Origin of the sequence: Empedobacter sp. 225-1, from assembly GCF_030328185.1 — a bacterium.
GTDB classification, from domain to species: Bacteria; Bacteroidota; Bacteroidia; order Flavobacteriales; family Weeksellaceae; genus Empedobacter; species Empedobacter stercoris.
On sequence record NZ_JACALO010000001.1, the window covers coordinates 1 to 57,671 of the forward strand.

Genomic DNA, 57,671 nt, shown 5'->3' on the forward strand with positions numbered 1-57,671 from the left:
ATGCTACACCATATTTTACTTTTCTTGTCATAAAAAATGCCCCCAAAAGTGTCTAACTTTTTGGGGGCAGTGTAATATTGAGCCTTTTTTGTTTTATTGTATTTGCATTCCACTACTTTCTCTATATCGATTTCCATCTCCTGTTTTGCTTACTTTTGCTCCAAATTGATTGAGGTTAAAAGTTAATGAAAACATGACGAATTGCGTCAAAATATTGTTACGTTGATCAACGACAGACTCTGCATTAATTGTTCGCGTATAACTATTATTTTGGTTCAATAAATCATATACTTTTATTCCAGCTTCTAATTTATCATCAAAGAAACGATACATTAAACTTGTATTCCATAAAAAGAAATCGCGCTTGAAACCTGCTGCCATTCTCGAATTATAATTGTAGCTGAAATCATTTGTCCATGTCAAATTTTTAGGAAAAGTAGAAATCGTTTTAATTCCGAAATTGTGCGTTATATTATTCTGATTGTCAATCGAATAATTGACATATTTAGAATTGGTAAAGTTTAAACGGTACGATGGAGAAATTGTTAAATAATCGCCGTAATCCCAATTTAATCTTAGCATAGGTGATAAAGTCGTGTTGTACTGTTCATATTTTACAGCATCCCTAAAACCTTGTGTTAATGCATAACTTGCAGATGTACCAATATTAATTCTAAATTTATTGTTTCCTTTTTGATAGTGTTTATTGAAAAAAACATTACCATTTAGGCGATAATTTCCTTTGACATTTTCGTAAGTTGTTGTTCTTTTATAAATCGAATAATCCATTTCGGTATAATTAACAATATTCGATTCGTTGTAGGTATAGCCTAAATTTGCATTGAATCCTTGACGTGTTTTTCGATCAAAATTGCTAAACATTAAATTGATTCGATGTGCTTTATTAGGGTTTAAATCAGGATTACCTTTAAAAACATCTAACGGATCCGTTTCGTCTATAATTGGTAAAACTTGTGAAGTCGAAGCTAAACTTGTTTGATAATTATACAACAAAGAAAGCGAGTTGTTTCCATTTTGATAACGAATATTACCCGAAATATCTGGTAAAGTTTTGTTTTGTGTCGAACGATAATCAGCTGCTTTAAATATTCCAAAATTTTGTTGATTATAAATCGTTGCACCTAATCTTAAGGTTGCAGAAATCTTCTTTTTGTTCAATAATAATTGAGTGAATGGATTAAGTTCATTCAGTCGAGTGGAATAAAATCGTGTCAAATCAGTGTTCAAGTTATCATATTCTCCAGTAGTTTCATTGTAATTTAACGTTCTATTATTGGTTTCAGAATCGGTTAAATTATATGCAGTACCAACTGCAATTTTTAAAGAATCAGAAATGGGATAGGTATATTTTACGTTAAAATTATACGAATTATCTTTCGAAATATTTTGTTCATTTACATTTCGATAAATATCATCAATCGAATCAGTTGTATATAAAGTTGTCGAATTTATGAATGAATTGCGATCTGTTTTGCCAATCGAAATATCCGAATTAAAGTCTAAATAAGATTTATTCTTGAATTGTTGATTAAGTGATAAAATCGTTTTGAAGATGTTCGAATTTGATTTTGCATCGGATGTTTGGTTCATTTGATTTCTTAAATCTCCTAAATCTGAATAGGTTTTACTATCCGAAATAGAGGATTTTGTTGATGAAGAATTGTTAAAAGACGGGTAAAAATAGATCTTCGTATTGTTTTTTGTCCATTCTAAATTTGTTCCAAAGTTATGACCATAGGTTTCATTTTTTGTTTTAGAATTTGCATCAGATATATACGTGTTTTTTGGAGCAAAGTTTTCGATGTGTTTGAATTGGTCGTTTTTTGTATAGGAATGATTCAGTCTATAATCAGCACCAATCTTCAAATTATCATTTAATTGATCACTATAATTCAGTCCAATTGATGTATTGTTTGTAACACCGTTCGAATTTCTTCTTCCCATTCTGCCTTGTCCTCTCGAACCTTCTCCATTTGTCATTCCCGAAGACGCAATATCAGTTGAAGAACCAATTAGACTAATTTTCTTTTTTCCTTTAAAATAGTTTGCCATTAAATTACCTTCGTAATGATTAGCTGTTCCATAACCAGCTGTGGCCTTCAGCATATAACCTTTTTTCTTGTCTTCTTTCAAGGTAATATTCAACGAAGATTTATCAGATTTAGAGCGTTCGCCAGAAAATTTTTCGTTTTTCGTTTTATAATCCGAAACCTGAATTTTTTTGATGATATTAGCTGGTAAATTTTCTAATGCGACTTTTCCATCTGTTCCAAAAAAAGGTTCTCCATCTATCAAAATTTCATTAACATTCTTGCCATTTACCGTTATTTTTCCATCTTCGTCCATCTCAAAACCAGGCAACTCATTTAATAGGGTTTCTAAGTTTGCATTTGGTTTTACTTTGTATGAATCCGCATTATATTCGATTGTATCTTGTTTTACAACAATGGGTTCTACATTGGTTACAATCACTTCGTCCAAATCATAAATCATCGGATTAATGATAACAGTACCAAGGTCAATGTTGTTTTTTAGAGACTCAAAACTTTGCTTGAAAACACCTTCTAAAGCATCATCAATAATCAAGTAAACGGGTTTTTCTTGTGGAGTAAGTTCAAGTTTAAAAACGCCTGATTCATTTGTTGTTGCAGAAACAATTTTTGTCGAATCGGATTGATTACCTAATATAATCTCAGCATCAGTTAATGGATAATGAAGTCCATCGGTTACTTTTCCTGTAATGGTAATTTTATCTTGTCCAAAAGAGAGTGTTGTGACGAAACTAATAAGAAGTGCAAAAATATATTTTGTCATGAGATGAATTGATTTCTTCATCTGTTAGACATCTAAATTAGGATAAAGTTTAATTTTGATTAAAGTTTTTTCCAACTTTTATCTGAGATTTTCGAAACATCAAAATCAGAAGTAGTGATAAAAAGAGGCGTAATTTCTACAATTCGTTTTATTTGAGTTGTTCTCAAGTTTGATTCTGGGCAAAATGTTTCAAATAATACTATTTTTTCAGAGTCAGAAGAGTTTGATTTGTAAAGCGTTTCTTTAATTTTTTTTTCACCTTTCCAATTTGTACAACTTCCAATGTTATAATATTCAAAGGCTAATAAAGGAAGTAAGCTAAATATAATGCCTAAGATAAATTTCATCACATTCATAAAACTCCAACCATTTTTATTTTTAATAGAAAGTAGAAACAGGATATAAATGCTGACAGCTGTAGCAAAGGTTAAAATCTTTGGGAATAGTTTTGCAAACTCATGATTCGCAAATTCTAAACTAATAAAATCTCCAATTAAAAAGTATCCAATAAACCATAAAATAAAAATTGTACAGATGATTAAGATAATATTTCGAAGAGTTTTATTCATATCGCTTGTTGGTTTGTGTGGTATAAATATAAAAATATTCCTGTCAATAGACAGGAATACTTAAACTAAAATAGATTTATTTATAAGATTTCAATAAATTCTCTAAAATTTCGCACGCACATTCTGCTAAATTGGTTCCTGGACCAAAAATCGCATCTGCGCCATTTTGATAAAGGTAATCATAATCTTGACGTGGGATAACACCACCGACAACAATATATACATCATCTCTACCTAATTCTTTTAATAGTTTTACTACTTCTGGCACTAATGTTTTGTGTCCTGCAGCTAAAGAAGAAATTCCTAAAATGTGAACATCATTTTCAATTGCTTGTTTAGCAACTTCTGCTGGTGTTTGAAATAATGGCGAAATATCGACATCAAATCCCATATCAGCAAATGATGTTGCAACAACTTTAGCACCGCGATCGTGACCATCTTGTCCCATTTTTGCGACCATAATACGAGGGCGACGACCATCCTCTTCTGCAAACTCGTCTGCTAAATTGCGAGCTTCTTCAAATTTATTCATTTTTCCTGCTTCCATAGCATAAACCCCTTGAATTCCTCTTGTAATTGCTTTGTGACGACCAAAAATAGTTTCTAAAGCATCAGAAATTTCACCTAACGTTACACGACGACGAGCCGCTTCGATAGATAATTCTAATAAATTTCCTTCACCTGTTTCAGCAGCTTTTGTTAATTGCGCTAATATCTCTTGAACAGCTTCGTTATTACGCTCTGCTTTTATTTGATTTAATCGATCAATTTGTTTTTGACGAACAGTTGTGTTGTCAACTTCAAGAATTTCAAACTCTTGTTGTTCTAATTTCGAACGATAGGCATTAACACCTATAATTGAAACTTCGCCAGAATCTATTTTGGCTTGTTTTTTTGCAGCAGCTTCTTCAATACGCATTTTCGGGATTCCCGCTTCTATCGCTTGTGTCATTCCACCTAATTCGCGAACTTCTTGAATATATTCCCACGCTTGATTTGCCATTTCATTTGTCAATGACTCAATCATAAAACTACCACCAAAAGGATCTGCAGTTCTGCAAATTTGTGTTTCTTCTTGTAAAATGATTTGCGTATTTCGTGCAATTCGTGCTGAGAAATCGGTAGGTAAAGCGATGGCTTCGTCTAATGCATTTGTGTGTAAAGACTGCGTTCCTCCTAATGCAGCAGCTAAAGCTTCGATTGCTGTACGACCAATATTGTTATATGGTTCTTGCTCTGTTAAACTCCAACCTGAAGTTTGACAATGCGTTCTTAGCATTAATGATTTTTTATTTTGAGGTTCAAATTCCTTCATCAATTTTGCCCAAAGCATACGAGCGGCTCTCATTTTCGCAATTTCTTGAGGGAAATTCATTCCAATTGCCCAGAAAAATGATAAACGAGGAGCAAAATCATCAACTTTTAATCCGGCAGCTAATCCAGTTTTTACGTATTCGTAACCATCTGCTAATGTATATGCCATTTCCAAAACAGGAGTAGCTCCAGCTTCTTGCATATGGTAACCTGAAATAGATATAGAATTGAATCGCGGAATGTTTTGAGAAGTATATTCGAAAATATCAGCAATGATTTTCATCGAAGGTGTTGGTGGATAAATGTATGTATTACGTACCATGAATTCCTTCAAAATATCATTCTGAATTGTACCCGAAAGTTGTTCTTGCGAAACCCCTTGTTCTTCAGCCGCTACAATGTAGAAAGCTAAAATAGGAAGTACAGCTCCGTTCATTGTCATCGAAACTGAAATTTTATCCAATGGAATTTCATCAAATAAAATTTTCATATCCTCTACAGAATCAATTGCTACACCAGCTTTTCCAACATCTCCAACAACACGTTCGTGATCAGAATCATAACCGCGATGAGTAGCCAAATCAAACGCAACTGAAAGACCTTTTTGTCCTGCAGCTAAATTTCTTTTGTAAAATGCATTTGATTCCTCGGCAGTAGAAAAACCTGCATATTGACGAATTGTCCATGGTTGACGAACATACATTGTAGAATAAGGACCACGTAAATAAGGTGCAACACCAGGTAAAAAATCCAATTGTTTTAAATCTTTTACATCATTATAATCGTAATCACTTTTTACCTGTAAGCTATCTAACTCAAATAACTCTATATGTGATGGATTAGAATTTAGATTTCGTTTAAATCTTAAATTCGAAAAATCTGTTTTGTGATTCATCTTGCTAAGATAAATAATAATCTATTAGATTTTATAAAATTACCATTTTTTGAGAGCTCTTTTTTCAACTTTTTTTCAACAACAGCAATAAATATAGAAATTGAAATGCCTTTGGTCAAATTATTGATTGAATTTGATTATCAATATATTAAAACCGCACAAAAAATAGCTATTATGAAATTAGAGTTTAGTAAAAAGAAGATTTCTGAAATTCTAAATGAATTTCAAGATAAGAATACCTTTCAATGGCAGGATGATATTTTTGAATTGATGGAAAAAATCGATGGAAAAAATGAGATGTTTAATTTTCATTATATGAAAGAAGATAATATTTATACGTCAACGTTTAATCGACAGTTTGTAAATGAAACTTTTCAATCATTGAATCATTTTTTAGGATTAAAGAGCGGTGATTCGTCTTTGTTAATTTCATCTGTGTTAGAAAATGAAGGAGAAATATCCCTGGTACAAGCGATAGAAGGAGGATTAGATTTGTATTGTCACGAAGATTCGGATCAAGTGAAAATTCCGTTAACTAACGAGGGTCAAAGCGAAATTGGTTATGCTTTGAATTATGCTTATTTGACAAAAAATCAATTAGAAAATTCATTTGACGATTTAGCTCGAATAGAAAAAATTGCGATCGAAAGTGATCATTTATCACATGAGTTGATTCAGAAATTAAAAGATCATAAAAAAACAAGTTTTTACCAAGTGTTTACCGCAAATGGTTTTCCGATTGCAGTAAAAAATATAGATGATATAGAGTATACTGTTTTAGATAAAATAGAACTTTCTGAAGATGAAAAAGGCCATTTGGTTTTAAGTTCGCCTTATGAAGATGAGTCTTTAAATCTGTATAGACAAGCTGTTATTTCTGATGATCAGAAGAAGTTTAGATGGATTTCAGGAAACGAATGCAAGCTAAATGGAAAAGATGTTGTCAATTTAGAAGTTATAGAAGAGAAACTAAAACCATATATTGATTATAATTTTAGTGTAGTGACTTTTCCGAAGCAAGGAAGTACAGAGGATGTTATTTCTTTGGTGATAGAAAGTCGATTTACAGAACATGTTGATATTCAGAAAAGCGAATTGGAACGCAATGAAGTTCCACAACAAACTTTTTTTATTGGAGAATTTCCAAAAAGTAAGGACAAAGCCGCTATTCGAAAAGAGTTAATTAAATTGTTAAATCAATCAGATGATAATCAATAACAACTAAAATGGGGACACTACATGTAGTGTCCCCATTTTAGTTTAAGTCATAAACAATTATTAGTATTGAATATCAATTAAAGATTTCAAAGGTATCAAAACACCATTTTTAATTTGCAAAAATTTATCCATAACAGACCATACAGTTGTTTCGATTTTCTTTGGACCTTGATCCGTTTGAAAAGTGATATATGCTTTCGATTTGAATTCATTCCCTAATCTAACAGCACCATTCAACTTATTTACTTCTACTGTTACTTCGTCTTTTGGTGCATCTAAAAACTTATAGTTTCTTACTTCTTCTTTTTCAATAAGCTCTGCTTTCATCATTTTTTTAAATTTTGGTTAATTTAATTTTTCCATAACACTTGTATGAAATTAATCATATTTTTCAAAAAACCATAACTTTTGTCATCTTTTTTTGATGTTAATTAGAATTATTCAAAATACAGACCAAAATCAATTTTATGAAACTAAAATTTCATTAGAAGATTAATCTTTTCTTCAACATATTAATCTGAAATAATATTATAGAAATCACTAAATTTGCAGAATGTCAGACGAAAAGAAATTTAAATCCGGTTTTGTAAACATCATAGGTAATCCAAATGTTGGGAAATCTACTTTGATGAATATGTTGATGAAAGAACGTCTTGTAATTGCGACACACAAAGCGCAAACGACACGTCATCGTATCAAAGGTATTTTGACAGGAGAAGATTATCAAATTGTATTTTCTGATACACCAGGCGTATTAGATCCTGCATATGAGTTACAAACCAAAATGATGGACGCCGTAAAAGAGTCGTTGGTAGATGCTGATGTGATTCTTTATGTTGTGGAAATCGGAGAAAAACGTTTGAAAAACGAAGAAGTTTTTGAACGTCTGCAAAAAACATCGACACCCATTATTTTATTGTTGAATAAGATTGATACTGCTACACCAGATCGTTTGAATGAAGCGGTAGAATATTGGCACGAATTATTACCTAAGGCCGAGATTTTGCCCATTTCGGCAAAGGAAAATGTAAATGTCGATTTGTTGATTAATAAAATTAAAGCAATCATTCCAGAAGGTCCGCAATATTATCCAGAAGAACAATTAACAGATCGTTCAGAGCGTTTTATTGTGAACGAAGTGATACGCGAAAAAATTTTATTAAACTATCAAAAAGAAATTCCTTATTCTGTAGAAGTCGTAACAGAGCGATTCAAAGAAGATTTGAATTTAATTTCGATTGAAGCTGAAATTTATGTTGAACGAGATTCTCAAAAAGGAATTATTATTGGACATAAAGGCGAATCGTTATCAAAAGTAGGAAAAGAAGCTCGAGAAGAGTTAGAAAAATTCTTTGATAAGAAAGTATTCCTTAAACTTTTTGTAAAAGTGCGAAAAGATTGGAGAAGCAAAGAAAATGATTTGCGCCGCTTTGGTTATTAAAAACGAATAAAAAATAATAGAGTCTTGAGAAATCAAGGCTTTTTTTATGGATAGACATAATATTAATTGTAAATTTATAAAAAGAATAGAACACATTAATGAATTAAATTATGGCTAAAATATTATTTCCAACGGATTTTTCTGAAACAGCAAACAATGCTTTTTTATATGCTTTAAATCTCGCAAAAGTTTTAAATACAGATATCAAGTTAGTTTCGGTACAACCTAATCTTAGAAATTATCTTGATGTAACAGAAGAAAACTTTGAAAACTATATCAATAAATTAAAAAACATAGCAAAAGAAAATCACTTAGAACATGTCAAAATAGAAAGTTCGTTGATTGTGGGTGACTTATTGTTAATGATTTTAGACATTATCAATAAAGATAATATTCGATATGTTGTAATGGGAACAAATGGACAAAATAGTTTAGGTAAAAAGTTTTTTGGTTCGAATACAGTAAATGTAATCAACAATTCACCCGTTCCTGTGTTGGTTGTTCCAAATCATGTAAAATTCAAGGAAGAAAGAAATTTTGCTTTTGCAACCTTGTTTCACCAAAACGAATCGAAGGCTTTGGCTGAGATGGAAGAAGTGACAAGTCGTTACGGAAAATTGTTGAATATTGTTCATGTCGATGACAAGTCAATTACACCAGAAATGTTAAACGTTAAAAAAGAATGGCAATCCGAATATCCTGAAGCTATTGTTACGATAGAAACCAACAAAGATGTAGAAGGAGGATTAATTAATTTTTGTACCCAAAACAATATTGATGTTTTAGGAGTTGTACACAGAGAATTAACATCTTTCGAACGCTTGTTTACCATCAATCACAGCCAACGATTATTATCAAGTGCAAATGTAGCATTATTGGTTTTTCAAGAAAGTAAATAAATTATATACATAAATTTGTAAGCGGAGAATTCTCCGCTTTTTTTGATTGGCTAAATTTTTGCTCCAATTCTTTCAAAATACGTTTATGACTGAACTTCAGAAAATAAAAAACCTCAAAAAACATAAAGCAATTGCAACAGGATTATTTATCTTGATGGCTTTTGTTTACTTTTTGATGGTTTATTTGAATCAATATTCTCCTGCAAACTGGATTGGCTATGTAGAGTCATTTGCCGAAGCGGCTATGGTTGGAGCACTTGCAGATTGGTTTGCGGTTACTGCTTTGTTTCGTTATCCATTAGGGCTAAAAATTCCACACACAAATTTGATCGAAAATAGTAAAAATGCAATAGGTGATAATTTGGGGCAATTTGTAACAGATAATTTTTTAACTCCTTCTACTATTCGTCCGTATATCGTTAAGTTAGAAGTGGTGAAATATGCAGCTGATTGGTTGAATAAACCGACTAATCAAGAAATGTTACAAGTAGAATTGATTAATTTTTTGAAGAAGATTGTCAAAGATTTAGATGATAAAGATGTGGTTGATTTTATCACGTTAAAAGGGGATGAGATTTTAAAACAGTTTGATCTTCCAGAATTGGTTTCAACAAGTTTAGAATATATCCTCGAAAAAGAAAAGCACAATGAAATTTTAGAAGCAATTATTCCGAAAGCCAAAGAATATATCATCGAAAGTGATTTGATTATTAAAGATAAATTAAACGAAAAACATCCTGTCATTTCATTCTTTGCAGGAAAAAAAATTTCAAAAGGAGTAGTGGAAGGAGTGGTGAGTTTTTTGGATGAGGTAGAGAATGACAAAGAACACCCAGTTCGTCATAATATCGAACGAATTATTCGAGAAAATATTTTGAATGTAAAAGAATCGCCCGATTGGAAATTGAAATTAGAATCGCTTCGAGATGAGTTTATCACCAAAGAAAGATTAAATGGATATGCCTCAGATTTGTGGTTGACTCTTAAAGTAAGTCTGACAGAAAGCTTTGATGATCCAAATTCTGCGATACAAGTTTATATCAATAAAAACATTAAAAAATTAACCGAGAATTTGAATGATAACCAAGAAATGATTGATAAAATTAATAGTTGGGTACGTCATTTTATTTACCGCATGATTTTGAGAAATGTGAAAGAAGTAGAAAGTTTGATTAGTAATACAGTCGATAAATGGGAAGGAAAAGAACTGAGCGAAAAGTTAGAATTGGAAGTTGGTAAAGACTTACAATTTATTCGGATAAATGGTACGCTTGTCGGAGGGCTTGTTGGTTTGATTATTTATACTATTACACAATTGGTTTTCCATTAAAATACAAAAGCTCGAGAATTTCTCGAGCTTTTTCAATTTAAAATCTGTAATATTATTTTACCAAGTTAAGTTTTTCATCAGCTTTCCAAATTCTATATTCTAACGTATAACCTTTCGGTACATAAACTACAATTGGCAATTTGCTGTTGTAACGTGTTTGTAAAGACTGAGCGTAGATTGTTTTCTCTACAGATTGATTATCTGGACACATCATCATAGTTCCTCCGACATTCCCATTCGATTCGAAATTAATGTAATTATATCCCCATCCTTCTACTGTTTTCTGATCAAAATTTCCACTTAAGAAAAAACGATTGCACGAATCAACCATTACTTTTTTACTAGCAAAAATTTCAACCGAATAATTTTCTTCGTTCGTTTGAGGTTGAAGAACGATAATTTTTTGTTCGTAACCTTTTTTTGCTTCTGGGTACATCGAATAATCCATTTTATTATTTTTTTGTGCAAATGAGACCATAACAATTAATATTGCTAAAATGCTAAATACTTTTCTAAATTTCATCCTAAATTTATTTTTTGTTTTCTACTTGTAAGATGATCTAAGAGGAGAAAAGGTTGTGTGATGTAGTGTTAAATATTTGTAAAATAAAAAAAGACAATCGTAATGATTGTCTTTTTTGCTCCTCCTCTTGGGCTCGAACCAAGGACCCTCTGATTAACAGTCAGATGCTCTAACCAACTGAGCTAAGGAGGAGTATCGTTATCGATATTGTGATGCAAATATAGAGCAAATTTTATTACTTCCAAATCTTAAAACTATTTTTTTTTGCGCTGAAAGTCGCTAAAACAAACAACTCTTTGAAAATGAATTAGAAATAATTTTATTCAACGTTATTTGTAATGATAAAATATCCCTTGTTGGGTTGCTGTCCACAAAGGAGCTTTTTTATTTGCCGCTTTTAAGGCACTTGACGCCCAAGTATTGCACGTAAAAAATAAGCTATAACTTCCTTTCGCTTCATAAAATGCATCACGCTCTCCATAAACTGCATCTGTTTCAACCAATTCTACTTTAGAATTTTGATCTAAATCAAATGAATTTTTAATATATACGATCAGATTTTGATACTCTTCTAAACTCAAAGAGATTCTTTTGCAATCTTCGCCAACTGTCATATTATCATAAAAAGTAGTGTGCATCGCTGAATCTCCTAACCAAAAAGCAGCATTAAAAGCTGTTGTAAGTTTAAGATCATTCCATTCTGGCGTATCCAAATAAAAACCTTTATCTCCCCAACCAAAAGCAATGTATTTATATTCTTTCTTCGATTTTGTATCGGAAAATGGTACGAAAAATGACCAATCAATTGCTTCAGATTTCACAGGAACCACAATATCTGTATGTACACCATTTGTTAAAATATAAGCCGTTATTTGATCTGTTGATTTCTGTTTTTCTTTGTGCACAGGAATTAACGGCAACAAAACCACTGCAAGCAAGTATACCATAACAAGTAATACTAAAGTAGCTAAGGATTTTAGTAGTATTCGTAAGATTTTTATCATCGTAATGGATTAATTAGCTAAAATAAAGAAAATCGCGAAAAGCTTTTGTTAATTAGTTCTCTATTTTTTTAGTATATTTAATTCACTTTTAATTAATACAAATGAAATACTTACTATTGCTCTTTATTCCTTTCATGACTTTTGCTCAAGAAAAATTCAAGGTCGAATATGAAATTAGAAATTTTGTAACCATTTCAAATACATCACCCGAAAAGGCAAAACAATTAGAAGAAGCTTATTCAAAACCTAAATTCTATGAATTATTTGTTGATAAAGATAAATGTTTATCCAAAGAACTTCAACGAATTGATAATTCTCAGGGAAGTAGAATGACTATATTTACCGTTGAAGGAGATGTAGTTGACAAACAAACATATTTAGATTTTAATTCTAACGAAAAAATCATTGAAAAAAGCGTTGATGGAAAAGCTTATTTGGTTAGTGATATAATCGAAAATAATGATTGGAAACTTACAAAAGAGACTAAAATTATTAATGGTTATAAAGTAAGAAAAGCTATCTTAAACAACGATATTCATCTTGTAGAAGCCTGGTTTTCAAAGGATATTAAAAGTAAATGTGGACCTAATAAATATAATAATTTACCAGGTTTAATTTTAGAAGTAAAATCTACAGTTATAGAAAAACCAACAACTTTTACAACGATAAGACTAGAATCTATCAAACTTGACAATAAAATATTAATTCAGAAACCGAGTAAAGGGGGTCAAATGAATGATGTGGAATTCAAAGTTTTTATCGGTGATTATTACAGAAAAATTGATGAAAAGTTTAAAGAATCTCAAAAACAAGGTGTTGACAAAACTTAAAAAAACCTGCTCTATTGAGCAGGTTTTTTTATTAATTTGATTCGTTGTAAAGTGTATTATGATCTTTATCCAAGAAGTTAAATTGTAAGTATTTGTACGCATCTCTTGGCACAATCTTAATCCACTTTTTATGCTTAAAAAACCATTTCATCTGAATGCTTGGTAATCCATGTTGTAAATAAGCCGCTACGAAAGGATGCACATGCAATGACATTTTTCGTAAATCCTTATCTTTTCTGTCAAGGATATTCAAGAGCACTTGTTCAATTTTATCAATTGTAACGATAGGTGCTTCTACTTCATTCGATTCTTGGTTGGGATTTTCTTCAGTCGTTATAAAATTCACCTCTGGGCGAACTCGTTGTCTTGTGATCTGAATCAATCCAAATTTACTTGGTGGCAAAATCTTATGTTTTGCTTTTTCTTTCGACATTTCAGCTCTCAGATGCTCAAACAATTCTTTTTTATGTTCTGCATCAGTCATGTCTATAAAATCGACCACAACAATTCCTCCCATATCGCGTAAGCGTAACTGACGTGCAATTTCAGAAGCAGCAATTTTGTTTACGGCAAAAGCTGAATCTTCTTGATTTTTAGAGTTACGAGAAATATTTCCCGAGTTTACATCAATTACGTGTAACGCTTCTGTGTGTTCAATCACGAGGTAAGCACCTTTAGATTGAGGAATAGTTACCGTTTTACCAAAAGCTTGTTTGATTTGTCTTTCGACATTAAACTTTTCGAAAATTGGAACAAAAGGATCTTCATATTCTTTCACCAAATTTACTTTATCTGGTGCTATGACTTCCAAATACTCGCGCATTTCGTCAGCTAATTCAGCATCATCAACAGAAATTTTAACAAAATCATCGTTAAAATTATCTCTCAAGATAGAGGAAGCTCTGTCCATTTCACTAAGAATTTTAGAAGGAGCTTTCTTTTTCTGAAGATTTTTGAAAACTTGTGTCCATTTGTTCAACAAATAAGCCAAGTCTGCTTGTAATTCTTCAGCATTTTTATCTTCAGCAACAGTTCTGATGATCACTCCGAAGCCTTCGGGTGTTAAACCTTCTAAAATTTTGATTAAACGATCGCGCTCTGGTTTTTGTTTGATTTTTTGTGAAATCGAAACACGTTCCGAGAAAGGAACTAAAACTAAATAACGACCAGCAATTGAAATTTCAGAAGTAATTCTTGGTCCTTTCGTATGGATTGGTTCTTTTGTAATTTGAACTAAAACGGAATCACCTGGTGCAAAGATTTCTGTAATCAGACCATCTTTGTCAATTGGTTTTTCCATACGGAAGTTTTTCAATTTTTCGGTTTTGTACGTTCCATTTGCTACAATTTTGTTGTAAGCATTTGACGAACGTATTTGTGGACCTAAGTCATGATAATGTAAAAATGCATCTTTCGAATAACCAATGTCAACAAAGGTTGCATTTAAACTGGGAGCTAATTTTTTGATTTTACCCAAGTAAATGTCGCCAACTGCAAAGCCATCATTTGCAGTGTCTTGATGAAATTCCATCAAGCGACCTTCATCTAAAACTGCGATGCGTACTTGATCAGCTAAGGCTGAAATCACTAATTCTTTACTCATCAAAAAATTATGTTTTTAAAAATGATAAAAGCACTTTCCAAAATTTCCATTGAAAAGTGCTATCTTGTAAAAAGACTAAAATTATTAATAGCGAGCTACTAATTATTTTTTCTTTTTGTGTCTGTTAAGACGACGACGTTTTTTGCGTTTGTGCGTCGCTACCTTATGTCTTTTACGTTTTTTTCCGCTTGGCATGATACAATTATTTTATTGTTATTTGATTACGTTTGCTTCACTAGTCTTTACATCTTCGATGAAAGTCTTAGCTGGTTTGAATGTAGGAACGTTGTGAGCTGGAATAATAATAGACGTACCTTTTGTGATATTTCTACCTGTTTTTTCTGCTCTAGTTTTAATAGTAAAAGATCCAAATCCTCTTAAGTATACATTTTCTCCTTCTACTAATGATTTAATCACCTCCTCCATAAACGATTCTACCACTCTTTGAGTATCGCTCTTTTCAAGTCCTAATTTACTTGAAATGTTATTTACTATTTCTGCCTTTGTCATAATTCCTCTTATTATTCTTAAATTTGAAAGCGGGTGCAAATATAACGAATGTATCTCAACAAAAAAACATTTTAATAGTTTTTATGAACTTCAACTATCTGATTTTGTCATATTTTGACAAAAATAAACGAGATTTACCATGGCGTCATACAAAAGACCCTTTTCGCATTTGGTTATCGGAAATAATTCTCCAACAAACAAGGGTTGACCAAGGTATGAAATTTTACAATAATTTCATACAAGAATTTGATACAATTTTTGATTTGGCAAATGCAGAGGAGCAAAAAGTCCTAAAACTCTGGCAAGGATTAGGTTACTATTCGCGTGCAAGAAATTTACATTACACTTCGAAAGTGATTTCTGATGAATTAAATGGACATTTTCCTACAAATTTCAACGATTTAAAGAAACTAAAAGGAATTGGAGATTATACAGCAGCTGCTATTTCATCAATTGTTTACAATGAAGCTGTCCCTGCAGTAGATGGTAATATGTTTCGTGTTTTTGCTCGATATTTTAATATTGAGGATGATATAAGCTCACCTAAAACCAAGAAAATATTTTGGGATTTAGGTTTAGAAATCATTGATAAAAAACGTCCAGGAGATTTTAATCAAGCCGTAATGGATCTTGGCGCAACGATTTGTACGCCTAAACAACCAAAGTGTGAAATTTGCCCTTTAAACGAATCGTGCGAAGCTCTTCGGTTGAATAAAGTGACCGAACTTCCTGTAAAGTTAAAAAAGACAAAAGTGTCGAATCGCTTTTTACATTTTATCATTATCGAAAATGAATCAACAATTGCTTTTTCAAAACGAACGGGTAATGATGTTTGGAAAAATTTATTCACTTTTCCTAAAATTGAAACTGAAACTGATTTATTGGATAAAGGTTGGATTTTAGATCAAAATCTTGAAAATAAACTAACTTTCATAGACGAAGAAAAACATGTTTTATCCCATCAAAATTTATTTATAAAATATTGGAAATTAAATGTATCTTTAAATGAAATAACAAAAATGAAAGCAGAAAATAATTTTGAAATGATTTCTCTAAATAATCTCGAAGATTATCCGCTTCCAAAACCAATAGAAAAATTTATAAATAAACATTATTTGGATTAACTTTGTATGTTACAAGCCACTAAAAACCTATAGCTATGAATGGAACAACGAATAAAGTACTTTTGATTGGGAACTTAGGTGATGATGTAAAATTGCATCATTTTGATGAACAAAATTGCATTGGACGATTTCCTATTGCCACAACAGAATCGTACATTTCGAGGACAGGAGAACGTATTACTGAAACAGAATGGCACAATATTGTGACACGAAATAAGTTGGCAGAATTATGTGATCGTTATCTAAAAAAAGGAGATAAAGTTTTTGTTGAAGGACGTATCAAAACTCGTAAATGGGACGATAATGGACAAATGCGTTATACAACAGAAATTGTTGCCAACTCTATCGAATTTTTAACACCAAAAATTGATCATGAGCAACGACAAACAATGCAAAACGAACAAAACAAAGTTCAGAAAACACAAGAAAATACAACAATTGAACCTCCTTTTATCGATGAAGGAGAGGACGATTTGCCTTTTTAGAAATTAAATTATTAAATGAATTTTACAAAATCTAGCGTTTTACGTTATACCATGAATTTTAAAACTATAATAGCATTATGTAGTAGTGCTATTTTTTTTGTGTCATGTAATAAAAGCGAGGATATCGCCAAGCCTTTGGGACAAGTGCGCCTTGAATATCCTGAGCAAACTTACCTTACATTTAAAGAAAATGTTCCTTATACATTTCAATATTCTAATTTTGGGAAAATTATAGAAGGGAAAAAAACAAACTCTTTTAATATTGTTTATCCAAGCATGAAAGCAACGATTTACTTGACTTATTTTCCAGTTCAATCACCTCAAGATTTAATCATTCAAATTAAAGAAAGTGAAAGCTTTGTACAAGAACAGACGGTTAAAGCCAGCTTTATTTCGCCTCAAGAATTTTCTTTTCCAGAAAGAAAGGTTTTTGGTACTATGTATGAGTTAGGAGGAGAATCCGCAATTAACATTCAATTTCATGCAACCGATAGCCTCAAGAATTTTTTGGCAGGTTCGGTATATTTCAAAACTCAACCAAAGCCAGATTCATTAGCTCCTGCAGTTGATTACATCAAGAAAGATGTAAAAAAATTGTTAGAAACCTTAGAATGGAAAAAATAAAATGCGTTGGTAAATAAAAACAATTAATTTTGTAGTCATTTAAAAATTAGAACATAATCAAATTTAAAATAATATGTTAATACAGATAGCTACCTTAATGCTTAGTTTGATGCTTTTAGTAATGTTGCACGAACTTGGACATTATGTTACAGCACGATGGTTTGGCGTTCGAGTAGAACGTTTCTTTTGTTTTTTCGATGTGAAATTTGCCATTTGGAAAAAGAAAATTGGAGATACCGTTTATGGGATCGGTTGGTTACCACTTGGAGGTTATGTAAAACTTTCGGGAATGATTGACGAGAGCATGGATTTGGAACAAATGAAACAAGAACCAAAACCCTACGAGTTCCGAGTAAAACCAGCTTGGCAACGATTAATTATTATGTTAGGTGGTATTATTGTCAATATCATTTTAGCAATGATTATTTATGCTGCACTTTTTATTTCGCAAGGAAAAAGTTTTATTGATGTAAATAAAATGCAATATGGAATTGAAGCAAATGAAACACAAACAAAATTTGGTTTACAGAAAGGTGATATTCCTGTTGGTGTAAATGGTGTAAAATATCAAGCACTAAACGAAATAGGCAAAGAAGCTTTGTTGGGAGGTGAAACTTTAGATGTAAAACGTGATGGACAAGAAGTATCATTGCCAATTACAGAAGATTTTAGAACAGAAATCTTGAATGCTAAAGGAAATTTCTTTATTCCGCAAAGTCCAACTGTTGTTGATTCTATCGTGGATAATAGCGCTGCCCAAAAAGCAGGTCTATTAAAGGGTGATAAAATTATTGCAGTGGATGGGTTTACAACACCTTTATTTTCTGATTTTAAAAACAAATTGAAAGATTACAAAGGAAAAACGATTTCTTTAAGTATCGAAAGAAAAGGTGAACCTATTGAATTGATGGTAAATGTAGATAAAGATGGTACAATCGGTTTTAATGCTTCTACTGAATATGTACAATCATTAATTTCGAGAGAAGATTATACAATAGGAGAAGGTATTGCAAAAGGAATTGTAGAGCCTTTTGAAGCAATTGCAACACAAGTACGTGGTATTGGAACATTATTCCAAGTAAAAGATGGTCGTAAGCAAGTTGCGGGTCCGATTGGAATGGTAAAACAAATGCCAACAGAATGGAACTGGTTATTTTTCTGGTCATTTACAGCAATGATTTCTGCCTGGTTAGCCTTTATAAACTTACTACCAATACCTGGTTTAGACGGTGGACACGCTGTTTTTGCGATCTATGAAATGGTCACTGGAAAAAAACCAAGTGAAAAAGTTTTAGAAAAAGCACAAATGATTGGTGTTGTAATTATCTTAGGATTAATGATTTTCATCTTCGGTAATGATATTATCAATATGATTTTTCAATAAAATTTAAAATATTTTTTGTGGGTGTAAAAAATACTATTATATTTGCACCCACAATTAAGCAACATTCCTCCTTAGCTCAGTTGGTTAGAGCATCTGACTGTTAATCAGAGGGTCCTTGGTTCGAGCCCAAGAGGAGGAGCTTTTTTAGTAAAAAGTCAAACAAAGACTTAAAAATAAATTTACAAAATATCGGATTTTCCTCCTTAGCTCAGTTGGTTAGAGCATCTGACTGTTAATCAGAGGGTCCTTGGTTCGAGCCCAAGAGGAGGAGCAAAAAAGACAATCATTACGATTGTCTTTTTTTATTTTATAGTCATTTCAACTGAATGATTGTTTAGCCAATCTTTAGCCATTTCAAAGGCAGAAATGTGTTTGTTTACTTCAATTGGATGAGCTTTTAAAGCTTTTAAATAATGTTGATTAATCAAATCAATAGTGTATCGCTCAGCTTGTTTTAGTTGCTGATTTTCTCTATTTGAACGATAATAATCGTTTTCATTAATAAATGTAAAATAATCTTGGACCAATTCCCATAACTCAGGAACTCCTTTTCCGATTAATCCAGATCCGATAATCGATTTTCTTTTCCATTGAGATGCTTTTGTTGGTAAAAACTGTAATGAGCGTACAATATCTAATTTTGCGTCTTTCACTAATTTTTCTTGAAATGAATCGGATTTGTTGACAAAAATTAGATCTGCCATTTCCATTATTCCTCGTTTAATCCCTTGTAAATCGTCTCCAGAACCAGGAAGTTGTAGGAAAAGAAAAAGATCTGAAATCTCGTTTACAAGTGTTTCCGATTGTCCAACTCCAACAGTCTCGATTAAAATATTTTCGAAACCAGCAGCTTCGCATAGTAAAATAGCTTCATAGGTACGCGATGTAATTCCGCCTAAAGAGCCATTAGAAGCGCTTGGACGAATGTATGCGTTTTCTTCTCGGGATAGATCTTCCATTCGAGTTTTATCGCCTAAGATACTTCCTTTAGACAAAGAGCTACTTGGATCGATTGCAAGAATAGCAACTTTTTCTCCTTGTTGAACGATATACTTTCCTAAAGACTCAATAAATGTACTTTTTCCAACACCTGGAATTCCTGTAATAGCAATCCTTTTAGATGTTTTGGAAGTGGGTAGTAAGCTAATAACTTGATGTGCTAAATTAAGGTCATCTAATCGATTACTTTCCGCAAGTGTAATTGCTCTTGATAAGGCAAATCGATCACCGTCTTTAATTTTTTGTGCAAGTATTTCTGGTTCTATTTTTCGCATAAGACATAATCTTAAATTAAAGATAGAATCTTAATCAAGAATAAAAAAATATAAAGTTAATTTTGATAGGATATTTTATATAGCTCTTCTATTAATATAGATTTTAAAAGAAAGGTATAAATTAAGTTACTGGTTGTAAATGAATAGGATATGTTTTTATAAAACAGAATTATTATTTTTTTTGTTCTTCTTTTATTCTTTTTACAAAAACAGAAGGTGATTCGTTCATAATTTGAGTAAAAATAGTGGTAAAAGTACTATGAGAAGTGAATCCACAGTCACTTGCTAAATAACTCACTTTTGTATTGATGTACTTCGGTTCATTTTTTAAACGGTTGACGATATAGTTTATTCTTAACTCATTCAAGTAAGTATTAAAAGGTTTTTGCCGATGAGTTTTAATCACTTCAGAAAGGTATTTCGTATTTGTTTTAAACTGTTTTGATAGTACAGCAAGATTTATGTCCTTTTTGATAAAATCATTATTTTTCTCAAATTGCTCTAACTTTCGTAACAAATCGTTTTCTGTTTTTGAGGAGATACTCAGATTACTAACGATTTTTTCTTTCCGTATATCTTGTTGTGGAGTAGATTCAGATTCTATATTTCCTGTTGATTTAATTTCTACAATTTTTTTAGCAGCAACTTCGTTCTTTACAGTTTTTATTTTATCATTATTCGTACTTAACTCAATCTCTTGAATAATTTTATTTTTTTTATTTTTTTTATTTTTTGAGATAAAGTAAATAATTAAGCCTAAAATGATTAAAGCTGAAATAACGAAAGAAATGATTATCCAATTGTCCATTTTGTAAAATATAATTCCGAATAAATGAAATAAAACTAATTAGAAATCAATAAAATAATTGATAAATACTAATTCTTTTTAGTGTAAAAATACTCCGAAATTTTGAAATAAAAAAGGCTAACTTTATGAGTTAGCCTTTTTCTGAAATTCATTTTTAGTTGGAGAACAGCCACACCCTTTAGAGCAACCTCCTCCTTTTGAACTAAATGAGTTTCTTATTAATTTAACAATATACCAAATAGCAAATCCAAAAAGAAATGCAATAAAGCCATATTGTATCCAAATATTGTCCATAGGATTATTTTAATAAATGATAAGCAATAAATGCAACAATATATGCCAAACCAGTCATAAATCCTGTCTGAATCAGTGTCCATTTCCAAGAATTTGTTTCTCTTTTTACAATCGCGATAGTGCTCATACATTGCATTGCGAAAGCGTAGAATAATAACAACGAAACTCCTGTTGCAAGATTATATGCAGGTTCACCTGTATTTTGGTTGATTTCTGATTGCATACGATGAAGTAAACGATCTTTTTGACCATCGTCTTCCACATCAACTTCGCCTAAACTATAAACAGTTGACATTGTTCCGACAAATACTTCACGGGCAGCAAAGGAAGAAATCAAACCAATTCCCATCTTCCAATCATATCCCAACGGTTCTACAACTGGTTCTATAACTGCTCCTAATCTTCCTAAGTATGAATGTTCTAATTTATAAGAAGCAATTTCATTGGCTAAATCATCTTCATCCATTTTTGGGTGATGAGCAGTAACTATCTCTTCTGCATTTTTAAATTGTTCTCCTGGTCCAAATGTTCCTAAAACCCATAGAATAATCGAAATTGCAAATATTATTTTACCAGCATCAATCAAGAAACCTAATGTTTTTTCCCATACATTAATTCCAACATTTTTCCAATCAGGAAGTTTGTACGTTGGCATCTCTAAAATCAAGAAACTTTTATGTTTTGCTTTTATAATTAAGTTCAGTAAAATAGCACTTCCCAAAGCTCCTACAACACCTAATATGTACATCACAAATAAGGCCAAGGCTTGGTAACTGAAACCAAATATTTTTTCGTCAGGAATTACCAAGGCAATCAGAACGATATAAATAGGCAAACGAGCAGAACACGTCATAAATGGGGTGACAAGTATCGTTAATAAGCGTTCTTTGTCATTTTCGATGTTACGCGCAGACATAATTGCTGGTACTGCACAAGCAGCGCCCGAGATTAATGGTACAACACTTTTTCCACTTAATCCAAAAGGTTTTAACCATCTATCCATCAAATATACAACACGGCTCATGTATCCCGTTTCTTCCATAATCGAAATGAATAAAAACAAAATGGCAATTTGAGGAACAAAAACAGCAATACCTTCTATTCCTGGTATTATAGCGCCGCCAACTATTTCATTGATGGGTCCTTCGGGTAAAAAACTAATTACTTTTTCATCAAACCAACCAAACAGGTCTTCAACCATTGTCATTAATGGAGCTGACCATGCGTAAACAGCTTGAAAGATTAATAATAAAATCCCTAAAAAGATAACATAACCAAAGACTGGATGAATTAAGATTTTGTCAATTTTATCAGTTAAAGTTTCATTTCCTTCGAATTTATAAGAAATGATGGTATTTAATTTCTCCTCTAAAATTTTATTTCGATCTAAAGCTTCTTTTACTTGTAAACGCTTCGAAATAATAGCGTTTTCTTTTTTTATTGCTTCTAATTTATCTTGCTTCTCTTTTGATAGAAAAGGAACTTCTTTTTGCGATAGATATTGCCAAGCTTGATAATTAGAATCTAATTGAAATTCATTTTTTACATTCTCTACGACTGAAAGATATTCTTTCGTGATTGCATAATGATTAGTGTAATCGGTTGCTTTTTTAGTGAAAGCATCTACCAATTCATCGATACCTTCGCTTGTACGAGCGTTTGTTAAGTATATTTTAGTTTGAAGAAAATCTTCTAATTTTGGTAAATCAATATTAAGGCCTTTGCTCTTAATTTCGTCTTTCATGTTAATGACAAAAATCGCAGGAACATCTAAATCTCGAACTTGTTGATACAATAAAATCGAACGTTTTAAATTTGATGGTTCACCTATAACAATGGCTAAATCAGGATAATGTTTATCGGTTTTGTTTCCTAAAGTTTTGAAAACAATTTCTTCATCCAAAGAACTTGGATAAATAGTATACGTTCCTGGGAAATCTGTAATGAAAAATTTGTTTCCATTTCGTTCAATATTCCCCTCACGTTTCTCTACCGTCACACCAGGATAATTTCCTACTTTTTGACGAAGATTTGTAAGCTTATTAAATAACGAAGTTTTACCAACATTTGGGTTACCAATTAAGGCAATTTTATAATGATTCATTATTTCTTTGTTATCAAGATTTTATCGGCTTCGTTTCTTCTTAATGCTAAAACAGACTTGTTCGATACAATACTGATGCAAATAGGACCACCAAAAGGAGCTTTGTTTTTAACCAGTAAATTAGTACCTGGGACAAAACCCATTTCATAAAATTTTGCAGGAACATCTTCAGTCGTAAAACCAATTACAACAGCTTGTTCACCAATTTTTAAATCTTTTAAAGAATAATTTTCAACCATCTCTACCAATCTATCTTTGATTTTCATTGCAAAGATATGTTATTTTTAATTAATCCAAATAGAAGATATGTCATAGTTTTTTCATCTTTCTAACTAAATTTCAATCAATTCAAGTTCTTAAATTCAAAATTTTGATTATCTTTGCACTCAATTTTCATTTATAAACATTAATTTATGTACGCAATTGTAGAGATAGCAGGGCTTCAATACAAAGTTGAAAAAGACCAACAATTGTTTGTAAACCGTTTAGCAGGTGAAGCAGGAGAAGAAGTAAAATTCGATCGTGTTTTATTAACTGATAACGGAGCAATCACTGTCGGCGCCCCAGTTATAGACGGAGTTACCGTAGTAGCTAAAATCGTTGAACACGTGAAAGGAGACAAAGTAATCGTTTTCAAGAAGAAAAGAAGAAAAGGTTACCAAAAGTCTAACGGACATCGTCAACAATTCACTAAAATTGAAATTGCTTCAATCGGTTAAGATTGAGCAGAGATTAATTATTAACTCTTAAAAACAAAACGAAATGGCACATAAGAAAGGGGTCGGAAGTTCGAAAAATGGTCGTGAATCACATTCGAAACGTTTAGGTGTTAAAATTTTTGGTGGACAAGCAGCAATCGCTGGTAACATTATTGTTCGTCAAAGAGGTACTCAACATCATCCTGGTGATAATGTAGGAATCGGTAAAGATCACACATTATTCGCTTTAGTTGACGGAAAAGTTGTTTTCACTAAAAAACGTAACGATAGATCTTACGTTTCAGTTGAACCATTATCTTAATTGATAATTCGACAGCGAAAACGCTAACAATATAAAAGCTCGAACTTATTGGTTCGAGCTTTTTTGTTTTTTATTGTAATTAAAACAAATGAAATTATTAAGATTAAAATACCTAAACAAAATATAAGGATCCAAAAAACAAGTGAAATTTCTGAAAGCTTTATTTCAAATTTACTATAATTACCTCTTGCTGCAAACATTGCAATCGCATAAATAAGCATTAGAATTGATAAAGATAACAACCCAATTCCTGTTTTGAATAGCATTTTATTTATTGATTTTTTAGACATAATTATTAATAATAATCTAAAATACAACTTATTTCAACTAAAAAAGCATCCAATTTCTTGAATGCTTTTGATTTTATATTTTGGTGAGAAGCTTAATTTCGACAAGCTCAATGCCAGCTTCTTAAAATTCTCACATTTTCGAATTAACTAATTCGTTAATTAACTTTCTTCTTCTGTTTCAACTCCCCAACCTTGTGCCGTTAAAGGAACCATTTGTTCGCTTCCTCGGGTAATTAAGTAATTTTCTTCGTTTTTACCAGTTACATGTCCAATCACCGTTAAATGTGGGTTTCCTTTTATTTTCTCAAAATCTTTTTGATCAATTGTAAACAACAATTCATAATCTTCTCCACCGCTTAAAGCGCATGTAATTGGATTGATTTTGAATTCTTCGGCAGTGCGAATGACAACAGAATCCAACGGAATTTTTTCTTCGTAAATATTGATTCCAACACCACTTTCTTTTGATAAATGAATAATCTCAGAAGATAATCCATCCGAAATATCAATCATAGAAGTTGGTTTTACTTTCAATTCTTTCAAAAGATTGATGATATCTAATCTTGCTTCAGGTTTTAGCTGACGTTCAATTAAATAGGAATAGTTTTCAAAATCAGGTTGATTGTTTGGATTTACTTTCGATACTTGAGCTTCGCGTTCCAAAACCTGTAGACCAAGGAAAGATGCACCTAAATCACCAGAAAGTACAACCAAATCATTTTCTTTTGCTCCACTTCTGTACGCCAAATCTTTTTCAGGAGCCGAGCCAATTGCGGTCATGCTTAGTACAAGTCCACTAACAGATGAAGTGGTGTCACCACCAACGATATCGATTTTGTATTTGTCACATGCGTATTTCATACCATTGTAAATTTCATCAACAGCTTCTATCGTAAAACGATTTGAGATTGCCATCGAAACCAAAATTTGTTTTGGAATAGCATTCATTGCCAAAATATCACTAATTGCAGTTACAACAGCTTTATATCCCAAATGACGCAAAGGCATGTACGACCAACTAAAGTTAACACCTTCTACCAACATGTCTGTTGATACAACAATTTTGTCCTTTTTGTAATCAAGAACAGCAGCATCGTCGCCAATTCCTTTGATAGAGCTTTCTAACTTGATTGGAAAACCTTCTTTAATTTGATGAATTAAACCAAATTCACCGATTTCGGCTAAACTTGTTTTTGAAACGTTTTTATCTTCTAACATGATTTTATTTTTGATTGAAAATTGAAGGATCTATATTTTCTGAACGAAAAGGTAAATTGATAATGTCTTGTTTTGACATTGCTTTGATTGTTTGTCCTTCAAATGATTTTTTAATATTTTCGACCATTTCAGTTGGTGGTGCCTGCATTTTTCTTTTCGACATCGAAAACCAAACACCTGTCAATTCAGAATGGCAAAGATGTACTCCATCTTGGTTATACAAATTGTGAATAAATTGATAAATCATTCCATCTTCTGACATTCCACCAATTTCAACCGAAATATAAATTTCTTCACCTTCCATAGCTTCCTTAAAAAATGAAAATTGTTCGTGTAAAATTGCTGGACCAATACCATATTCAGCTAAGTTATTCATCGAAACACCAAAATCTCTTAAAAAAGCAATTCGAGCAAAGCTTGTGAAATTCATATATGAAGCATTCGCTAAATGACGATTAGCGTCTAAATCTGACCATCGAACAATGGTTTTCTGGAAATATTTATTATTCATGAATTGAAATTTATGAAGTGCAAAGTTACGGATAAGAATTTATTCAAAAATGAATATATTTTTAATCAGCTTAAATTAAAAAAACACAATAATATTTAACTTCAAATTAATTTTACACGCTATTTATTTCGTATATTTAGGGAGCTAATAAAGAGATAGATTATGAAAAAAATATTATTTCCAACCGACTTTTCCGAGACAGCAAATAACGCATTTTTGTATGCGTTGAATTTGGCAGAAAATCAAAATGCAGAGTTGTATATTTTACACGCCTTTCAATATCCAATTGTGAATGCAGGAATTGATGCTGGCATTTTACAAAATGTATATGATACCATTGAATTGAATAAATTTGAAAATCTAAAAGATCACATTCCTTTTCTTAGAAAATTAGCAGGGGATAATGGTTTTGGTGACGTGGAAATGAAATTTTTTATTAAAGAAGGGATGCTTTCATTCGTTTTACCAAATTTTATAGAAGAAGAGAAAGTTGATTTTGTAGTGATGGGAACAACAGGAAATACAGGATTTGATAAAGTACTTTTTGGTTCGAATACGATGAATGCAATTAAACATTTGAAAATTCCAGTTTTGAGTGTTCCGCATGGATATGAATATAAAGGAATAAAAAGCATCGGTTTTACAACAATTTTTGAAGATAAGGACCGTAAAGCCTTAGATTATTTAACAGAAATTGCATATCGATACAAAGCCAAAGTTCATTGTTTACATGTTTCTAAAGATGGAAATTACGATGTCCCTACGCTTAATCATTGGAAAGAATATTACAAAGACGAACCTGTAGATTTTTCTATTTATACAGCAGACGAATCTGTTGATGCAGTTTTAGAATTTATAAAAGAAGAAAAAATTGATTTATTAACAGTGGTAAGTCGCAATAAAGGATTTTTCGAGAAATTATTTTCACCAAGTTTTACCAAAACAATTCTTTCTCAAAATAAAGTACCATTATTTGTTTTTCACGAATAGCGACAATTTTTAGAAAATAACAAAAGCTTAATTATTTTGATAGATTGAGCTTTTTTTTCGCGTAGAACTAAAATTATTCGTAACTTTTGTGTACAAAACACAAAAAAATGAAAAAAATATTGTTCCCAACAGATTTTTCTGAGACGGCTAATAATGCGTTTTTATATGCTCTTAACCTTGCGAAAAGTATAGATGCACAAGTTTATGTATTGCACGTTTATGAACTACCAATGATTACTGGTACTTTGAGTGCAGGTTTAATTCAGAATGTATATGAAACTGTAGAATTAGGAAGTTTTAATAACTTCAAAGATAATATTCCGCAATTAAGGGAAATAGCAGATAAAAACGGATTAAATGAAATTCCAATTAAATTTATTTTAGAAGAAGGAAATTTCTTGTATATATTACGCGAAATCATTGGCGAAGAAAGTGTTGATTTTGTGGTAATGGGAACAGATGGAAATACAGGGATAGAAAAAATGCTTTTTGGTTCCAATACTATTAATGCAATTACATCGATGAAAATTCCTATCTTAAGTATTCCGAATGGAATGATATTCAAAGGATTTAAGAATATAGGTTTTACAACTGTTTTTGATCAAAAAGATAAAGAAGCCTTGAAATATTTGCTTGAAATAGCAAATCGTCATCATGCAAAAATTCATTGTATGCATGTTTCTAAAGACGGAAAATATAATAAACAAGCAATGAAAGATTGGCAAAATCAATTTGCAGGAGACCCAATTTTTTTTGAAATTTATCATGATGCGGATCCTGTAAATGCGGTTTTAGATTTTATCAAAGAAAAAGAAATTGATTTGTTAACCGTTGTTAGTCGAAACAAAGGTTTCTTCGATAAGATATTTTCGCCTGGATTTACAAAAAAAATAGCAAACAAAAATATAACACCTTTGTTCGTTTTTCACGAACAAAAAGCATAAAAGGAGATGTGAAAACATTTCCTTTTTTTATTAAAAATTTCTGTTAAAAATAAAACTTTACCTTTGCTCCGTGAAAAAAATAGCCATTGTAGGAGGTGGTGCAGCAGGATATTTTGTTGCAGCAAACCTTGGAAAAACTGTAGGACAACAAACTGTATTGTTTGAACAAGCAAATTTACCACTACAAAAAGTACGTATTTCGGGTGGAGGAAGGTGTAATGTAACTCATGCATGCTTTGATCCATTGGATTTAGTAGAGTTTTACCCACGTGGGAAAAAGGAATTACTAAGTGTTTTTTATACATTTCAGCCAGGCGATACAATGGCGTGGTTTGATGAACGCGGAGTTGAATTGAAAATTGAAGATGATAATCGTATTTTTCCAGTAAGCGATTCATCTCTTTCTATTATCGAAGCGTTAACTAAAGCGGTTGATCAAAATAAAGTTCAATTAAATTTTTCGGATGGCGTACAAGAAATCAATAAAGTTAATGAAGGTTATGAATTGATTACAAAATCAGGAAAGTATTTTTTTGAAACAGTAATTATTACAACAGGAAGTACACCAAAATTCTGGAAAAGTTTGAAAAACTTAGGTTTGAAGATAATTCAACCTGTTCCTTCTCTATTTACATTTAATTGCAAAGATCCAAGAATCGAAGGGTTGATGGGGATTTCATTCGAAAATGCAGAAGTTAAAATCAATCAACAAAAGTTAGAGGCAGAAGGACCTTTGTTAATAACACATTGGGGATTTAGTGGTCCTGCTATTTTGCGTTTATCAGCTTGGGGAGCTTTAAAATTGAACGAAAGTAATTATAAATTCGAAGCTGAAATTAATTTTGTCAATCAATCTAAAGAAGAAATAGTTTCTTTTTTGAATAATAAGAAACAAGTTGATGCAAAGAAGAATGTACACAAAAACAATCCATTTGATTTTCCTAAACGCTTTTGGTTGAGTATTCTGAATTATTGCAACATAGCCGAAAATAAAGTATATGCCGACTTGTCGAAGAAACATATCGAAGCTTTAGCATCAGAATTAACACAAGGAAAATACCAAATAAATGGTAAAAGCACATTCAAAGATGAGTTTGTGACTGCTGGAGGAGTTGATTTGAAAGAAATTGATTTTCATTCGATGGAAGCTAAAAAATTACCTCATTTGTTCATGGCAGGAGAAGTTTTGAATATTGACGCAATTACTGGAGGTTTTAATTTTCAGGCTTGTTGGTCTGAAGGGTATGTTATATCCGAAAAAATCAAAGAAATTTATCAATAGTGTATATTTTACACAATTAATATTATGGCTGAAAGCCTTAAGTATAAAGTATTTTTTAAAATTTATTATGTTAACATAACATTATTATAAAATTATGTTATTTTTGTTAAAAGGAATTATTAAAAACGAACAAAAAATATGAAGAAAATTTTCTTAACATTAGCATTGATCGGTCTATCTTCATCTGCTTTTGCAGGAGGTTACCGTGTTGCTTTACAAGGAGTTCGCCAAGCTGCTTTAGGTGGAACTTCTGCAACGCAAACTCGTGATGCGAGTGTGGCGTTTTATAACCCTGCAGGATTAGCTTTTGTAGAGAGCAAATTGAGTATTGCTGTTGGAGGTTTTGGTGTGAAAACTGACGTAAAATGGCAAGATCCAACAACTTTCCAAAAAGCTGAAACGGATAGTAAATTAGGAACTCCAATGTATTTGGCGGTGAGTTACAAACCTGTTGATGATTTAGCGGTAGGGATTAGTGTGACTACTCCATTTGGTAGCTCGGTAACTTGGCCAGAAGATTGGCAAAATAAGGCTAACATCACGCATATCGATTTGAAAGCATTTAATATTCAGCCAACAGTTGCCTATCGTTTTTCAGATTGGTTTAGTTTAGGTTTAGGTTTTATCTATACACATGGATCGGCTAAATTAGAGAAAGTACAAACAGTTGCTGGAAATGATATTAAACTTAGATTAGAGGATAAAGATGCTCATGGTTTAGGATTTAATGTAGGAGCAATGTTCAAACCAACCGAAAAATTCGGAGTTGGATTAGCTTACCGTTCTAATGTAGATGTTTCTGCAAACAAAGGAGATGTGACATGGATGGATGTTCCGGCTGGAATTGCATCTAATGTGCCTTTTAACACAGATAAATGGAATACAACATTACCACTTCCATCTGAATTTACTTTCGGAATGTCTTACAAAGTTCTACCTCAATTAGAGCTTTTTGGAGATGTAGTGTGGCAAAACTGGACACGTTACAAAAGTTTAGATATTAATTTATACAACGACGCGTCAAATACATTCTATACTTCAACGTCAACAAAAAATTGGAAAGACAATACTTTATTCCGTTTTGGAGCAGAATATACATTTAACGAGATGATTACAGGGCGTGTAGGGTATTACCATGATAAATCTCCAGTTCCAGGAGCATATTGGTCTTCAGAAACACCAAGTTCTAATTTAAACTCTGTATCAGCTGGATTAGGATTTAAATTTAACAATGGATTTTACTTAGATTTATTTGGATCTTATGTTCAAGGTGATGAAAGATATATTAATAACATCGAACAAAATTTCTCTGGAGATGTTAAGATGCGTGCAATTAACTTTGGTTTAGGACTAACGTATAACCTTAAATAACACTACAAAATGAAACATTTAAATAAAATAGTTTTAGTTGCTTTAGCTGCTACAATGTTTAGTTGTGATCAAGACTTTGAGCATCCAATCGAGGATATTCAAGTTACAGCAGGTGAAGCTAACTTTTCAAAATATATTGCTTTAGGAAACTCGTTGACTTCTGGTTATAGAGATAATGCATTATACAGATCAGGACAAGAAAATTCTTATCCAAATATGTTAGCTGGATTAATGAAAGCTGCAGGAGGAGGGGAGTTCAAAATTCCTTATATGCCAAATGACACAGGAGGTTTTACAAATTTACCAGGTTTTTCGGGTAAGTTGACTTTGCAAATTGTAAATGGAGCTTTAACACCAGTTCCTACTGCACCAGGAGCAGCGTTAGATATTTTAGCTGATAAAGGGACTTACCAAAACATGGGAGTTCCAGGAGCAAAATCTTATCATTTGGTTGCACCAGGTTATGGAAATCCAGCAGGATTACAAACTGATCCTGTAACAGCGAATCCGTATTTTGTGCGTTTTGCAAGCGGTGCGACAACTTCTGTAGTTGCAGATGCAGTTGCGCAAAAGCCTACATTCTTCTCCTATTGGATTGGAAATAATGATGTATTAGGTTATGCAACATCTGGAGGAGTTGGAGTAGATCATAATGAAACAAATAATGTTGATCCAAGAACGTATGGAGGTTCTGATATCTCTAATGTAAATGTTGTGAAATCTACAATTAATGATGGATTGAAAGCTTTAACTGCTGCAGGAGCAAAAGGAGTAATTGCAAATATTCCTTCTGTAACATCTATTCCATATTTTACAACGGTTCCATACGCACCATTATCGCCTGCAAACCCAAGTTTTGCACCAATGATTGATGAGTTAAATGCAACTTATGCAGGATTAAATCAAGTATTTGATGCGGTTGGTGCTTCTGATAGAAAAATTTCATTTTCTAAAACTGCTGCAAGCGCTGTAGTAATTAAAGATAAAGATTTAGCGGATTTATCAACAACGATTACTGCTGCTTTAATTAAAGCAGGATATGATGCTGGAACAGCGACTTTATTTGGAATGACTTACGGACAAGCGCGTCAAGCGACTGCAAAAGATTTATTGGTTTTAACTTCTTCTTCTGTAATTGGAAAAGTAGATACTAATAGAGTTGGAGAATTAATGAAATTAGGATTAACTCAAGAAGAAGCTGGTAAATTATCGGTAGTTGGTGTTAGTTATCCAATGGCAGATAATTATGTATTAACAGCAAAAGAAACAGCAAAAGCAGAAGCGGCTGTGGTTAAATACAATGCAGCAATTGCTGAATTAGCAACAGCTTATAATTTAGCTTTAGTGGATGCATATTCTGAAATGAAGAAATTAAGTTCTCAATCGGGAATTAAATACTATGGTCAAACATATACAACAACTTTCGTTTCTGGTGGAGCGTTCTCTTTAGACGGAGTTCATTTAACTGGAACTGGATATGCCATTGTAGCAAATATGTTTGCGGATGCAATTAACAAAAAATATCATTCTACTTTAAGACACGTTTATCCAGGAAATTATCCAGGTATAGCAATTCCTTAATAGAATATAGTATAAAAAATCCGCTCATTGAGCGGATTTTTTATTGATAATTTTTTGAAAAACTTTAGTTAGATTCTGCTTCACGCAAAAACTCTTCTGCTTTATCAACCATATTTTTAGATCCACAAAAGAAAGGAATACGTTGATGCAATTCAGTTGGGACGATGTCCATAATACGATTAAACCCATCAGTAGCTTTACCACCAGCTTGTTCTGCAATAAAAGCCATCGGATTACATTCATATAATAAACGCAATTTACCATTTGGGTTATTTGTTCCAGAAGGATAGATGTAAATTCCACCTTTCAACATGTTACGGTGAAAATCTGAACATAATGAACCAATGTAACGAGAAGTGTATGGACGATCTTCTTCATCAGCCTGACAATATTTGATGTAGTTCTTAACACCTTGAGGGAATTTCACATAATTACCTTCATTTACCGAATAAATATTACCATCTTCTGGAATACACATATTAGGATGTGATAAATAGAACGTTCCAATTCCTGGATTCAATGTAAATCCATTCACCCCATTTCCAGTTGTGTAAACCAACATAGTCGATGTTCCGTAAATCACATATCCAGCTGCAACTTGTTTATTTCCTGGTTGTAAAAAATCTGCTTTTGTTACAGGAGTTCCTGGTTCTGTAACACGATGATAGATAGAGAAAATTGTACCAACAGAAACGTTTACATCAATATTAGAAGAACCATCTAAGGGATCAATTAAAACAACATATTTGCTATTTTTTGAATTTTTAGAAGGTTGAATAGCGATGAAATCTTCATTTTCTTCTGAGGCGATTCCACAAACAACTTCACGTTGTGATAAAGTGTCAATGAAAGTTTCATTCGCAAAAACATCTAATTTTTGCTGTTTTTCACCTTGTACATTTTCGTTTCCGAATTCTCCTAAAATGTTAACTAATCCTGCTTTGTTTACTTTGTAATTAACAACTTTTGTTGCTAATTTAATCGAACTCAATAATCTAGATAGTTCTCCAGATGAGTAAATAAAATCTGCTTGATTTTCTATGATAAACTCTCCAAGAGTTTGATGAGAATTTGTGTTCATAATTATGTTTTGCTGGTCAAATATCGGAATAAAAACTCAATTCTACTCATTTCAAACGTTTGAAATTAATCTAAATACATGAAAATCATACTGGAAATTTATTTTTAACTTTAATTAAATTCGGTCAATATATAAGAGGTAGTTTGGTTATATTTGCAAGTTAAATATTTACAAAAAAAATTTTTATAGAAATGAAAGTTTTCAAATTCGGTGGTGCTTCCGTAAAAGATGCAGCCGGCGTTAGAAATGTTGCAGATTTATTGCAATCAGTTGGTTACGAAAATACATGTATAATTGTTTCTGCAATGGGCAAGACGACAAATGCATTAGAGGAAGTAGTCAAACGCTATTTTGAAAAGGATGATTTCGAAAAAACAATTAATGATGTAAAAAAACAACATATTGATTTAGCAATAGAATTGTTTGATAATGCGGATGAGGTTTCGAATGAAATATCTCAATTTTTTGATGATATCGTTTCGTTTTTAAGACGAAACAAATCTCCAAATTACAGCTATGTTTATGATCAAATTGTATGCTGTGGAGAGTTAATTTCGACAAAAATTATCAGTATGTATCTTAATTCAATTAAAATTAAGAACGATTGGTTAGATGTTCGAGATTATATCAAAACAGATCACACTTACCGCGAAGGAAAAGTAAACTGGGCGTTGACAGAGGATAGTATTTCTAAATTACCACAATCAGGTTTATTCATTACACAAGGTTTCTTAGGTTCAGATCCTAACTATTTTACAACGACATTGGGAAGAGAAGGTTCAGATTATTCTGCTGCAATTTTTGCATATTGTTTAAATGCTGAAAGCATGACGATTTGGAAAGATGTTCCAGGTGTTTTGAATGCTGATCCACGTTATTTTGAGCATGCAGAATTATTGCATCATATTTCGTACGAAGAAGCAATTGAGTTGGCTTATTATGGCGCTTCGGTTATTCATCCTAAAACATTGCAACCGCTTCAACAAAAAGAAATTCCATTCTTTGTTAAATCATTTATCAATCCAACAGAAGCAGGAACAGAAGTAGCAAAAGGTCAACCATTAGATCCAAAAGTACCATGTTTTATCCTAAAAAGAGAACAAAATTTGGTGCGTTTATCAAGTAAAGATTTCTCGTTTATTACAGAAGATAAATTGAGTGGGATTTTCAATAAACTATATGATTATCAAATCAAAGTAAATTTGATGCAAAATTCAGCAATTTCATTATCTTTATGTTTAGAGGATAAATACAACAACTTAGATCAGTTTGTTGCAGATATGAACGAAGCGTTTAAAGTACAAGTAGAAAACGATGTTTTATTGTACACAATTCGTCATTTCGATGCAGATTCTGATAAAGTTGTATCAAAAGAAAAAGAGTTATTACGTCAAACAGTGCGTGAAACATTACAAATAGTTGTCAAGGCTTAAATGAGTTTAATTTCAACAGAAGATATTATTTCAGCATCAGGTCTTTCTAAAATAGGAATTTTAGGTAAACCTGTTGCTTGGGCATTGAAAAAAGTTTTTAATATTGATGGAATCAATGATTTATACAATATAGGAAAACACTTGCAATGCGAACCTTTTTTGGATTATTTAATAGATGATCTTGGAGTGGATTACGAAATTCATGAAGAAGATTTAAAACGAATTCCAAAAGAAGGCCCTTTTATTATTATTTCTAATCATCCTCTTGGTGCATTGGACGGAATTATTTTGATGCATTTTATGTCAAAAGTTCGTCCTGATTTCAAGATTATGGGGAATTTTTTACTGCAAAAAATTAAACCATTAGAACCGATGATTATACCAGTCAATCCTTTCGAAACACGTAAAGAAGTATACAGTAGCCTTACGGGGATGCGCGATGCATTAAAGTTGTTACGCAACGGAGGTTGTTTAGGAATTTTCCCTGCTGGAGAAGTTTCTTATCGTGATGATGAAAGTAGAGTGATTGATAGAGAATGGCAAGAATCAGCAATGAAGTTGATTAAAAAGTCAAAAGTTCCTGTTGTTCCAATGTTTTTTAGAGCAAGAAATAGCAATGTCTTCTACCGCGTAGCAAAGTTACATCCAGATTTTCAAACAGCTATGCTGCCATCAGAAATGATGAAAAAAAGAACACGACCAATTCAAATTCGAATAGGAAAACCTATTTTACAAAAGCAACAAGACGAACACAACACAATAGAAGATTATTCGGCTTTTTTAAGAAAGAAAACCTATATGCTTTCATCGTATTATAAACAAAAAAGAAGTTTATCAGAAGTACTGAAAAATCCAAGTAATATTGATTTGAAAATTCCGAATTTACCAAGCTTATCATCTTCAAATAGAAAGGTTAAGGATGTTGTTGCTGAAACGGATTTAAAGTTACTTTTACAAGATATTGAAGCGTTGCGAAAAGATGAAGAAGCATTATTGTTTACAAATAATAATTACGAATGTTTTTTTTCTACAGCGAAGCAAATTCCTAATATTTTAAGAGAAATTGGACGTTTACGCGAAATTACATTTCGTGCAATAGGAGAAGGAACAAATGATGAAATAGATTTAGACCGTTTTGATAATCATTACCATCATTTATTTCTATGGGATAAAGAATCTAATAAAATTGTTGGTGCCTATCGTATGGCAATTGGTTCGGAAGTGTACGAAAAATATGGAATTAATGGTTTTTATATTCACGAGTTATTTAATTTTGAACCAGAAATTCATCCGTTCTTTAAGAAATGTATTGAAATGGGACGTGCCTTTGTTTCTGCTGAATATCAGCAAAAACCAATGCCATTGTTCTTATTATGGAGAGGAATAGTACATGTTACATTAAGAAATCCAAATCAAAAATTTATTATTGGAGGCGTAAGTATTAGTAATCAATTTTCTGATTTTTCGAAATCATTGATGATTGAATTTATGAAATCTCATTACTATGATTCGACTGTAGCACAATATGTAAAAGCTAAAAATGAATACAAGGTTAAATTAAAAGAAGAAGATAAAGAATTTATTTTTGATGAATCTGAAGCAGATTTGAATAAGTTTGATAAATTAATTGATGAACTTGAGCCAAATATGTTACGATTACCAGTCTTGATTAAGAAATACATCAAACAAAATGCGAAAGTAATTGCATTTAACGTTGATCCTAAGTTTAATGATGCAATAGATGGATTGATGTATATTCGAGTTTCTGATATTCCTGAATCTACTGTTCGCCCAGTATTAGAAGATATTCAAGCAGAATTAGATCGCAAAATAGAATCCGAAAAATTTGATGGATCAATTATTTAATTGTTATTCTTGAAAATTTAAAACATAAAAAAATGCGCTTAACCTAGTTAAGCGCATTTTATATTTTAGCTTCGCTATAAATTATTGAGCTACTGCTGCTGAATCAACTACTGCTGCTGCAGAATCAACTACTGCTGCTGCTGAGTCAACTACTGCTGCTGCAGAATCAACTACTGCTGTAGCAGAATCAACTGTTGCTCCTTCTTCTACTGGTGCTTCTTCAGTTTTCTCTCCACAAGATACTGCTCCTAATGATAAAGCTGCTACTGCAACTACTGCGAAAAATTTTTTCATTTTTTTAAATTTTAATCGATTAAACAAATTTGTTATTTGATGAGTCAAAGTTAGAATGATTTTGACCTGATGTAATAAAAATCTGTTGTAATTATTTTGTAAATCGAATTTTATTTTACAAAATACTTTATTTCAGTTGTTTATATGTTTGAATATTCCGAAATTATAAAATTGTAAATTAAAAAAACCTCAATTTATAGAAGTTGAGGTTGATATTTTTATTAATTACAAGAAGTTATTTCATTACTTGGGCTTCTAATTTGAATTTTTCAACTTTATTCGAAATCAAATCTAATCTCAAATTATGAATACTTCCGATATGTGTTGTTTTAAATTCTTTGTGCGGAATATAAGTTCCATTTTCTACAGATAATCCAACTTCTTTGTAAGCATCGCGGAAAGGTGTTCCATTTTTAATGGCTTCGTTAATATTTTCCACGGTATAAATCGGATCATATTTTTCCTGATTCATATAGTTGTCTTTAATCTGAAGTTGAGGAATTGCAAAAGTTAAGATGTCAATAATGTTATCAAATTGCATCATTGGTTCAAATAAGATTTCTTTCAAAATCTGATAATCACGATGATAACCACTTGGTAAATTATTGATCGTCATCATAATGTCATTTGGCAATGCCTGAATTCTATTACAATGTGCACGAGTTAATTCAAAAACATCTGGGTTTTTCTTATGTGGCATAATCGATGAGCCAGTTGTCATCTCATTTGGTAATTTAACGAAAGCTAAATCTTGCGAATTGTATAGAACCAAATCATAAGACATTTTCGACAATGTGCCACAAATCATTGCCAAAGCAGATGCAACAGATTTTTCTGTTTTTCCACGAAGCATTTGAGCTCCGACAGATGAAACTAAAATCTCTGAAAAACCTAATTCTTGTGTTGTTTGCAAACGATCAATTGGAAAACTTGTTCCAAAACCAGCTCCAGAACCTAATGGATTTTGGTCAGAAATTTTAAATGCAGCTTCAAAAAAGTATAAATCGGTCAATAAACTTTCTGCATAAGCAGAAAACCACATTCCGAAACTACTTGGCATAGCAGCCTGAAAATGCGTATATCCTGGTAATTGATGATTTTTAAATTCGTCTGCTTTTTTTAAAAAGATTTCAATTAAATGGACAATTTTTTCAGTTGTTTGTTTTAGATATTCTTTTTCAAAAAGTTGAATTGCTACCAAAACTTGATCGTTTCGAGAACGTGCAACGTGAATTTTTTTTCCAGCATCACCGGTTTTCTCAATTAAAAAAGCCTCAATTTTTGAATGTATATCTTCGTAATTTTCGTCTATTTCGAAATTGTTCGCAGCAATTAATGTCAAAATCTCATCCAAAGCAAGTTGTAATGCATCGTTTTCTTCGTTTGTTATCAAACCTGTTTTTGCGAGCATGTTCGCTTGTGCTTTTGATGCTAACGCATCATATTTTGCAAGATGAGCATCTAATTCTCTGTCTTTTCCGACAGTAAATTTTTCGATTTTATCATTAATGGTAAAACCTTTATCCCAAAGTTTCATATTTATAATAATGAATTAAGGGGACAAAGTTACTAAAAACTTGTATAATATCTCATTGTAATTGTATAATTATTATAAATATACAATATTTATTCATATTGAATATTTTTGATTGATTTTTGAGATTGTTTAAATGATTGATAGCAATTCTAAAGATTGATTATTGAATAGTTATTAAAATTTATAATTAATTCAATTTCGTAAAAAAAAGGGCTTAAAATTATGAAGTTGATATTTTAGAATACGTTATATTTTTAACTTCTATTTATTTACGTTTAATTGATTGTAAAAGTGAAATTTACATCTTTTTTATAATAGTTCTAAATTATTAGAATATAACTAAAATATATCATCCTTTGATGAGAAATCGTTACTATAAACGTAATTTTGTATGCCAAATTATGATTAATTACAATGCTTTTTAACTAAAAATTTGTGTGATAATAAAAATTTAAAAAGTAATTTCAATCACTTTAATTATTGATTAAGTGATAGTTATTGTTTTTAAATGGCAACTTTACAAAATTACATACTTAGTTTGTATTCTGATAACAGTGGTTACCTATGCCAAAAATGATTTTTTGTTGAAAAATAATTAGGCATAAGATGTAACGATACAGCGAAGTGTTATTATATAATTCATTTTGATTGGATGAAATCAGGTGTAAGTAGCTTGATTTTAAACAATCTTTAATATTAAAAAGAAAAGATAGATAATTATGAGTCTTTACCAAGAGTATCTTAACGAGATTGAAGAAAGAAAAGGTCAAGGTTTACATCCAAAACCAATTGATGGTGCAGAATTACTAAGTGAAATCATTAATCAAATTAAAGATGTTAACAGCGAATACCGAGAGGATTCTGTTAAATTCTTTATCTATAACACGTTGCCAGGTACAACTTCTGCTGCAGGTGTAAAAGCAAAATTTTTAAAAGAGATTATTTTAGGAGAAGCAACTGTTGCTGAAATTACACCAACATTTGCATTCGAATTGTTATCTCACATGAAAGGAGGTCCTTCAATTGAAGTTCATTTAGATTTAGCTTTAGGAAATGATGAAGAAATTGCAAAACAAGCGGCGGAAGTTCTTAAAACACAAGTTTTCTTATATGATGCAGATACAGCTCGTTTAGCTGATGCTTACAAAGCAGGAAACACAATTGCAAAAGATATTTTAGAGAGCTACGCAAAAGCGGAATTTTTTACAAAATTGCCAGAAGTTCCAGAAGAAATTAAAGTTGTAACTTATATCGCTGCAGAAGGGGATATTTCTACTGACTTACTTTCTCCAGGAAATCAAGCGCACTCTCGTTCAGACCGTGAATTACACGGAAAATGTATGATGACGCCTGAGCAACAGCAAGAAATTGTTGCTTTGAAAGCGAAACACCCAGATGCTTCTGTTATGTTGATCGCTGAAAAAGGAACAATGGGGGTAGGGTCTTCTCGTATGTCAGGTGTAAACAACGTAGCATTGTGGACTGGTAAACAAGCTTCTCCTTATGTACCTTTCGTGAACATCGCACCTATCGTTGCTGGAACAAACGGAATTTCTCCAATCTTCTTAACGACAGTTGACGTTACGGGTGGTATCGGTATCGACTTACAAAACTGGGTGAAGAAAGTGGACGAAAACGGAAACGTAGTTCGTAACGAAAACGGAGACATCGTATTAGAGCAAGCTTATTCAGTAGAAACTGGAACAGTATTGACAATTAATACGAAGACTAAAAAATTATACAACGGAGATAAAGAATTGAAAGATATTTCTAAATCGTTTACTCCTCAAAAATTAGAATTTATCAAAGCAGGTGGATCTTATGCTATCGTATTTGGTAAGAAAATTCAAACATTTGCTGCTGAAACATTAGGAATCACTGCTCCAACAGTATTCGCTCCTTCTAAAGAAGTTTCTATCGAAGGTCAAGGTTTGACAGCTGTAGAAAAAATCTTCAACAAAAACGCAGTAGGTGTAACTCCAGGAAAAGTATTGCACGCTGGATCTGACGTTCGTGTTAAAGTAAACATCGTAGGTTCTCAAGATACTACAGGTTTGATGACAGCGCAAGAGTTGGAATCAATGGCAGCAACAGTAATCGCTCCAACTGTAGATGGTGCTTACCAATCAGGATGTCACACTGCATCAGTATGGGACAAAAAAGCGCAAGCTAACATCCCTAAATTGATGAAGTTCATGAACGACTTCGGGGTAATTACAGCACGTGACCCGAAAGGAGTTTACCACTCAATGACAGACGTTATCCACAAAGTATTGAACGATATTACTGTGGACGAATGGGCTATCATCATCGGTGGTGACTCGCACACACGTATGTCTAAAGGAGTTGCTTTTGGTGCCGATTCTGGAACTGTAGCATTAGCTTTGGCAACTGGTGAGGCTGCAATGCCAATTCCAGAGTCTGTAAAAGTGACTTTCAAAGGAGAAATGAAACAACACATGGATTTCCGTGATGTGGTTCATGCTACGCAAGCGCAAATGTTGAAACAATTTGACGGTGAAAATGTATTCCAAGGTCGTATCATTGAGGTACATATCGGTACATTATTAGCAGACCAAGCGTTTACATTTACAGACTGGACTGCAGAAATGAAAGCGAAAGCATCTATCTGTATTTCTCAAGATGATACATTAATCCAATCGTTAGAAATTGCAAAATCTCGTATCCAAATCATGATCGAGAAAGGAATGGATAACAAAAACCAAGTGTTACAAGGATTAATCGATAAAGCTAACAAACGTATCGAAGAAATTAAAACAGGTGTTAAACCTGCTTTAACGCCAGATGCAAATGCAAAATATTACGCGGAAGTAGTAATTGACTTAGATATTATCGAAGAGCCAATGATTGCCGATCCAGACGTAAATAATGCGGATGTTTCTAAACGTTATACACACGATACAATCCGTGACTTAACTTACTATGGTGGTGATAAACACGTAGATTTAGGTTTCGTAGGATCTTGTATGGTGCATAAAGACGATTTAAAAATTGTTTCTCAAATGTTACGTAATGTAGAGAAAGCGAATGGTAAAGTTGAGTTCAAAGCTCCTTTAGTTGTTGCGGCGCCTACTTACAACATCATCGATGAATTAAAAGCAGAAGGTGATTGGGAAATGTTACAAAAATACTCAGGATTTGAGTTTAGCGACTTGTTACCTAAGTCAGAAGCACGTACAGAATATGAAAACATTATGTACTTAGAGCGTCCTGGTTGTAACTTATGTATGGGTAACCAAGAAAAAGCGGAAAGAGGTGATACTGTAATGGCTACTTCAACGCGTCTTTTCCAAGGTCGTGTTGTTGAGGATCGTGATGGTAAAAAAGGAGAATCTTTATTAGCATCTACGCCAGTAGTTGTTTTATCAGCAATTTTAGGACGTATTCCTTCTATCGAAGAGTACAAAGCTGCTGTTGAAGGAATCAACTTAACAAAGTTTAAACCAATTTCTATGAACTAATCGTTCGTGAAAGAGAATATAATCATGGCTGATCTATTTTAGATCAGCCTTTTTTTATGTGTTAATCTTAAATGAGTTAGGGTTGTTTTAAAAAGATTATAATCCTCAAAAGATGTTAAATATTAAATAATTCAGTATATTGGGGTATATTTTTTGATGAATTTAAACCAATAAAATAAAAACAATTATTATGGCATTTGATATAAATATGATCAAAGGCGTTTATGCTAAAATGCAAGAACGTGTTGATGCTGCAAGAGCTATCGTGGGGCGTCCTTTAACGTATTCGGAGAAAATTTTATATGCTCACTTGTTTGATGGAAATCCAACACAAGCATACACAAGAGGCGAGTCTTATGTAGATTTTGCACCAGATCGAGTTGCAATGCAAGATGCAACTGCTCAGATGGCTTTATTACAATTTATGCAAGCTGGTAAAACCAAAACAGCTGTTCCTTCTACAGTTCACTGTGACCACTTGATTCAAGCTAAAGTTGGTGCAAAAACTGATTTACAAGAAGCAATTAATAAATCTTCGGAGGTATTTAATTTCTTAGAATCTGTTTCAAATAAATATGGTATCGGATTCTGGCAACCAGGTGCAGGTATTATTCACCAAGTGGTGTTAGAGAACTATGCTTTTCCTGGAGGAATGATGATTGGTACCGATTCTCATACGCCAAATGCAGGTGGACTGGGGATGGTTGCAATTGGTGTTGGTGGTGCTGACGCTGTTGATGTAATGTCTGGAATGGCATGGGAGTTAAAAATGCCAAAATTAATTGGTGTTAAATTAACAGGTAAATTATCAGGATGGGCAGCACCAAAAGATGTTATTCTTGAAGTTGCTGGATTATTAACTGTTAAAGGTGGAACAGGAGCTATTGTAGAATATTTTGGTGAAGGAGCAGAATCTTTATCTGCAACAGGAAAAGGAACTATCTGTAACATGGGTGCAGAAATTGGAGCAACGACTTCAATCTTTGCTTATGACGACGCTTCGGAAAGATATTTAAGAGCTACAGATCGTAATGACGTGGCAGATGCTGCTAATCAACATAAAGCATACTTACGTTCGGATGATGAAGTTTATGCAAATCCAGAAAATTTCTACGATCAATTGATTGAAATTAATTTATCTGAATTAGAACCTCGTTTGAATGGACCTTTCACACCAGATTTGATGACACCAGTTTCTAAAATGAAAGAAACAGCAGCAGCTAATGGTTGGCCTTTGGATGTAGAATGGGGATTAATCGGATCTTGTACAAACTCATCTTACGAAGATTTATCTCGAGCTGCTTCTATCGCTCAACAAGCTTTAGACAAAGGATTGGAAGTAAAGTCTTCTTTCGGGATTAATCCAGGTTCAGAAGTTGTTCGTTATACAGCAGATCGTGATGGTTTGTTAAAAACGTTCGAAGATTTAGATGCAGTTATTTTTACGAATGCTTGTGGACCATGTATTGGGCAATGGGATCGTGAAGGTGCTGATAAAGAAGAAAAAAATACCATCGTTCATTCATTCAATCGTAACTTCAAAAAACGTGCAGATGGAAATCCAAATACCTATGCATTTGTAACTTCTCCAGAAATGGTTGCTGCAATTGCAATTTCAGGACGTTTAGATTTTAATCCACAAACAGATAAGTTGATTAATAAAAACGGAGAAGAGGTTATGCTTGATGCCCCAAAAGGAGAGGAATTACCAAGCAAAGGTTATGAATATGAAGATAATGGATATCAAGCACCAGTTGAAGACGGATCGAAAGTAGAAGTTATTGTTAATCCATCTTCTGAGCGTTTACAACTATTAGAAGGTTTCAAACCTTGGAATGGTGAAAATATTACAGGAGCAAAACTATTAATCAAAGCATTCGGAAAATGTACAACAGACCATATCTCTATGGCGGGACCTTGGTTACGTTTCCGTGGACACTTGGATAATATTTCGAATAATACACTGATTGGTGCAGTAAATGCATTTAACCAAGATGTCAATTCAGTTAAAAATCAATTAACAGGTGAATATGGTCCTGTACCAGATACGGCGCGCGCTTATAAAGCAGCTGGAGTACCATCTGTAATTGTAGGAGACGAAAACTATGGAGAAGGTTCTTCACGTGAGCATGCTGCAATGCAACCTCGCCATTTGGGAGCAGTAGCTGTATTGGTTCGTTCTTTTGCACGTATTCATGAAACTAACCTTAAAAAACAAGGGATGTTAGCATTGACATTTGCAGATAAAGCAGATTATGATAAAGTACAAGAAGATGATACAATCAACTTTGTGGACTTAACAGAGTTTGCCCCAGAAAAACCATTAACAATCGAATTGGTGCATGCAGATGGATCTAAAGATGCAATCTTAGCAAATCATACATATAATGAACAACAAATTGAGTGGTTTAAAGCAGGTTCAGCATTAAACTTAATCAAAGCACAACAAGCTTAATTAATTTATTTAAATAAATGAAACCGACACAGGAATGTGTCGGTTTTTTTTGTTGTAAATTATTGAAGAAAATTTTAGATCAAAAAGTAATAAATAAAAAAAACCTCAATCGAAATGATTGAGGTTTTAAGCAGTGGTGCCTCCAGGAATCGAACCAGGGACACAAGGATTTTCAGTCCTTTGCTCTACCAACTGAGCTAAGGCACCGCCTTAATTGTGATGCAAATATAGAGCGAAAATCTATTCTACCAAACATTATTTAAAATATTTTTTAGCCGAAAACGCTATCTTGTTCATTTACCGAGAAATAAATTTAAAATATTTTTTATCTTTACCGAAAATAAAGGGGTTTAAATATTTTAATAGAGATTTAACAGCTCATTTTTGCAATCTAATTTTTACAATTCGCAACAAATCATCATATTTGCGTCTTAGAATTCTATTATACATTCATAATGAAGTGGATTATTTGTAGTTTATCACTATTAAGCGTGGTAACAATAAAAGCTCAATCAATATCAGTTTCTCCCTATTCGGCTTACGGTGTGGGGGAGCAATTATTTGATAATAATACGGAACAAGCTGGTATGGGCGGTATTTCAACAGTTCCTACGAATCCTTTCGGTCAAAGTGCAAACTTTTCAAATCCGGCAGCTAACCAAAATTTGCGTATGACGACTTTCAACGCGAGTGGAAGTGGAACAAATTATAATTTCAAATCTGGAACAGACAAAGAAAACGCGGGTCGTTTTAACGTTTCTAATATCTCATTAGCATTCCCTGTTGGAGAAAAAGGAAGTTTTGGATTAGGTTTTCAACCTTATTCAGCGCTTGGATATGATATCATGAATACATCAGAAAGAAATGATGTTAAACAATCAGTCCAAATGAAAGGAGAGGGTGGATTAAATAGTATTCATGCTTTTTACTCGAGAAATCTTGCCAAAGGATTTTCTTTAGGGCTACGCGTTAATTATTTATTCGGAGAGTTAAAACGTAACGAAGTCTTAGCTGTAGATGGAGCAAGTTTAGCTGTTGATTATAGTGATAAATCTAATTATCGTGGCGCTCAATTTACGTTAGGATCAATGTATACAAAGAAAATTGGTAAAACAAATAATTTGTATGTAGGAGCAACTTATACATTAGGTACCAACCTAAGAACAGATGTTACAGATCTTACAACGACATATAGTTACATTGGATCTACTCAAGCTTCTTTGGACACAATTTCGTTAAAAAGAATTGATGATGGTAAGACAAAAATTCCTCAAATCTTTACATTAGGAGCGGCTTATACAAAAGATAATACATGGTCGTTAGCAGTTGAAGCTAAATACAATAGTTGGAAAGATTTCTCTCAACCATTAGAGGGAGAAAATACAGTAATGACTTCAAATGTTGATTATAAAAACAATGTACGATTAGCAGTTGGTGGATACTGGATTCCAGATTACAATAGTTACAAAAGTTATTTTAATCGTGTAACTTACCGTGCTGGTATGTATTATCAATCGGCTCAATATTCTATTTACGGAACAGATATAGACGCTTACGGAGCAACATTAGGGTTCGGATTTCCAATCGGAAAACAAAATGACGGTTCTATGATGAATGTTTCTTTGGAATATGGACAAAAAGGAAAAACAACAAACAACTTAATCAAAGAAAACTATTTCGGTGTGAAAGTTGGATTTGATATCAACGATATTTGGTTTAGAAAAAGAGTGATTGACTAATTTTGGACAAACAAAAATTGTATAAAAAAGCAGATGAAAAAGTTTTGATTAAATCAAGTATAATATTTGGTTTAATGAGCATTTTCGTTTTGCTTTTTTCTTGTAAAAAAGAACTTCCTCCTATCAACAAAAAGAAGGTCGAATTTCCTTCGCGCACACTTATTAACGCCAATATTATTAACAAAGATTCGGGAAGAATCTCTGGAAATTTGCGTTCTCCTTTAATCGAAATGTACGAAACGGTTGATTCGCCTTACACAGTTTTTAGAAAAGGATTAGACCTTGACTTTTATCAAAAAGGAAGTACAAAACCTGGATATTTTCAGGCAGATTGGGGAAGATTAAGTGATGTCACAGGAATCTATGAAGGTAGAGGAAATGTAATAATCGTAAATGAGAAAGGTGATTCGTTGAAAAGCGAACAATTATTTTGGAATAAAAAAAATAAAACAGTTTATACATCGAAAGAAGTTTACTTAATTAGCAACGAAGGTGATTCGTTAACAGCGAAAAACGGTTTGCAAGCTACAGATGATTTAGAAACCTATACTTTATTCAATAATCAAGGATTTAAGTACGTAGATGATAATCAAAAATTCTAAATCACGTTAAAATAATTAACAAAAAAGCGAATACTTGTCGCTTCTTCTATTTTATTATTCAATGTATTGTCGTATTTTCGCCACCTATTATAGAAATAACATTAAAATAAAACAATGGCAGTTTTAGGAGAAATTCGTAAAAAAACTTGGCTGATCTTCGTTGTAATCGGAGTTGCAATGTTAGCTTTCGTTGCAGGAGATTTATTCGGAGAGAATTCAAAGATTAGACAATTATTTACTGGAGATCCGTCTGTAGTAGGTACAGTAAACGGTGAATCTATTGGTATTGCAGAGTATCAAAATGCATACGATCAAACACAAAAGATGTATGAAAACCAAGGTCAATCTGCAACTCCAAATCAAATTGCTCAACAAACTTGGAATGGCTTAGTTAGTCAAAAAGTGTTGAAACAACATGCTGAAAAATTAGGTTTAAAAGTTTCTGATGACGAATTCTGGGGTTATGTTGCACAAAACTTTGGAATGGCATCTGGTGCTGAAGCACAGCAACAAATTGCACAGTTAGAAGCTAATGCCGCTGCAAGTCCAGAAGCTCAACAACAATACAGAGGTTGGTTGCAAACAGCAGAACAAATAAAATTACAAATTTTATCTCAAAAATATTTTGGATATGTAATGGCTGGTACAGCGGTTACAAACAAAGAAGCAGATATTCAACAAGGGTATAATGTGTCGAATGCAAACATTCAGTACGCGTTTGTAGATTACGCAACTTTATCTAAAAAATTAAATGTAAAAGTAACTGACGAAGAAATTTCTGCTTACGAAGCAAAATATCCGAAGTTATTTAAAGCAGAAGGTTTAGTAAAATTAAGCTATACATATTTTCCTGCTGGAGCCTCTTCTGCTGATGAAGCAGTTGCTTTAGAAAATATCAAAAAATATTTAGGTACTCAAATTATTCATGACGAAATGAATAATGTCACAGATACTATTCAAGCTTTTAGTGCTGCAAAAAGTGATTCAGTTTATGTTACTCAAAATTCTGAGAAACCATTTATCCCGAATTTCTTTACAAAAGCAGAATTAGAACAAGCGCAATTAGGTCCAGAAGCGACAAACTTCTTGAAAACTGCTGCGGTTGGACAAATTGGAGGTCCTTTCAAAGTTGGAAATACGTATCAATTGTACAAACTTTCTAAATCGAAAGAAGTAAAAGATTCTGTAAAATCAAGCCACATTTTAGTTGCTTACACAGGAAGCGCTGCTGGAAGTGGAGTGAAACGTACAAAAGATGAAGCAAAAAAATTAGCAGAAGGAATTTTAGCTGATGTAAAAGCTAATCCATCTTCTTTTGGTGAAGTTGCTGCAACAAAATCAGACGATAAATCATCTGCTATTCAAAAAGGAAGTATTGGTTGGGTTGGAAAGAATAATCAATTAGATCAATCGTACAACGGATTTATTTTTACAAAACCAGTTGGAACAGTTGATTTGGTAGAATCTCAGTTTGGTTTCCATATCATCAAAGTTGATGAAGCAAAGAATAAAACAGCTTATCAAGTTGCAAACATTGTAAAAACAATCGAGCCTTCTAAAGCGACAACAGAAAAAGCATTTACAAACGCAAGAACTTACGTTCAAAATGTAGAGAATAAATCACTAAATGATTTCAAGAACCTTGCAAAAAAAGGAGGTTATTTAAATAATACAACAGAGGGTATTGAGCGTTATGCTGCAATTGGACAAGACATTCCAAATGATCAAGATGCGGATATCTTAAAATGGGCTTTTGACAAGAAAACTGAAACAGGAGCAACAAACTTGTTTACATCTTCTACAGGAGATTACATCGTTGTTCATTTAGTTGAAAAATTTGACAAAGGTTTAGCGCATCCAAGTGTTGTTCGTCAATATGTAGAGCCAATTTTAATGCAAGAGAAAGTGGCTAAATTGGTAGATGAGCAAGTTGCGAACGGAGGTTTAAATGCTTTTGCATCTAAATTTGGAGCGAAAAAAGGAAATGCAACAGTTAACTTTTCTAATTCTAATTTAACTGGAATTGGTTTAGAGCCTAAAGTTGTTGGAGCTGCGTTTGGAGTTAAACCAAATCAATCTTCTAAAGCAATTGCAGGTAATGCAGGAGTTTTCTATATCATTCCTTCAAATCAACAAATTCAAAAGAATCAAAAAGGTTCAATGATCTTGGATAACTTAAATCGTCAATTACAAGGACGTTTCCAACAAACATTGTTACAGTCATTGATTCAAGCTGCTGATGTGGTTGATAACCGCGACAGAGCTTTACGTTAAGATTTAAAATTTCTTATAATAAAAAACTCCCAAGCTGTAAAGTTTGGGAGTTTTTGGTTTTATTTAATTTGAGCTTTTATTAAGTCAAACTTTTCTTCTAAAAGTAGTTTGTATAATTCTTTAACTTCATTCCAGTCTTTAGCTTTATACTTAGTACCTATTTCATCAAATGTTATAATTAAATCTAATGATTTTGAAGTCTCTATAACATTTTCAAAATCATCATCAGAAATTACAGAAACCCAAAATGTACCGTGTTCATCATCTGTTTCATTAATTTCTATTATAGCTTTTTCAATATCAGAAAATGTAATATTATCTTTATTATAGCCTTCCAAGTATTGGATGTAGTTTCCAATCATACAAATTAGTTTTTATTTATCAAACCCATTTGGATATTCGCCTTTTACAAGCTCTATTTTCGCTTCTACAGCTTTTTGTAAATCTTCTTGGTATTGGATTAATCTTTCTTGCAAAGTTGGATTAGTCGCGCCTAAAATGCGTGCTGCCAAAATTCCTGCATTCTTCGCCGCATTCACAGCAACTGTAGCAACTGGGATACCATTTGGCATTTGCAAAATAGATAAAATAGAATCCCAACCATCAATCGAATTTGACGATTTAATCGGAACACCAACCACAGGAAGTGGCGTAATAGACGCAACCATTCCTGGTAAATGCGCAGCTCCTCCAGCACCTGCAATAATGACGTTTATTCCACGTTCGTGTGCTGTCTTTGCATAATCAAACATACGTTGTGGCGTGCGATGTGCCGAAACAATTGTTAATTCGAAAGGGATATTAAGTTCTGTTAATAGATCAGCTGCTTGTTTCATGATAGGCAAATCGCTATCACTTCCCATAATAATTCCTACCATAGTTGTGTTATTTTTTTGCAACGACTTTTATCGTTGAGTTGACTTGTTTTATGTTTTGTTTTAATTGTTCTATATCATCATTCACCAATGTTACATGTCCCATTTTTCGACCAGGTTTCGTGATTGTTTTTTGGTACCAATGCAAATAGGTTCCAGGAATTGCTAAAACTTCTTCAATATTTTCGATAACTGCTGGTCCCGTTTCACCTTCTGCACCAATCAAATTAACCATGGCAGATGTTGCGAATAATTTTGTCGAACCAAGAGGCAATTGCATTAAGGTTCTTAACATTTGATCAAATTGAGATGAGTAAGCCGCTTCTATTGTTGAATGACCAGAATTATGAACACGAGAAGCTGTTTCGTTCACCCAAATTGATTGGTCTTTGTTGACAAACATTTCTACAGCAAAAACGCCTGGAGACTGCAAAGCTTTTACTACATCTCGAGCGATTGCTTCTGCACGATCAGTAATTTCTTTACTTAATGAAGATGGAATTAATAGATAATCTAATAAATTATATTCTTCGTTGATGATAAATTCTACGGTTGGATAGGTGACGATATTTCCCAAATGATCGGCAACTGTAACGACAGCAATTTCGCGATCTAAATTCGCAGGAGTTTCGAAAATTGAAGGTGATTGCAACATTTTGTCTAAATCAGCTTCAGATCTTAGGAACTGAACACCTTTTCCATCATAACCATCTTTTCGAGATTTCTGAAAAACTGGATAGTTTATATCTTGTTTCGATTTCAATTCTTCCCAATTGTCTAAATCAAAATAAGGCGCAGTCGGAATATTATTCTTGACATAAAATTCTTTCTGAACTCCTTTGTCTTGAATAATCGCTAAAGCTTCAGGATCTGGAACAACTCGTTTTCCAATTGACTTTAAATAGCGTAATGCCTCAACATTGACATGTTCAATCTCGATTCCGATAGCATCTAAATCTTTTCCAAAAGCGATGACAGTTTCATAGTCTTTGAAATCACCTTGTACAAAATGGTGTGCATGTGGCGCGCAAGGTGCGTCTGCAGCTGGATCTAAAATACTAATTTCACAAGGATATTGTAATGCATTTTGCAAAAACATATACCCCAATTGTCCTCCTCCTAAAATTCCGATTTTTATCATATTGCGAAGTTAATAAATAATATAATTTCTATTTTTACGAGAACTAAAAAAGTATTGACGAGATGTTAACAAAATGGAGCAGGATTTTATTCTTTGTATTTGTAGGAATTTATTTGACGAGTAAGAGCTTTTATCAATACTTTGTATTTGATATGTTGGTACAATATTCTATATATGCATTAATCATTGCATTTTTTTTGTGTTTGATTTTTAATTATTCCATTCGAAAAGAGAAAAAAAAGAATATTTTATGGTTGCTTCCGCTTGTTGCGATTCCTATTATTGTTTATCAGAATATGGGAAATTTCTATTTTGGGGAGAATGCAAAAGGAGAACAATCTAATTTTAAGATTACCTCAATCAACATTTTTTCTCAGAATGAAGACTTTCATTATTTGAAAAATTATTTAGAAAAAGAAAAAAGTGATGTACTTATTTTACAAGAATTAACTCCAGCATGGCAAAAAAATGTTGAATTTATTCGAGAAGAATATCCTTTCTATAAAGAGGAAGTAAGGAATAATAATTTTGGGATAGCTATTTATTCTAAAGTTCCGCTTACAAAAGTGTCTACAAAAAACTATATAGATGAGATGCATCCGTCTATCTTAGCGGAAATTTCTGTAGACGGTAAACCTGTAAGTATTTTAGCAACACATCCTGTTCCTCCCTTACCAAACCAAGCACGTTTTGAAAAACGCAATCAACAATACGAATTGATGAAACATGAAATAGATGCTTTGTCTACTGAAAACATTATTTTGATAGGAGATTTGAATTGTACGGTTTATTCACCGAATTTCAAATTAGTCCAATCGGATAAATTGAAAGACGCACGATCTGGTTTCGGTTTACAAAATTCTTGGAATGCTTTTATTCCAATATTTCGTACCAATATTGATCAATGTTGGGTTACGAAATCGATGAAAGTGACAAATTTTTATCGAGGAGAAGACATAAAATCAGACCATTTTCCGATTGTAGCGGAATTAAAAATAGAATAAAGCTAACTATTTATTTATTTTTTCAGCATTTTCTTACACTATTTAGATACTATGTATACTTTTTCGTTTGGGTGTTAATTTATTCTACTTTTTCTTTGTGCAGAATTAATAATTATTTGAACTATTATACCAACCAAGCCAATTGATTTTTTTTATAGAAAATCAATCTTTATTTATTACTAAACCCTGTAAACCTTCGGAAGTATTTCTGAAGGTTTTTTTTATGTTTAAAAAAAGAAGATGTTTTTGAGTAAATTTTTAGATTTCAAAAAAATAATTATCTTTGATTTTCAATCGAAAGGGGTGCTTCTTTATTTAGAGGCTGAGATTATACCCAAAGAACCTGGGCAGGTAATGCTGCTAAGGGAAATGGTACTTCACCAAATTACATTCGCGCGTAAAATTTATAAGTGTAAGATGGCTCCTTTCATAATATTTTTAAAAATTAATTATGAAAAGGTCGATTTTTTTATTGTCATTATTTGGTGCATCCATACTGTATGCTCAAGAAAATGATACAATTCAAAAAGAAGAAATTCAACTTCAAGAAGTTTCTATTGTTGAAAAACTTCCAATTACAGTTGAAAAAGTAACAGCTAAACTGTTACAAAAAAAGAATTTAGGACAAGATGTTCCAACATTGTTAAATTCAGCTACATCAGTTTCTATTACATCTGATACAGGAACAGGGATTGGTTATTCATCCATCAAAATTCGTGGACTTAATGAACAATCGATTAATGTTACTTTGAATGGAATTCCATTAAATAACCCAGAATCTCAAGGTGTTTTTTGGGTAAATATGCCTGATTTAGCATCATCAACAAATGCTATGACGATACAAAGAGGCGTAGGAACTTCTTCAAATGGAATGGCTTCTTTTGGTGCAAGTGTAAACATTGAATCTCAAAATCCATCTGCAATTCCTTTCGCAGAAGCAAATGTTTCTTTTGGAAGCTTCAATACGCAAAAGTATACTTTTCAGGCAGGTACAGGGAGAATACTAAACAATAAATTGAGTATTGACGGTCGTTTTTCTAAGTTGGATTCTGATGGTTATGTAGATCGTGCTTGGGCAGACTTGATTTCCTATGATGTGACTGCTTTGTATGAATTGAATGATAAAACAAAATTTAGGTTTCAGAATATGTTTGGTAAAGAACAAACTTATCAAGCTTGGAGTGGTGTAGATGCGGAGACCTTGAAAAAAGATCGTACCTACAATTATGAAGGCGAAATGTATGATTCGGAAGGAAATATGCTTGGCTATTATAATAATCATACAGATAATTACAAACAGAATCATTATTTTTTGTCTTGGTTACAAGATTTAGGAAATCAATGGAAGTCTAATTTAACGATTCATTACACAAAAGGTAAAGGTTATTACGAGAGCTATAAAAATAATCGCGGATTAGAACGTTATAAATTAAATCATTTAACATCAGAGAAAAGAAACTTAATCAATAGAGAATATCTTGATAATGATTTTTATGGATTTAATTTGGAAGTAGAAAATCAAAAGTTGAACGATTTTAAAGTCTTTTTTGGTTTATCTGCAAACAAATATGATGGCGATCATTATGGTAATGTATTGTGGGTAGACAACACAGATTGGTCTGATAAAAATTTTAAATACTATAACAATAATGCCGTAAAAAAACAATTTGCAGCTTATGCAAAAGTGCTGTATCAAATCAACAAATTTGATCTTTTTGGAGATTTACAGTATCGTTATGTAGGTTATGATGCAAAATATTTACCAAATGGCGAAAATGATGCAGAAGAATTTAGACCATTTACGGATACGTTTAATTTTGTGAATCCAAAAGCCGGAGTAAATTTTAATATAAATTCAACTAATACGTTGTATGCTTCTTATGGAATTTCGCACCGAGAGCCTTTGCGTATTGATTATGAAGGACTAAATGGAAAAGATAAAAAGCCTGAAGAAGAATTTTTACAAGATTATGAATTGGGGTATAAAAAAAGTGGACGACTTTCTTTAAGTGCCAATTTGTACTACATGGCTTATAAAAATCAATTAGTTCCAACAGGTGAAATTAATGATGTCGGAAGTCGTAAAAGAACAAATTCTGGTAAGAGTTTTAGAAGAGGAATTGAGCTGGACGCAAATTATAAAATCATTCCAAATCGTTTGAATATTTTTGGGAATATAACTTTTAGTGAGAATAAACACGAAAATTATACAGAAGAAGTGTGGGATGAAAACTGGAATTCATCATTAAAAGAATATGGAAAAACGAAGATTGCACTATCGCCAGATGTAATTTCTGCATTCGGATTCGAAGCAATTCCATTCAAGAATGTACTGGTTAACTTAACAAATAAATATGTAGGTGAGCAATATTTGTCCAATACAGAACCAGTAGATGGAAAATTGGATAGTTACTTGGTATCAGATTTATTGATTCGATATTCACCAAAAGTAAAAGGAATTAAAAACCTTGAATTTTCGATCTTAATTAATAATTTATTTGATGTCGAATACGAATCGAATGGTTATTATTACGAAGGAGGTTATTATTTTCCGCAAGCAGGTATTAATGTTTTAGGAGGAATTAGTATTCGTTTATAAAACCAAAAAGCTCGAGATTTTCTCGGGCTTTTTTTATTCCTCAAAAAAATCCAAAGGAATTTGCCATAATTGTTCTTTATTTTTCTCCTCTAAAAAAATCTAAATGCCCAATTTTTTCTAATCCAACTTCTTTCGGAACAATATTCAGACGTTTTTTCTTCGCATTTTTCAGCACCAATTCAGCAAAAAGATCAACAGCTTTTGGCGTTGCCATAAAGTCATCATCCAAGCTAATAATTAAAATAGGTTTGGTGATTTCCTCGAATAAGTTCTGAGTTTGATCTGCATAATCTATTATTGATTTTTTAAAATAGATTAATTTCTTCCAATCGTGGGCAATCCCTTTTGGAATTGGTTCGCCCATTCCAACTTTTTGTGAAGGGAAAAAGCCATAAATTTTGGATAAAATAGGAATAGCAATTTTGAAGAAAAACGTAACTTTTGGTTTATCCTTTCGGTGAAAATTTTTGATGTAACCGTATTGCAAACCAATTGTAATTATTTTTGAATAAATTTTATAAGCAGGTGTCAAACCAATCATTATTCCGCCAATACTATGACCAATTAAAAATTTTTTATGAGTAGGATAAAATTCTTCAATATATTGTGTCAAACTTAAAAAATATTTGTCAGCTCAATCGATAAAATTTGCTTTAAAGTTTTTCAAGTTATTCGGTTTAGAGTCTCCGATACCACGATAGTCATAAGTGAAAACTAAATAACCTTTGTTTGCTAAATAAATTGCAAACTTGGTATAAAAAGATTGTTTCACACCAATTGCAGATGAGATCACAATAATTTTATTGGTTGCATTATTTTCTCCAAAAGAAGTTACTGATAGTTTAAATTTATCAAAAGTTTCGACAAAAAAGTTTTCATTTTTCGCATTTAATTCTCAAGATAAAACATATTTTTACTTTTTAAATTAATCGCATGAAAAAACTTATTTTTATACTGACTTTATTTTTAGCCAACATAGCATTCTCACAAGAGTTAAAAAAAGAAAATGTGCTCGGTTTTTGGAAATTGAAAGAAGCTGGTTTTTATGAAGCTGGGAAAAAAATATCAAAAGATTTTGACAATTGTCGATTAATGAGGAATTATACAATTTGGGATAATGGATACGCAATTTATAATTATGTAGAAGGAAGAAATGGCAATTGTTTCCCAAGCGAACCAAGATTAACTTTGTGGAGAATTGTAGAGAATAGAATACAATTTTATATTGATGATTATGTTTTTGAAGATAAAGTTGTCAAAGTTAACGAGGATAATTCAATAACTTTTGAAACATTTACCGAGAAAAAAATAATGGATTCAGATAAAAATTATGAAAAAATTGCAAATACAATCAGTTATGACATTTTAGAAAAACTCTAATGTAAACTTATAATGTTATTACGTCAATCAAAATTTTTATTTTTACATGATAATTTGAATTTAAAATGAAAAATTTTTTCGGTATATTTTTGATCTCAACTTTTTTACTTTCTATTTTTTCATGTAAAGAAGATGATTCTTTAGCGATATCTCAGGATCAATTATTGCGCGCTAACAAATGGCAGTTGAAAGAAATTCGTTACAAAAGAGCGAATGTAGATACAGTTGATAAGTTATTAGAATGTGAAAGGCAATCGACGTTAGATTTTAGAGATGTAGAAAAATATTTTTCAGTGGTTTTTGAAACGATTAACGGAAATTGTCAAGAAACAGTTACAGAAGGAAAATATACTTTTGAAGCTGAAAAATCGAAAAGATCCTTGAACGTTACCCCAACAAATGGAGAATTGAAAAAATATTATATGGAACAATTAGATCCGTATTATATGATTATTCAAGATAGTTTAATCGTAAATGACACCTTACAGTTTAGACGTTTTGTTTATCAACCAGTGAAATAATAAAAAATGCTCGAATTTTCGAGCATTTTTTATTCAAACATTTTTCGCGTAATAAAATCTTTTTCTAAGCTCCATGCACGTGCAGGAGAATATTCTCTTCCGTAATAAATAATCTGTATATGAAGTTTATTCCATAATTCTTTCGGAAAAATTTTCTTAGCATCTTTCTCTGTTTCTTCAACGTTTTTACCTTTGGTTAACTTCCATAATTTCATCAAACGATGAATGTGCGTATCTACAGGAAAAGCAGGATGACCAAACCATTGCGCCATTACAACCGAAGCTGTTTTGTGACCAACTCCTGGCAATTCTTCTAACTCTTCAAAACTTTCAGGTACTTCGCCATTGTGTTTTTCGAGTAAAATTTCGGATAATCGTTTGATATTTTTTGCTTTCGTATTTGACAAGCCAATTTCGCGGATATAATATTTTATTTCATCCACTTCTAATAGTGACATTGCTTTTGCATTGGCTGCTTTTGCAAATAATTCGGGTGTAACTTGATTCACCTTTTTATCTGTTGTTTGGGCAGATAAGAGTACTGCAATCAATAAGGTAAAAGCATCTTGATGATCTAATGGAATAGGAGGTGTAGGGTATAATTTTTCCAATTCATCAATCACAAATTGCACACGTTCTTTCTTTAACATCATAAGTTCTGAAACTTTTATGTAAATGTATCATTTTTATCTTGATTATTTTATAACGACTTATTTTGACGTTTTAATAACTTACATTTGTAGTAGAAATAAAAGATTAATTAATTAAATCAATCCAGATTCAAGATATAATCATTATTTTTACGAGAAGTTCTAAAGACAAATCAACATGTTAAAAGTAGGAGATAAAGTTCCAGATTTTAAAGGAATTGATCAAGATGGAAACGAGGTTTCGTATCAAGATTTCGCAGGAAAAAAATTGGTAGTTTTCTTTTATCCAAAAGCAAGTACGCCTGGTTGTACAGCCGAAGCATGCGATTTGCGCGATAACGAAAATGCGTTGAAAGCACAAGGTTATCATTTGGTTGGTGTAAGTGCAGATTCTGTAAAAAGACAAAAGAATTTTGCTGAGAAAAATAATTTACCTTTTCCTTTGCTTGCAGATGAAAGCCAT

At 32.2% G+C, this 57,671-nt stretch carries 51 protein-coding genes and 4 tRNA genes (1 of these 55 running past the window's edge); 30 read left to right on the forward strand and 25 right to left on the reverse strand.

Annotated elements, in window-relative coordinates; all coding sequences use genetic code 11:
* Nucleotides 1-93 precede the first annotated feature (93 nt).
* From HX088_RS00005 to scpA, 3 genes are all read right to left on the reverse strand, one after another.
* Entirely contained in the window at nt 94-2,835 is a 2,742-nt protein-coding gene (locus HX088_RS00005) for an outer membrane beta-barrel protein (RefSeq protein WP_286482837.1), read from the reverse strand.
* Nucleotides 2,836-2,894: 59 nt separating this feature from the next.
* Nucleotides 2,895-3,404 carry a hypothetical protein gene (locus HX088_RS00010; RefSeq protein ID WP_286482839.1) on the reverse strand — a complete coding sequence of 170 codons (510 nt, stop codon included), beginning with the start codon at nt 3,402-3,404 and terminating at the stop codon, nt 2,895-2,897.
* Between the two features lie 76 nt (nt 3,405-3,480).
* Nucleotides 3,481-5,613, reverse strand: coding sequence for a methylmalonyl-CoA mutase (scpA, locus tag HX088_RS00015; protein ID WP_260541712.1), 2,133 nt, complete (start codon nt 5,611-5,613; stop codon nt 3,481-3,483).
* A 174-nt stretch (nt 5,614-5,787) separates the two neighbouring features.
* Between scpA and HX088_RS00020 the strand changes: the two genes are divergently transcribed.
* The gene (locus HX088_RS00020) at nt 5,788-6,831 is read left to right on the forward strand and encodes a hypothetical protein (RefSeq protein ID WP_260541713.1); all 1,044 of its coding nucleotides are present in this window, start codon (nt 5,788-5,790) and stop codon (nt 6,829-6,831) included.
* Between the two features lie 60 nt (nt 6,832-6,891).
* Here the strand turns inward: HX088_RS00020 and HX088_RS00025 are convergent, their stop codons facing one another.
* Complete coding sequence (locus HX088_RS00025; RefSeq protein ID WP_171623492.1) at nt 6,892-7,161, reverse strand: hypothetical protein; 270 nt, start codon at nt 7,159-7,161, stop codon at nt 6,892-6,894.
* Nucleotides 7,162-7,384: 223 nt separating this feature from the next.
* Here HX088_RS00025 and era point away from each other — a divergent pair, with 223 nt between their 5' ends.
* The 3 genes from era (at nt 7,385) to HX088_RS00040 (ending at nt 10,501) form a co-directional block, all read left to right on the forward strand.
* On the forward strand, nt 7,385-8,272 hold the full coding sequence (era, locus tag HX088_RS00030) for a GTPase Era (RefSeq protein WP_171623491.1): 888 nt from the start codon (nt 7,385-7,387) through the stop codon (nt 8,270-8,272).
* Nucleotides 8,273-8,382: 110 nt separating this feature from the next.
* The gene (locus tag HX088_RS00035; RefSeq protein WP_284583037.1) at nt 8,383-9,171 is read left to right on the forward strand and encodes a universal stress protein; all 789 of its coding nucleotides are present in this window, start codon (nt 8,383-8,385) and stop codon (nt 9,169-9,171) included.
* An 85-nt stretch (nt 9,172-9,256) separates the two neighbouring features.
* On the forward strand, nt 9,257-10,501 hold the full coding sequence (locus HX088_RS00040; RefSeq protein ID WP_225539590.1) for a DUF445 domain-containing protein: 1,245 nt from the start codon (nt 9,257-9,259) through the stop codon (nt 10,499-10,501).
* A gap of 52 nt (nt 10,502-10,553) precedes the next feature.
* Here HX088_RS00040 and HX088_RS00045 read toward each other — a convergent pair whose 3' ends face one another.
* The 3 genes from HX088_RS00045 to HX088_RS00055 all read right to left on the reverse strand — a co-directional run bounded on the left by HX088_RS00045 (nt 10,554) and on the right by HX088_RS00055 (nt 12,028).
* Complete coding sequence (locus HX088_RS00045) at nt 10,554-11,024, reverse strand: ecotin family protein (RefSeq protein WP_286482856.1); 471 nt, start codon at nt 11,022-11,024, stop codon at nt 10,554-10,556.
* 118 nt (nt 11,025-11,142) lie between these two features.
* Nucleotides 11,143-11,216, reverse strand: a tRNA-Asn gene (locus tag HX088_RS00050).
* A 137-nt stretch (nt 11,217-11,353) separates the two neighbouring features.
* Nucleotides 11,354-12,028 (reverse strand): TIGR02117 family protein, encoded by a 675-nt coding sequence (locus HX088_RS00055; protein WP_286482858.1) that lies wholly within the window; start codon nt 12,026-12,028, stop codon nt 11,354-11,356.
* Nucleotides 12,029-12,129: 101 nt separating this feature from the next.
* Between HX088_RS00055 and HX088_RS00060 the strand changes: the two genes are divergently transcribed.
* Entirely contained in the window at nt 12,130-12,858 is a 729-nt protein-coding gene (locus tag HX088_RS00060) for a GLPGLI family protein (protein WP_286482861.1), read from the forward strand.
* Nucleotides 12,859-12,889: 31 nt separating this feature from the next.
* Here the strand turns inward: HX088_RS00060 and HX088_RS00065 are convergent, their stop codons facing one another.
* On the reverse strand, nt 12,890-14,461 hold the full coding sequence (locus HX088_RS00065) for an Rne/Rng family ribonuclease (RefSeq protein ID WP_171623485.1): 1,572 nt from the start codon (nt 14,459-14,461) through the stop codon (nt 12,890-12,892).
* A gap of 213 nt (nt 14,462-14,674) precedes the next feature.
* Complete coding sequence (locus HX088_RS00070; RefSeq protein WP_092909071.1) at nt 14,675-14,971, reverse strand: HU family DNA-binding protein; 297 nt, start codon at nt 14,969-14,971, stop codon at nt 14,675-14,677.
* A gap of 83 nt (nt 14,972-15,054) precedes the next feature.
* Between HX088_RS00070 and mutY the strand changes: the two genes are divergently transcribed.
* From mutY to HX088_RS00100, 6 genes are all read left to right on the forward strand, one after another.
* Entirely contained in the window at nt 15,055-16,095 is a 1,041-nt protein-coding gene (mutY, locus tag HX088_RS00075) for an A/G-specific adenine glycosylase (protein ID WP_286482867.1), read from the forward strand.
* Between the two features lie 35 nt (nt 16,096-16,130).
* On the forward strand, nt 16,131-16,580 hold the full coding sequence (locus tag HX088_RS00080; protein WP_286482869.1) for a single-stranded DNA-binding protein: 450 nt from the start codon (nt 16,131-16,133) through the stop codon (nt 16,578-16,580).
* A gap of 15 nt (nt 16,581-16,595) precedes the next feature.
* A complete protein-coding gene (gldD, locus tag HX088_RS00085; RefSeq protein ID WP_286482872.1) occupies nt 16,596-17,204 on the forward strand; it encodes a gliding motility lipoprotein GldD in 609 nt (202 codons plus the stop codon).
* Between the two features lie 73 nt (nt 17,205-17,277).
* On the forward strand, nt 17,278-18,588 hold the full coding sequence (rseP, locus tag HX088_RS00090) for an RIP metalloprotease RseP (protein ID WP_260541720.1): 1,311 nt from the start codon (nt 17,278-17,280) through the stop codon (nt 18,586-18,588).
* Nucleotides 18,589-18,653: 65 nt separating this feature from the next.
* Nucleotides 18,654-18,727, forward strand: a tRNA-Asn gene (locus HX088_RS00095).
* 58 nt (nt 18,728-18,785) lie between these two features.
* Nucleotides 18,786-18,859 (forward strand) — tRNA-Asn (locus tag HX088_RS00100).
* Nucleotides 18,860-18,890: 31 nt separating this feature from the next.
* Here HX088_RS00100 and meaB read toward each other — a convergent pair.
* From meaB to HX088_RS00125, 5 genes are all read right to left on the reverse strand, one after another.
* A complete protein-coding gene (gene meaB, locus HX088_RS00105; protein ID WP_286482874.1) occupies nt 18,891-19,862 on the reverse strand; it encodes a methylmalonyl Co-A mutase-associated GTPase MeaB in 972 nt (323 codons plus the stop codon).
* Nucleotides 19,863-20,034: 172 nt separating this feature from the next.
* Nucleotides 20,035-20,670, reverse strand: a complete 636-nt coding sequence (locus HX088_RS00110) for a helix-turn-helix domain-containing protein (protein WP_286482876.1) — start codon at nt 20,668-20,670, stop codon at nt 20,035-20,037.
* A gap of 123 nt (nt 20,671-20,793) precedes the next feature.
* A complete protein-coding gene (locus HX088_RS00115) occupies nt 20,794-20,964 on the reverse strand; it encodes a FeoB-associated Cys-rich membrane protein (RefSeq protein ID WP_286482877.1) in 171 nt (56 codons plus the stop codon).
* 4 nt (nt 20,965-20,968) lie between these two features.
* Nucleotides 20,969-23,068 (reverse strand): ferrous iron transport protein B, encoded by a 2,100-nt coding sequence (gene feoB, locus HX088_RS00120; protein ID WP_260541726.1) that lies wholly within the window; start codon nt 23,066-23,068, stop codon nt 20,969-20,971.
* Nucleotides 23,068-23,334, reverse strand: a complete 267-nt coding sequence (locus tag HX088_RS00125) for a FeoA family protein (RefSeq protein ID WP_225532484.1) — start codon at nt 23,332-23,334, stop codon at nt 23,068-23,070. The genes feoB and HX088_RS00125 overlap by 1 nt, the downstream gene beginning before the upstream one ends.
* A gap of 147 nt (nt 23,335-23,481) precedes the next feature.
* Here HX088_RS00125 and rplU point away from each other — a divergent pair, with 147 nt between their 5' ends.
* Both rplU and rpmA read left to right on the forward strand, forming a co-directional pair.
* On the forward strand, nt 23,482-23,787 hold the full coding sequence (gene rplU, locus HX088_RS00130; RefSeq protein ID WP_171623477.1) for a 50S ribosomal protein L21: 306 nt from the start codon (nt 23,482-23,484) through the stop codon (nt 23,785-23,787).
* 43 nt (nt 23,788-23,830) lie between these two features.
* Entirely contained in the window at nt 23,831-24,088 is a 258-nt protein-coding gene (gene rpmA / locus HX088_RS00135) for a 50S ribosomal protein L27 (protein WP_150431414.1), read from the forward strand.
* Nucleotides 24,089-24,537: 449 nt separating this feature from the next.
* Here rpmA and thiL read toward each other — a convergent pair whose 3' ends face one another.
* On the reverse strand, nt 24,538-25,596 hold the full coding sequence (thiL, locus tag HX088_RS00140) for a thiamine-phosphate kinase (RefSeq protein ID WP_286482885.1): 1,059 nt from the start codon (nt 25,594-25,596) through the stop codon (nt 24,538-24,540).
* Nucleotides 25,597-25,600: 4 nt separating this feature from the next.
* Nucleotides 25,601-26,107 carry an acyl-CoA thioesterase gene (locus tag HX088_RS00145; RefSeq protein WP_171623475.1) on the reverse strand — a complete coding sequence of 169 codons (507 nt, stop codon included), beginning with the start codon at nt 26,105-26,107 and terminating at the stop codon, nt 25,601-25,603.
* A 162-nt stretch (nt 26,108-26,269) separates the two neighbouring features.
* Between HX088_RS00145 and HX088_RS00150 the strand changes: the two genes are divergently transcribed.
* From HX088_RS00150 to HX088_RS00170, 5 genes are all read left to right on the forward strand, one after another.
* A complete protein-coding gene (locus tag HX088_RS00150; RefSeq protein WP_260541730.1) occupies nt 26,270-27,097 on the forward strand; it encodes a universal stress protein in 828 nt (275 codons plus the stop codon).
* A gap of 107 nt (nt 27,098-27,204) precedes the next feature.
* Nucleotides 27,205-28,041, forward strand: a complete 837-nt coding sequence (locus HX088_RS00155; protein WP_260541732.1) for a universal stress protein — start codon at nt 27,205-27,207, stop codon at nt 28,039-28,041.
* Between the two features lie 70 nt (nt 28,042-28,111).
* A complete protein-coding gene (locus HX088_RS00160; protein WP_286482888.1) occupies nt 28,112-29,323 on the forward strand; it encodes a BaiN/RdsA family NAD(P)/FAD-dependent oxidoreductase in 1,212 nt (403 codons plus the stop codon).
* A gap of 138 nt (nt 29,324-29,461) precedes the next feature.
* Complete coding sequence (locus tag HX088_RS00165; protein ID WP_284583050.1) at nt 29,462-30,694, forward strand: OmpP1/FadL family transporter; 1,233 nt, start codon at nt 29,462-29,464, stop codon at nt 30,692-30,694.
* A 9-nt stretch (nt 30,695-30,703) separates the two neighbouring features.
* On the forward strand, nt 30,704-32,275 hold the full coding sequence (locus HX088_RS00170; protein WP_286482889.1) for an SGNH/GDSL hydrolase family protein: 1,572 nt from the start codon (nt 30,704-30,706) through the stop codon (nt 32,273-32,275).
* Nucleotides 32,276-32,339: 64 nt separating this feature from the next.
* Here HX088_RS00170 and fbp read toward each other — a convergent pair whose 3' ends face one another.
* Complete coding sequence (gene fbp / locus HX088_RS00175) at nt 32,340-33,356, reverse strand: class 1 fructose-bisphosphatase (protein WP_260541737.1); 1,017 nt, start codon at nt 33,354-33,356, stop codon at nt 32,340-32,342.
* Between the two features lie 191 nt (nt 33,357-33,547).
* Between fbp and HX088_RS00180 the strand changes: the two genes are divergently transcribed.
* Together HX088_RS00180 and HX088_RS00185 are read left to right on the forward strand one after the other, a co-directional pair.
* Nucleotides 33,548-34,789, forward strand: coding sequence for an aspartate kinase (locus tag HX088_RS00180; RefSeq protein WP_260541738.1), 1,242 nt, complete (start codon nt 33,548-33,550; stop codon nt 34,787-34,789).
* Entirely contained in the window at nt 34,790-36,655 is a 1,866-nt protein-coding gene (locus tag HX088_RS00185; RefSeq protein ID WP_260541740.1) for a GNAT family N-acyltransferase, read from the forward strand. It abuts the gene before it with no gap.
* Nucleotides 36,656-36,736: 81 nt separating this feature from the next.
* Here the strand turns inward: HX088_RS00185 and HX088_RS00190 are convergent, their stop codons facing one another.
* Nucleotides 36,737-36,949: a hypothetical protein gene (locus HX088_RS00190; protein ID WP_171623788.1), complete on the reverse strand. Its 213-nt coding sequence runs from the start codon at nt 36,947-36,949 to the stop codon at nt 36,737-36,739.
* 235 nt (nt 36,950-37,184) lie between these two features.
* Complete coding sequence (gene argH / locus HX088_RS00195) at nt 37,185-38,486, reverse strand: argininosuccinate lyase (protein ID WP_171623787.1); 1,302 nt, start codon at nt 38,484-38,486, stop codon at nt 37,185-37,187.
* Nucleotides 38,487-39,205: 719 nt separating this feature from the next.
* Between argH and HX088_RS00200 the strand changes: the two genes are divergently transcribed.
* On the forward strand, nt 39,206-41,968 hold the full coding sequence (locus tag HX088_RS00200) for a bifunctional aconitate hydratase 2/2-methylisocitrate dehydratase (protein WP_286482892.1): 2,763 nt from the start codon (nt 39,206-39,208) through the stop codon (nt 41,966-41,968).
* Nucleotides 41,969-42,158: 190 nt separating this feature from the next.
* Nucleotides 42,159-44,423, forward strand: a complete 2,265-nt coding sequence (locus HX088_RS00205; RefSeq protein WP_225541393.1) for an aconitate hydratase — start codon at nt 42,159-42,161, stop codon at nt 44,421-44,423.
* A gap of 134 nt (nt 44,424-44,557) precedes the next feature.
* Here the strand turns inward: HX088_RS00205 and HX088_RS00210 are convergent.
* Nucleotides 44,558-44,630, reverse strand: a tRNA-Phe gene (locus HX088_RS00210).
* Between the two features lie 248 nt (nt 44,631-44,878).
* Here HX088_RS00210 and bamG point away from each other — a divergent pair.
* From bamG to HX088_RS00225, 3 genes are all read left to right on the forward strand, one after another.
* Nucleotides 44,879-46,162 (forward strand): BamG family beta-barrel-assembly machinery protein, encoded by a 1,284-nt coding sequence (gene bamG, locus HX088_RS00215; RefSeq protein WP_221411987.1) that lies wholly within the window; start codon nt 44,879-44,881, stop codon nt 46,160-46,162.
* Between the two features lie 2 nt (nt 46,163-46,164).
* Nucleotides 46,165-46,764: an LPS export ABC transporter periplasmic protein LptC gene (lptC, locus tag HX088_RS00220; protein ID WP_171623784.1), complete on the forward strand. Its 600-nt coding sequence runs from the start codon at nt 46,165-46,167 to the stop codon at nt 46,762-46,764.
* Nucleotides 46,765-46,878: 114 nt separating this feature from the next.
* On the forward strand, nt 46,879-49,038 hold the full coding sequence (locus HX088_RS00225) for a peptidylprolyl isomerase (RefSeq protein WP_286482900.1): 2,160 nt from the start codon (nt 46,879-46,881) through the stop codon (nt 49,036-49,038).
* A gap of 59 nt (nt 49,039-49,097) precedes the next feature.
* Here HX088_RS00225 and HX088_RS00230 read toward each other — a convergent pair whose 3' ends face one another.
* From HX088_RS00230 to HX088_RS00240, 3 genes are read right to left on the reverse strand one after another with little or no spacing between them, the layout of a single operon-like run.
* Entirely contained in the window at nt 49,098-49,400 is a 303-nt protein-coding gene (locus HX088_RS00230) for a hypothetical protein (protein ID WP_260541745.1), read from the reverse strand.
* Between the two features lie 12 nt (nt 49,401-49,412).
* Complete coding sequence (gene purE / locus HX088_RS00235) at nt 49,413-49,916, reverse strand: 5-(carboxyamino)imidazole ribonucleotide mutase (RefSeq protein WP_038333183.1); 504 nt, start codon at nt 49,914-49,916, stop codon at nt 49,413-49,415.
* Nucleotides 49,917-49,923: 7 nt separating this feature from the next.
* Nucleotides 49,924-51,054: a 5-(carboxyamino)imidazole ribonucleotide synthase gene (locus HX088_RS00240; protein ID WP_286482903.1), complete on the reverse strand. Its 1,131-nt coding sequence runs from the start codon at nt 51,052-51,054 to the stop codon at nt 49,924-49,926.
* A 152-nt stretch (nt 51,055-51,206) separates the two neighbouring features.
* Here HX088_RS00240 and HX088_RS00245 point away from each other — a divergent pair, with 152 nt between their 5' ends.
* Together HX088_RS00245 and HX088_RS00250 are read left to right on the forward strand one after the other, a co-directional pair.
* Nucleotides 51,207-52,058, forward strand: a complete 852-nt coding sequence (locus HX088_RS00245; RefSeq protein WP_260541747.1) for an endonuclease/exonuclease/phosphatase family protein — start codon at nt 51,207-51,209, stop codon at nt 52,056-52,058.
* A gap of 451 nt (nt 52,059-52,509) precedes the next feature.
* On the forward strand, nt 52,510-54,657 hold the full coding sequence (locus HX088_RS00250; RefSeq protein WP_260541748.1) for a TonB-dependent receptor: 2,148 nt from the start codon (nt 52,510-52,512) through the stop codon (nt 54,655-54,657).
* 76 nt (nt 54,658-54,733) lie between these two features.
* On the opposite strand, the gene HX088_RS00255 is transcribed toward HX088_RS00250, so the two are convergent.
* On the reverse strand, nt 54,734-55,270 hold the full coding sequence (locus tag HX088_RS00255) for a hypothetical protein (protein WP_286482905.1): 537 nt from the start codon (nt 55,268-55,270) through the stop codon (nt 54,734-54,736).
* Nucleotides 55,271-55,590: 320 nt separating this feature from the next.
* Here HX088_RS00255 and HX088_RS00260 point away from each other — a divergent pair, with 320 nt between their 5' ends.
* Both HX088_RS00260 and HX088_RS00265 read left to right on the forward strand, forming a co-directional pair.
* Nucleotides 55,591-56,037 carry a lipocalin-like domain-containing protein gene (locus HX088_RS00260; protein WP_260541750.1) on the forward strand — a complete coding sequence of 149 codons (447 nt, stop codon included), beginning with the start codon at nt 55,591-55,593 and terminating at the stop codon, nt 56,035-56,037.
* Nucleotides 56,038-56,102: 65 nt separating this feature from the next.
* Nucleotides 56,103-56,558: a lipocalin family protein gene (locus HX088_RS00265; protein WP_225539175.1), complete on the forward strand. Its 456-nt coding sequence runs from the start codon at nt 56,103-56,105 to the stop codon at nt 56,556-56,558.
* A 29-nt stretch (nt 56,559-56,587) separates the two neighbouring features.
* On the opposite strand, the gene nth is transcribed toward HX088_RS00265, so the two are convergent.
* Nucleotides 56,588-57,208, reverse strand: coding sequence for an endonuclease III (gene nth, locus HX088_RS00270; RefSeq protein ID WP_171623051.1), 621 nt, complete (start codon nt 57,206-57,208; stop codon nt 56,588-56,590).
* Nucleotides 57,209-57,380: 172 nt separating this feature from the next.
* Between nth and bcp the strand changes: the two genes are divergently transcribed.
* Nucleotides 57,381-57,671: the 5' portion of a thioredoxin-dependent thiol peroxidase gene (bcp, locus tag HX088_RS00275; protein ID WP_171623052.1), read on the forward strand. 165 nt of this gene lie beyond the right edge of the window; only the first 291 of its 456 coding nucleotides appear in the window; the start codon lies at nt 57,381-57,383; its stop codon lies beyond the right edge, outside the window.

Excerpts from the sequence above, each read along its gene's own strand:
- HX088_RS00125 (WP_225532484.1), bottom strand. The coding sequence starts at position 23,334 with ATGAAAATCAAAGATAGATTGGTAGAGATGGTTGAAAATTATTCTTTA.
- mutY (WP_286482867.1), top strand. The coding sequence starts at position 15,055 with ATGAACTTCAACTATCTGATTTTGTCATATTTTGACAAAAATAAACGA.
- feoB (WP_260541726.1), bottom strand. The coding sequence starts at position 23,068 with ATGAATCATTATAAAATTGCCTTAATTGGTAACCCAAATGTTGGTAAA.
- rpmA (WP_150431414.1), top strand. The coding sequence starts at position 23,831 with ATGGCACATAAGAAAGGGGTCGGAAGTTCGAAAAATGGTCGTGAATCA.
- scpA (WP_260541712.1), bottom strand. The coding sequence starts at position 5,613 with ATGAATCACAAAACAGATTTTTCGAATTTAAGATTTAAACGAAATCTA.
- HX088_RS00185 (WP_260541740.1), top strand. The coding sequence starts at position 34,790 with ATGAGTTTAATTTCAACAGAAGATATTATTTCAGCATCAGGTCTTTCT.
- HX088_RS00265 (WP_225539175.1), top strand. The coding sequence starts at position 56,103 with ATGAAAAATTTTTTCGGTATATTTTTGATCTCAACTTTTTTACTTTCT.
- HX088_RS00070 (WP_092909071.1), bottom strand. The coding sequence starts at position 14,971 with ATGACAAAGGCAGAAATAGTAAATAACATTTCAAGTAAATTAGGACTT.
- fbp (WP_260541737.1), bottom strand. The coding sequence starts at position 33,356 with ATGAACACAAATTCTCATCAAACTCTTGGAGAGTTTATCATAGAAAAT.
- HX088_RS00260 (WP_260541750.1), top strand. The coding sequence starts at position 55,591 with ATGAAAAAACTTATTTTTATACTGACTTTATTTTTAGCCAACATAGCA.
- rplU (WP_171623477.1), top strand. The coding sequence starts at position 23,482 with ATGTACGCAATTGTAGAGATAGCAGGGCTTCAATACAAAGTTGAAAAA.
- bamG (WP_221411987.1), top strand. The coding sequence starts at position 44,879 with ATGAAGTGGATTATTTGTAGTTTATCACTATTAAGCGTGGTAACAATA.
- era (WP_171623491.1), top strand. The coding sequence starts at position 7,385 with ATGTCAGACGAAAAGAAATTTAAATCCGGTTTTGTAAACATCATAGGT.
- HX088_RS00005 (WP_286482837.1), bottom strand. The coding sequence starts at position 2,835 with ATGACAAAATATATTTTTGCACTTCTTATTAGTTTCGTCACAACACTC.
- meaB (WP_286482874.1), bottom strand. The coding sequence starts at position 19,862 with ATGCGAAAAATAGAACCAGAAATACTTGCACAAAAAATTAAAGACGGT.
- HX088_RS00115 (WP_286482877.1), bottom strand. The coding sequence starts at position 20,964 with ATGGACAATATTTGGATACAATATGGCTTTATTGCATTTCTTTTTGGA.
- HX088_RS00080 (WP_286482869.1), top strand. The coding sequence starts at position 16,131 with ATGAATGGAACAACGAATAAAGTACTTTTGATTGGGAACTTAGGTGAT.
- HX088_RS00240 (WP_286482903.1), bottom strand. The coding sequence starts at position 51,054 with ATGATAAAAATCGGAATTTTAGGAGGAGGACAATTGGGGTATATGTTT.
- HX088_RS00055 (WP_286482858.1), bottom strand. The coding sequence starts at position 12,028 with ATGATAAAAATCTTACGAATACTACTAAAATCCTTAGCTACTTTAGTA.
- HX088_RS00190 (WP_171623788.1), bottom strand. The coding sequence starts at position 36,949 with ATGAAAAAATTTTTCGCAGTAGTTGCAGTAGCAGCTTTATCATTAGGA.
- HX088_RS00045 (WP_286482856.1), bottom strand. The coding sequence starts at position 11,024 with ATGAAATTTAGAAAAGTATTTAGCATTTTAGCAATATTAATTGTTATG.
- HX088_RS00165 (WP_284583050.1), top strand. The coding sequence starts at position 29,462 with ATGAAGAAAATTTTCTTAACATTAGCATTGATCGGTCTATCTTCATCT.
- HX088_RS00040 (WP_225539590.1), top strand. The coding sequence starts at position 9,257 with ATGACTGAACTTCAGAAAATAAAAAACCTCAAAAAACATAAAGCAATT.
- HX088_RS00020 (WP_260541713.1), top strand. The coding sequence starts at position 5,788 with ATGAAATTAGAGTTTAGTAAAAAGAAGATTTCTGAAATTCTAAATGAA.
- HX088_RS00170 (WP_286482889.1), top strand. The coding sequence starts at position 30,704 with ATGAAACATTTAAATAAAATAGTTTTAGTTGCTTTAGCTGCTACAATG.
- purE (WP_038333183.1), bottom strand. The coding sequence starts at position 49,916 with ATGGTAGGAATTATTATGGGAAGTGATAGCGATTTGCCTATCATGAAA.
- HX088_RS00035 (WP_284583037.1), top strand. The coding sequence starts at position 8,383 with ATGGCTAAAATATTATTTCCAACGGATTTTTCTGAAACAGCAAACAAT.
- HX088_RS00145 (WP_171623475.1), bottom strand. The coding sequence starts at position 26,107 with ATGAATAATAAATATTTCCAGAAAACCATTGTTCGATGGTCAGATTTA.
- HX088_RS00205 (WP_225541393.1), top strand. The coding sequence starts at position 42,159 with ATGGCATTTGATATAAATATGATCAAAGGCGTTTATGCTAAAATGCAA.
- HX088_RS00155 (WP_260541732.1), top strand. The coding sequence starts at position 27,205 with ATGAAAAAAATATTGTTCCCAACAGATTTTTCTGAGACGGCTAATAAT.
- HX088_RS00230 (WP_260541745.1), bottom strand. The coding sequence starts at position 49,400 with ATGATTGGAAACTACATCCAATACTTGGAAGGCTATAATAAAGATAAT.
- HX088_RS00180 (WP_260541738.1), top strand. The coding sequence starts at position 33,548 with ATGAAAGTTTTCAAATTCGGTGGTGCTTCCGTAAAAGATGCAGCCGGC.
- thiL (WP_286482885.1), bottom strand. The coding sequence starts at position 25,596 with ATGTTAGAAGATAAAAACGTTTCAAAAACAAGTTTAGCCGAAATCGGT.
- HX088_RS00150 (WP_260541730.1), top strand. The coding sequence starts at position 26,270 with ATGAAAAAAATATTATTTCCAACCGACTTTTCCGAGACAGCAAATAAC.
- HX088_RS00200 (WP_286482892.1), top strand. The coding sequence starts at position 39,206 with ATGAGTCTTTACCAAGAGTATCTTAACGAGATTGAAGAAAGAAAAGGT.
- HX088_RS00110 (WP_286482876.1), bottom strand. The coding sequence starts at position 20,670 with ATGGACAATTGGATAATCATTTCTTTCGTTATTTCAGCTTTAATCATT.
- HX088_RS00245 (WP_260541747.1), top strand. The coding sequence starts at position 51,207 with ATGTTGGTACAATATTCTATATATGCATTAATCATTGCATTTTTTTTG.
- HX088_RS00225 (WP_286482900.1), top strand. The coding sequence starts at position 46,879 with ATGGCAGTTTTAGGAGAAATTCGTAAAAAAACTTGGCTGATCTTCGTT.
- HX088_RS00250 (WP_260541748.1), top strand. The coding sequence starts at position 52,510 with ATGAAAAGGTCGATTTTTTTATTGTCATTATTTGGTGCATCCATACTG.
- argH (WP_171623787.1), bottom strand. The coding sequence starts at position 38,486 with ATGAAACTTTGGGATAAAGGTTTTACCATTAATGATAAAATCGAAAAA.
- HX088_RS00060 (WP_286482861.1), top strand. The coding sequence starts at position 12,130 with ATGAAATACTTACTATTGCTCTTTATTCCTTTCATGACTTTTGCTCAA.
- gldD (WP_286482872.1), top strand. The coding sequence starts at position 16,596 with ATGAATTTTACAAAATCTAGCGTTTTACGTTATACCATGAATTTTAAA.
- HX088_RS00065 (WP_171623485.1), bottom strand. The coding sequence starts at position 14,461 with ATGAGTAAAGAATTAGTGATTTCAGCCTTAGCTGATCAAGTACGCATC.
- HX088_RS00025 (WP_171623492.1), bottom strand. The coding sequence starts at position 7,161 with ATGATGAAAGCAGAGCTTATTGAAAAAGAAGAAGTAAGAAACTATAAG.
- HX088_RS00010 (WP_286482839.1), bottom strand. The coding sequence starts at position 3,404 with ATGAATAAAACTCTTCGAAATATTATCTTAATCATCTGTACAATTTTT.
- rseP (WP_260541720.1), top strand. The coding sequence starts at position 17,278 with ATGTTAATACAGATAGCTACCTTAATGCTTAGTTTGATGCTTTTAGTA.
- nth (WP_171623051.1), bottom strand. The coding sequence starts at position 57,208 with ATGTTAAAGAAAGAACGTGTGCAATTTGTGATTGATGAATTGGAAAAA.